Origin of the sequence: Fictibacillus sp. 5RED26, assembly GCF_015903895.1 — a bacterium.
Taxonomy (GTDB): Bacteria; Bacillota; Bacilli; order Bacillales; family Fictibacillaceae; genus Fictibacillus; species Fictibacillus phosphorivorans.
Genome location: NZ_JACZDU010000001.1, coordinates 974,792 through 1,032,462 on the forward strand (window position 1 = coordinate 974,792; position 57,671 = coordinate 1,032,462).

Consider the following 57,671-nt stretch of genomic DNA (forward strand, 5'->3'; position numbering starts at 1 on the left):
GAAAGTGCAAAAGTAACCGTATTTGCAAAACAAAAAGTAGATCCTTCGAACCCATCCCAAATTGGTGCAAGTATGCCAGGAACGGTGATCAAGGTTCTAGTTGAACAAGGAGAAAAGGTTAAAAAAGGTGATCATCTGATGATAACTGAAGCCATGAAGATGGAAACAACCGTTCAAGCTCCTTTCGATGGAACCGTTAAAGAGATCTCTGTTCAAAACGGAGAAGGAATCGCTGCTGGGGATCTGTTGATTGAATTGATTAAGTAAAAATAAAAAAACCAAGGTGCAAAACGTGCACCTTGGTTTTTTTGATTTACTTTCGATAGACGATTAACGCTAAGTAGCTCAGCGTTCCAAACAAGAAGGAAATGATCAATCCATGACCAAGGGCCACGAATAAATTTAAGTTGGAATAAACGATCAATGCTCCAGATACACCTTGGAGAATGACGAAAAGTAGAGCGAAATGAAATCCTTTTGTTACTACTTTTTGATCGCTATAGTATTTTCGAGCATGATACCAAGCATATACGATCCAAATAAACAGGACGATAGCTGCAATTCGGTGCAACAGATGAATGCTTGCTTGAGATCCTATCGTTGCGAATATGGTTCCGTTACATAAAGGGAACTCCGGACCACAGCCCATGCTCGAACCTGTATGCCTTACGAGCGCACCCGTGTATACAACAGCATACAGATAAGCGAATAACCAATAGATGTTCTTTTTAAATGCGGGTGATACTTTTGCAATAAATGGACGATCAGGATCTTCAAAAGAAAGAATCGCTATCAAGAGAACGCTCGCGAACGAAACTAGTGAAAAGCCGAAATGAGATGCAAGAACGGCTGAAGATTGACTCCAAATTACTGCAGCGGCTCCTAAAAGTCCTTGAAGGATAATAAAGAATACAGCTGATCCAGCTAATATCTTTATTTCTTTTCTATTTGGTTCTCGTCTCCAAGCCCAAATCGCGAGTATGATAACGAGCAGCCCAAGCCATGCTGATACAAACCGATGACTTACTTCAATAATGGTTTCAAGTTTTGGTGCAGTAGGTAAGATTTCTCCATAACAGAGAGGCCATGAGTTACCGCATCCGTCACCTGAGCCAGTTTTTGTTACAACAGCTCCCATCAGTAATACGAGCAACATACCTAGTGAAGTAATAATAGAATAAATTTGATAAAATCTTTTCAAATCAATCACCTGCTTTTTTTGTCCTATAACCGTTCACAAATTTGTAATATTTTCAACAAGTATTACAGACACCCACATCGTACAAATAATATAAGATACTGTCTATATTAGTCGAAGTATACAAAGCACTATATTTGTTTTATAATGTTAGAGGACATTTTCTTTATATATCACTATCCTATCATATAGGTAAAACGTTCTACTTTACATATTGTGAACAGATGAAGACATTTTTTTACCGTTGATTTTAGAGTCAAGCCCATATAGAATGAATGAGGGCTTAAATAACAGCAAAAGCAAGATTTGGAACATTTTACTCTAAAAGGAGGTGTATCTGTTGAGCAAAACTCCAACTGCATATGAAGTCGCTAACAAAGTAATGGAACCCGGACCTCTATCTGAAGCGAACCCTACAGGCACCTGGAAAGATTTTTTGACCATCGCGAAGCTCGGGATCGTTATGAGTAACTTGATTACAACATTTGCTGGATTCTTTCTAGCTTTAAAATATAACAATCATTTGTTCTCTGACAAGATTGGTGCTTTAGTTCTTTGTATTCTGGGTGCTGCACTAGTTATCGCTGGTGGCTGCTGCTTGAATAACTATATTGATAGAGATATAGACCAGCTGATGGAGCGTACCATTGAGCGCCCGACAGTTACGGGCAGGATCAGTGCGAATCAAGTACTTTGGGTAGGTATTAGTCTTTCCGCAATCGGAACAGTTATGCTTGCGATGACTACCTTAACGGCAGCGGTAATGGGGTTGATCGGACTTTTCGTATATGTTGTCGTTTACACGATGTGGCTGAAACGAACTCATTCTATTAATACCGTTGTTGGGGGAATATCTGGGGCAGTACCGCCTTTAATCGGTTGGGCAGCTGTAGATGCTAACCTTCATTGGGTGACATGGATTTTATTCTTAATCATGTTTTTATGGCAACCGCCACATTTTTTGGCACTTGCGATGAAAAGATGTGAAGATTATCGAAAAGCGGGAATTCCGATGCTTCCTGTTGTATCTGGCTTCGCATTAACGAAGCGTCAGATGATCTGGTATGTAGCTGCATTACTTCCTGTGTCTCTTTACCTGTTCGAATTTGGTATCGTCTACTTGATCTTGGCTGCTGTGTTAGGAACAGGTTGGCTGATTCTAGCATTATCAGGCTTAAAGACAAAGGATGACATGAAATGGGCTCGTATGATGTTCGTTTATTCGTTGAATTATATGACCATTATGTTTGTTGCGATGATCTTAGTGAACATATAGATTTTATACTGGAACAGCGCGATCGTGCTGTTCCTATAATCGCCTTTACATAAAAGGGCTTTCATAAAAAAAGTATAGATGAAGGCTGATCGTTTGTAATCACTCTTAAGAGTGAACCTGTTATATAAAGAAAAAAGTTTAAATTTTTCGTAAGATCTACTTTTGCTATTTCCATTCAAATAACATATTTATTTGAATTGAATAGATAGAACATTCAGTCAAAACAGACTACAACGAGAAAGTGGGGTATATGTAGTGATGAAAAAATGGCTACAAAAAGGGCGTTTTCTTTCCTTATTTGCCATGTTGGCTCTTCTTTTGATGGGGTGCGGAGATCCGACTCTATCAACTTTGATTCCGCAAGGTGAAGTTGCTGACAAACAGTTCCAGCTGATGCTGATCTCTATTAGTATTATGATTCTGGTTCTGGTGGTAGTTTTCGTTCTTTATGCATTCGTATTATTGAAGTTTAGAAAGAAAAAAGGTGACAATTCTACACCTAAGCAAGTGGAAGGTAACCACATGCTTGAACTATTATGGACAGTTATTCCAATTCTTTTGCTTATTATCTTAGCTGTACCAACTGTTATGAGAACGTTTGAATTCTCTGCAGATGCAAAACCAGCTTCAAAGAACGAGTTAAGCATAAAGGTTACTGGACACCAATATTGGTGGGAGTTTGAGTATCCGAAAGAAGAATTGATCACTTCTCAGGAATTGGTTCTTCCGGCAGATACGAAAGTACACGTTGAATTATCTTCTGCTGATGTTATTCACTCATTCTGGATTCCTTCACTAGCTGGTAAGACAGATACAAACCCTGGTGATAAAAACAAGAACTATATGTGGTTTGATACGGGAAGTCAGACAGACGTAGTGTACAAAGGGAAGTGTGCTGAACTTTGTGGTGCATCCCATGCTTTGATGGACTTTAAAGTAAGAGTTGTTTCTAAAGAAGACTACAAGAACTGGGTTGCGGGCTATAAAGCGGCTGACGACAAATCTTCTGCTAATGCTGATGGACAACAAGTCTTTGAAAAGAACTGTTTATCTTGTCACGCTGTTGGACAAAACGGCGGGAACACAGGACCTAGCTTAACTGGTTTTGGGGATAAAGACCGTGTAGCAGGTATCTTAGAACATGATAAAGAAAATCTGAAAAAGTGGATCAAGGACCCTCAAGAAGTTAAACCAGGCAACAACATGCCTAAAGTAAATCTTTCTGACGAGGAAATTGATGCCGTTTCGGATTACTTGTTAGGTCTTAAATTGAAATAGTCTTAAGCATTGCAAAAAAGGAGGTTACACCGTGGCAACTCACGAAAGTCACAAAAAGAGAAGTGGGTTAATGGATTGGCTCACTACCGTTGACCATAAAAAGATCGGTATTCTGTATCTTTTGGCTGGTGGCTTCTTCTTCTTAATCGGAGGACTTGAAGCAGTTTTAATGCGTATTCAACTTATGGAACCAGACAGCAAGATTTTCACTGGTGAACTTTATAATCAATTATTAACGATGCATGGAACAACGATGATCTTCTTGGCAGCCATGCCGATTATCTTTGGTTTCATGAATGCGATCGTTCCTTTACAGTTAGGAGCTCGTGACGTAGCGTTTCCTTATGTAAACGCAGTCGGGTTCTGGCTATTCTTCTTCGGAGGAGTGCTATTGAACTTAAGTTGGTTCTTAGGCGGAGCTCCTGAAGCTGGATGGACAGCATATGCTCCGCTATCAACTGTAGCAGAAGATACAGGTGTTGACTTTTATGTACTTGGTCTTCAAATTGCCGGAGCTGGTACTCTTGCAGGAGGAATTAACTTCCTTGTAACGATTATCAACATGCGTGCACCTGGTATGACATTTATGCGTATGCCATTGTTCACATGGGCTTCATTTGTTACTTCTGGGCTTATTCTTTTCGCATTCCCTGCACTTACAGTAGGCTTCTTCTTACTGATGTTCGAACGTGTATTTGATGCTAATTTCTTTAATCCAGATATGGGTGGTAACATTTTGATCTGGGAACACATTTTCTGGATTTTTGGTCACCCGGAAGTATATATCTTAATTCTTCCAGCATTCGGTATTATCTCTGAAGTTATTTCTACATTCTCAAATAAGCGCTTGTTTGGTTATAGCGCAATGGTATTTGCAACAGTGCTTATCGGATTCTTAGGATTCATGGTTTGGGTTCACCACATGTTCACTGTTGGTTTAGGACCTGTAGCAAACTCAATCTTTGCTGTAGCAACTATGGCAATCGCGATTCCAACTGGTGTTAAGATCTTTAACTGGATCTTCACGATGTGGGGCGGACAGATTCGTTTCTCTACAGCTATGCTTTTCGCAGTTGGATTTGTTCCAACTTTCGTAATGGGTGGAGTTACTGGGGTAATGCTTTCTGTACCTGCTGCTGACTACCAATATCATGACAGTTATTTCGTAGTAGCTCACTTCCATTATGTAATCGTTGGTGGTTTGATTTTAGGATTGTTCTCAGGGTTATACTATTGGTACCCTAGAATGTTTAACCGCGTATTGAATGAAACACTTGGTAAGTGGAATTTCTGGTTGTTCTTTATCGGTTTCCATTTAACGTTCTTCCCTCAGCACTGGTTAGGACTAATGGGTATGCCTAGACGTGTTTATACATATATGTCTGGACAAGATCTTGATGGAGCAAACTTTGTAAGTACGATCGGTGCGATTCTTATGGGTGCAGGTACCATTGTACTTTTAATCAACATCATCATTTCTGCATCATCTAAATATGCAACAACAAAAGATCCATGGGATGGCCGTACTCTAGAATGGGCTATGCCAGTTCCAACACCAGAATACAATTTCGCTCAAACACCACTAGTACGTGGTCTAGATGCATTGTATGTTGAGAAGACAGCTGGTAATGGAGAAATGACACCTGCAGAACCTGTAGGAGAAATTCATATGCCGAATGGATCGATCCTGCCGTTTATTTTATCTTTAGGAATGTTCATTTCTGGTTTTGGTTTTATCTACTCGAACTGGTACGTAGCAGGAGCAGGTCTAGGGCTTGTATTGATCACCATGTTCTTACGTTCTATTATTGATGATCACGGGTATCATATTCATAAAGAAGAAGTTGAAGCAGACATTAAAGGGGGTAGAGCTTAATGAATGCTGGAGAACGTTTAACAGATGCGAATTTCCCTGCTCATCCTGAAAAAGCTACCCTTGAAGGTAAGAACAAATTTTTAGGATTCTGGTTATTCCTTGGTGGAGAAACGGTATTATTTGCAACGCTTTTTGGAACATATCTTGGTCTTAGAAATATGCATTTAGACGGCCCTTCTGGGGCAGAACTATTTTCACTGCCATTAGTATTTCTAGCTACAATGCTGCTACTAACTAGTTCACTTACGAGTGTGTACGCAGTACTTTCTTTAAAGCAGAACAAAGTACGTTCATTGCAAGGCTGGTTCCTCGTAACATTATTATTAGGTCTTGGATTCTTAGGTCTAGAGATTTATGAGTTCATACATTATGTTCACGAAGGACATACGTTTACAAGCTCTGCGTTTGGTTCAGCTTTCTATACGTTAGTAGGTTTCCACGGAGCACACGTATTGTTTGGAATTCTTTGGATCACAACATTGTTAGCAAGAAACTGGAACAGAGGGATTACATTATCTAATGCTCCAAAATATTATTTGTTTGCTCTATATTGGCACTTTGTCGATGTTGTATGGGTATTCATTTTTACCGTTGTTTATCTAATGGGAAAGGTAGGCTAAACTCATGGCTAATCACACACAAAACCCTGAAACTACCGTTCATCGTCACGAAGAGATTCAGCGTAAGCTTGCTTTGAAAGAGGAGCGTAAGCATCATAACGTTTCTTTTGTCATGATGATTCTTTTAACAATCGTTGCATTCTTTGCGATCTGGAGTGACAAGATTAGTGATTCATTTGCTGTTTTGTTTATCCTAACACTGGCAGTTGTTCAAGTTTTCTTCCAGCTATATGTTTGGATGCACTTAAGCCACAAAGGACATGACTTCCCAATCTGGGGTATGGCAAGTGGTATATTGGTTGCAGCTATTACAGTAGCTTCCTTAATGGGACTTATTTGGACATCGTAATCAAGGAAGGGCTGCATCTCGTATGCAGCCCTTTTTATTTGTTACAATATTAAGAATTGTCACTATTATTCCGTACAAGTACCAACCATGATTGATATAGTATTTATGGGTACTTTTATAAAGGAGATGACAGACATGCATCATAATCATCATGTTCATCATACTAGTTTAAGTGATTATAACTGGTACGAGCTTTTTCCGCCTTCGATATATGTTTTAGCCATCATTCTTGCGTTCGTTTACTTTCGGTTTGTTGCGAAAGATAAACAGGGTAAGAAGCTTGCGACGAAATGGCAGCAGACTTCAATGATCGCTTCACTTTTGTTGATGATCATTATAAAAGGTACGCCTGTTCAGGTTTTAGGACATAATTATTTATTCAGTGTTCACATGGTACAGATGGCTGTTCTTTATTTAATGATCGCACCTCTTATGATACTTGGGATTCCTGAGGTGAGATGGAAAAGTTGGTTAAGTAAGAAAACAATCCTTACTCGGATTTTTCATTTCCTCACTAAACCGTTGCTAGCATTGCTTATCTTTAACGCAGTATTTTCTTTGTATCATATTCCTTTAGTGTTTGATGCAGCCGTTTCAAACCCTGTTATTCATTACGGGTATCATGCTTTATTATTAATAACGGCTTATACGATGTGGTGGCCGGTTCTTTGTCCGGTTAGAGAGCTTGATACGTTGTCAGACATTAAAAAGATCGGATACGTGTTTGCTAATGGTGTACTAATGACTCCAGCTTGTGCGTTGATCATGTTTGCAGATTTTCAGCTTTATGAAACTTATAGAAATGTGCCACAATTGTTTGAAACGATGACGCCGAAAGAAGATCAGCATGTAGGTGGAGTTACAATGAAGATCTTCCAAGAAGTGATTTATGCCTTTGTACTCGGATTAATCTTTACGAGATGGGTGAAAAAAGAACGACTGCGTGATAAGGCGGACTTGGAGTTAATTAAACGACAAAATAATCAATTGAAACCTGAATTAAAGTAACCGGCATTTTTGCGGGTTATTTTTTTGTCTAAACCTAAGTCTATACTTGCAAACAACATGATTTCAGATGCATATAATCTCCTCACGGCGCTGGAAAAGCGAATGTTATGAAATATACCTAAAAAAGACGTACAAAATCACAACAAAAAAAAGAAATTGCTCGTTGGTGTCGAAATATATAGTAAAGCCGAGTAGAAAGGAAAGAAAAATCATGAGAATCAGTGCCAGACAAGCAGCTAAAAAATTTATAGAGTCTCATTATCCAAACTGTGATGTAGCCTATCTGGCTGGCAGTGTTGTTAGGGGAGAAGAAACAGAAAGCTCTGATTTAGATATCATCATCATAGATAGTTCTATCAGTGAGTCATATCGTGAATCACTTACCGAGTATGACTGGCCGATTGAGGTTTTTGTTCACAACATGTTTACTTACAAACGCTTTTTCAAACAAAATATCGACAGAGCCAGACCCTCACTTCCACAAATGTGTGCTGAAGGCATCATTCTTCGTGACTCAGGGCATGCGTCACGAATTAAGAATGAAGCTTTACAGTTATTAAAAGCAGGGCCTACTCCGTGGAAGACGATTGAGATCGAGCAAGCACGTTATTTCTTAACCGATCTATTAAACGATCTAGAAGGTTCTACAAACGTTTTAGAGGATTTATTTATCGTTTCAAAACTTGCTGATCGTACACATGAATTTGTTTTACGTGTTAATGGACATTGGATTGGGGAAGGAAAGTGGATTCTTCGGGCTTTAAAAGAGTATAGCGAACCTTTTGCTGAACAATTCGCTTCTGTATTTGATGATTATTATTTCAATCGCTCCAAATCAAAAGTCATTGGATTTGTTGATGAAGTGCTCGCTCCATATGGTGGCAGGCTATTTGAAGGGTACTCCTCTCAATCTCCAGAAAGAGCTGCTGAATAAGAAAAAACCCCTCATGCAAGAGGGGTTTTTTTAAACGTGTAACTCACTATGCAGTGCTTCGATCAGTTTGTTGCATTGATTAACTACGTGTTTTGGGAATACTTCGTCGTATTCTACACCATGCGGGTAGTAATGTTTCCCTACATAAGGTGTTCCAAGTTCAACTTTAGCATGAGGTGTTTCTGTTTCTGCTTCAATAACATGACAAGGGAAACGGAAGTAGTAAACGTCACCATTCGTCATATCTTCAAATTTGTAATCATATGTAATACGTTCATAATCCCATTGGCCAGCACGGATCATGCCATGGTTATCCATCACATGCTCTAAAAGTGAAAACTCAACAACCTTCCCGTTTAAGCCGCTTTCTTCAAATTTCATTGTGAAACCTCCTAGGAATTCAATAAAAAATAATAATCACTTCTTAATGATATTATGAAAGCGCTAAAGATGCAATCATTGTCAAAAGTGCGCATATTTGTTTTTCTTTCGTAAAGCATAAAGGAGTATAGATTTAAAATAACGAGGAGGTAATGTTTGTGAAAAAGGTAAGTGACATCATGACGAGGAATGTAGATTATGTAACACCACAAGACAATGTTTACGAAGTAGCCGTAAAAATGAAGCAGGATAATGTAGGTGTTATTCCTGTTTGTGAGAATGATCAAATTATCGGAGTAATCACGGATCGAGATATTGTCGTCCGGGGAGTTGCTGAGAAACGTCCAGGGTCTACAAAGGTATCCGATGTTATGAGCGATAATCTGTTTACAGGCTCTGCAGATATGACAGTTGAAGAAGCAGCGGAACTTATGGCAGACAAACAAGTAAGAAGACTTCCAATCGTAGAGAACAATAAACTTGTAGGGATTATCTCGTTAGGAGATCTTTCCCTAGCTAAAGAGAGTGACTCCGCTGCAGGACATACCCTTTCACAAGTTTCTGAGCAAAGAGATCAGATTCAATAATTGATGTTGATTATATAAAACAGTTCCTTTTAAAGGGGAGCTGTTTTATTTTTGAAAGGTTTCATCCAAACACATACCCTCTATGCTAAACTAAGAAGAGAAGAAAGATATAGGGGGAACCATTATGCGAGGATTGGTTACTTTTTTCCTATCCGTTTTTATTTTGATTGGCTTATTTTTTTATGATGTACTACCAGAATTCACAGTCGAGAAAGAAAAGCCTGATACAAAAGTAGAGTACATAGAAGAAACATTAAAGATTCCTGATGATGCTGTTTCTAACTGGGTTGGTAAAGATATATCTGAATTTAAAGAGCAATGGGGAGAACCTGAAAGGATAGATCCATCTAGCTATGGTTATGATTGGTACATATATGGAAACAAGAGTCCAAAAGGATATTTGCAAGCTGGTGTAGAAAACGGAAAAGTAGTTACGTTGTTTGTCATTGGATCTGATGTGAATACATCACCATTTACGATTGGAGAGAATTCAAACACGATCATCCAAAAGTTTCCGATTGAGAGTGACATCACTATTAACGACGGAGAAGATTTCTTTAGATTTGAACTGTCTGAGCAAGAAGTTATGCTGCGTCCACTGATTAAATTGAAAGATAACATTTGGGTACAGCTTTATTTTGATAAGTTTACGAATCAGCTATCCAGTGTAAGATATACTACTTCGGATGTCTTGTTAAAACAAAGGCCATACTCGATCGTTTATCGAGGAGATCTTCCCCCGCTTGGGCAGTTAAGCGATGATGAACAAAAAAAGGTAGATCAATCTGAAGAACAGCAAGTTTTTGAGTTAACGAATATTATCCGTCTTAAATACGACAAAAATCCGTTGCAGTGGGATGAGAAAACTTCGGAAGTGGCATTTTTGCATTCAAAAGATATGTTAGATCAGCAATATTTCTCTCATGAGAGTAAGGATGGACGAACGCTTTCAGATAGGCTGCAGCAAAAGCAAGTAAAGTTTCTGCAAGCGGGAGAGAATATAGCTGCAAACTATACGGACGGTATAGCAGCTGTAGAAGGCTGGATGAACAGTGAAGGGCATAGGAACACACTTTTAAACAATGAGTACACTCATTTAGGAGTGGGTGTAGATAATAAGTATTACACACAGAATTTCTTAGTACCTATGAAGTAAATAGAGATAGTAAAGCTGAACCTTAAAAGGTTCAGCTCTTTTTTTTTGAGAAGGTATTTTAGAGGGATTTTCTGTTATTCGGCAAGTTTAAAGAATGTACCTGATGCAGAAGCGATTAAAGTACCTTTTTCGTTACGTACTTTTCCATCCATACGGACCAATTGTCTGCCATTATGTACGACTTCAGCACGGCAAATGAACAACTCTCCAACGCCAGGTGTTAAAAAGTCTACTTTTAATTCGACAGTCACAGCACCTCTTTTGTTACCTGGAACAAGGCTGGCCATCGTGCCCATTGCTGTATCTAAAAGTGTTGCGGTTAAGCCGCCATGTAAGATTCCGAGTGCATTGTCGAGTAAGGGAGAATTGGGCATCTCCATCTCTAACGTATGATCATTGATTCTAGTTGTTTTAAAATCTAATAAAGAAGCAATGTGTGTCTTATGCTGCTTTTCTCTTTTCGTTTTCAAACTGTTTAAGAAACGTTTCATGACTTGTTGCTCTTGTTCAGTACTGGTTTCGAAATACTCGTTCCACTCGTCCTTAATGTTCAATAGTCTCTCCCTCAATCTTTTTTTATTTTTATTGTACCTTTTTGGGCGGATGAGAATAAAGTAAACAGAATTAACTTTGCATGAATAATGAAAAATGGGCGCACCAATTTATGGGCACTTATGTATCATGTAGTAAACATCATTCGTCAGTGGATGGCTGGGGGTGGATTCTGTGGTAAAGACTGATATAGAAAGTTTCAAGGAGTTCGTTCATAAACATCCTGATTTAATTAAGGAAGTGAAGAAGAATAAGAGGCCTTGGAAAGAAGTTTATCAGGATTGGATTGTTTTGGGAGAAGAACATGAAAGCTGGAATCAGTATGCAAAAGATAAGGATAAAGATAAAAAACAAGAAGATCGCTCTAAGTCTGAGAAGACAAGAACAGAACTTACAGTTGGAGATATTGTTGCTGGTTTAAGTAAACTGCAAATAACGGATGTACAAAAATATTTATCCCAATTTGGTAGTCTGATGGATGCGGTTCAAGAACTATTACAGCAATTTAACAATCAGTCTGACAGACCGAACCAACAGCCGGAAAATAGAATGAATGATTATCCTTCATATAGGGATTAAAAGGATGTGTGCGGTGTGCGAAGAGAAATTCTCGAATACTTAAATACAAGACCTGACTTGAAATATTATATAAGAGAAAAACCAGAGTGGTATAGAAAGCTGAGTAGAAACCCTTTTTCAGTGTCTGAGCTGGAAGAGGGTGCGAAAGTGTTTTACGGGCGTACCTTCGGGCAAAGAGTGGATCGTTTTCATCAACAGGTACAAAACTTTGGCTTATTAATGGAATTGATCTCTGTAATGAGTGATGAAGTAAAAGGAAGCGATGCTCCTATGCCGAATGATTTTCAGCCAATGCCAGACTCTCTAAACAACGGTTAAGAGTTTTTGAGGGATAATAAGAATCAATAAGGAAAAAACTACTTCTATAAGGAGTGGTTTTTTTATGAAAATAAGAAATAGACGGATCTATGCAGGTGGTCTATTAGTGATTATCGTGCTCACACTATTTACGATTACCAAATTCCACGAAGGAACTTCTGAGTCCAAACCAAAAGCTGTAGAGGTATCTGCTTCATATCCAATCATGGATAAAGACTGGGCAGTCAATTATCATGTGAAAAAGCAGCGGATCTATTTTGAGAATATTATTTCAAGGTTTTCCTTCCAAGGTGGTCTTACGAAGACACCAGGAAATAAGGATGGATACATTGCTGTTTTTGTAAACAATAAGTGGAAGATGAATGCTAATCAATCCATGTTCATCTTAAAGAATATGAATCCCGGTAAACATAAGATTACTCTGCAGCTGAAGAAGAAAGATGGATCTGATTACGGATTAAAGAAAAATATAGTCGTTCAAGTTCGATAACTCTTCAATTTATGAAGAGTTTTATTTTTTGTAAGAAGTCTGCTATGCTTTTAAGTCTATTCAATATCCGCTATAATAGATTAGAAACCTCATACCTAAAGGGAGGTGTGACGTATGAGTTTAGACCAAAGTGTATTGCTGGAAGAATCATTAGCATTAGCAGAGATGGTTGCTGATTCCAGTGTTGCATTAGCATATAGAGAGTCAAAATATAACCTAGAGCAAGATGTTGAAGCACAGAAAATGATTGCTCGTTTCGCAAAAATGAAAGAACAGTATGAAGAAGTACAGCGATTTGGAAAATATCATCCTGATTTTCATACCGTTTCAACACAAGTTCGTACTCTTAAACGGGAGCTTGATTTTCATGAAAATATAGCTCAATTTAAGAAAGCAGAAAAAGAACTTGAAAACTTATTGATGGAATGCAGTAAAATCATTGCTTACAGTGTATCTCAACAGATTAAAGTTCCTACAGGCAATCCGTTCTTCGATGAGAGCTCTTGCAGTGGTGGATGTGGTTCAGGCGGATCCTGTGGCTGTGCTTAAACTTAGTCTCTAAACCGAATGCAGTCAAAACATAAGTTTCCGCAGCAGAACATTTTTTCTTGCGGTACTAAAAAACGCATTCGGTATACATGAAGATTTTCTTCTGATCTTACAAATGTAAGGTTTAATGTTAGCCGTTTCCCTTTCATAGCTTTTACGGCATGTTTTTTTACAGAATCAGTTGAGTGATCGATTGAAAACTGCGAAGAAACCGTTACATATATGAAAGGGATACCGGCCATCATTTTTTTTTCAACATGAATGATTGAAGGGTCTTGTTTCATTCGATTCAAAAAATGTTCCCAAACGTTGTTTAAGTCCAATCTACATCACTTCCTAACAGGGAGTATTCATTTATTTGATCAATACAGTATATAAAAGGAGCTTTAATTATGATAGGTAATCGTCGTGGGCTATCTGTTTTTCTCCATTCATTAAAGTTTTCAAAACAGTTAAGACGTTATGGTAATGTGCATTATGTTTCTCGAAGGTTGAAATATGCTGTTTTGTACTGTGATGGAAACAAAATAGATGAGATTGCAGCAAAGCTTGAATCTTTGCATTTCGTAAAAGAAGTAAAAAGGTCTCATAAACAAGAGATCAAGACAGAATATGAAAGTAAAATTGTTGATAAAGCGAAAGAGTATGACTATAAGATGGGGATTTAAGAGACAGGCCGCTAATACAAATAGCTGCCTGTTTTTTTTGTCAGTAATTCCATTTATAAGTCTTCAAAAGAATTTATAAGTCTTGAAGAAATTTTATAAGTCTTCAAATTTTTTTATAAGTCCTCAAAAAAATTTATAAGTCTTCACCTATTTGGCAAAAAAATTATTTTATAACAATGGCGGAATTAAATAGTTTAAACGAAGAATCCCTGTTAGATAGTGAAAAAAGAGTTCTGTTTCAGCAAAATCTGTTGATGGCTTTACATCAAATGTAACCACTTCTTTATTTAACTGTGCGGCCTTTGCCTCGAATAGATCAATACGTTTAGAAGGATAAGGTACTCCCTCTCGGCAAATGTATAGTGGCTGAAACTTTCCCTCTGAAGCTGGGTGCAGGACAGCAACAAGAGACGCATACATTTTATCTTCTTTCTTAACTTTTAAACATAATAACTGTGAGATACGGTCTTTGTTCGTTTCCATGATCTCAAGTAGTTCATAAAGATCAGAATACCCTTCTCCAAGCTCAATAAATCGTTGAATCATCATTCAATCCCCTTTCTATAAAACAATGTAGCATAATCATCTATGAGCTTAAAGGACTTTTAAGCATGAAAAAAAACCTGCAGCAAAAACTGCAGGTTGCCTTTAAAACAAAATCACTTCTGTTTAAAGGCGATGGGAGAGGAGAAACCGGATGAAGAACTTATGGGGAGTAAGTCTTCTCCGCGGTTGGCAACAACATCGTTCGTTGATGTTGTTACAAATAGTATGACCGCATTTAATTTGACTTATACTTATAAGAAAAAGATTTGATGTTTGAATACAGGAATACTTGTGATAGGATAAGTAAGGGAAAACGGATAAAGAATTGAGTGAAGAACGTGAGAGTAATAGCTGGAGAATGTAAAGGAAGACCACTTAAAGCTGTACCAGGTACAAACACAAGGCCGACAACTGATAAGATTAAAGAATCTATCTTTAACATGATCGGTCCTTTTTTTGAGGGAGGTACAGGTCTCGACTTATATGGTGGAAGCGGTGGCTTAGGTCTTGAAGCTTTAAGCCGTGGCATGGAGCACTTCATTTTCATTGATAAAGATCAAAAAGCCATACATACGATTAAAGAGAATATCAAACAATGCAACTACGAAGACAAAACAGAAGTCTTTCGAAATGATGCAAAAAGAGCATTGAAAGCGCTTCAAAAAAGAGAGATGCAATTCGATATGATTTTTCTTGATCCTCCTTATGCAAAGCAGATGTTATTAAAGGATATGGAGGAGATCGACAAGCTGGAACTACTCTCTCCAGAAGGAAGTATTGTGACTGAACATGGTACGGATGTAACATTACCTGAGGAGATCGGAAGCTTTTATCAGGTCAGACAGGAAACATACGGAAAAACAACTACAATAACAATCTATAAACGCGATTAACATAAAGTATGAGGTGAAAAAAATGCCAGCAACTGCAGTCTGTCCTGGTAGCTTTGACCCCGTAACTCGTGGTCATCTGGACATTATTAAACGTGGAGCAACAGTATTTGATGAAGTAATTGTAGTGGTAGCCAATAATCAAAGCAAAGACCCTTTGTTCACAGTTGATGAGAGAATCGTCCTTTTAAAGGAAGTTACGAAGCAGTTTCCTAATGTGAAAGTAGACTCTTTTAACGGCCTTCTGATCGATTACGTAAAGAATATCGGAGCAAATGTGATACTTAGAGGATTACGTGCAGTATCAGATTTTGAATACGAGATGAAAATTGCTTCGATCAACAAGAAATTGGATGACGAAGTCGAAACATTCTTTATGATGACAAACAATCAATATTCCTTCCTGAGCTCAAGCATCGTTAAGGAAGCAGCAAAGTATCATGCGAATGTTTCAGATCTTGTTCCGGAAGTTGTGGAAGAAGCTTTAAAAGAAAAATACAACAGCCCCCGTTAAGTACGGAGGCTGTTTTTTTTCATAAGACTTCTATTCCACAACAAGATTGAAATCATTAAGAATCCAAGTGTGACATAATGGCTGTGCATTAGGGCCAGCATGCCAAATTCACTTATGTGCACGGTTTTTTCTGTAAGAAATGCAAATGCTGGAGCAGTAGTGCTTTTAACGTGATACAAATAAGGGAATACTAATAGACAAATGATCGCAGATAAGAATCCATGAAGTATTCTTGCAAAAAAGAAAGGCTTGAACTTGATATCTGTATCAGCAAGTATACTAGCGACTTGTGCTTGAACGGAAAAACCACTAAAAGCTAATATAAAACTTACGATGACGGCTTGCTGTAAAATGGGTGATTGTGCGAGACTCGTTAAATTGCTTCCTAACGTAATCTCAAAGATTCCTTTAATCAGAGGAAGACTTAATTGTTCGGATAGGGAAAGCATAATAAATAAATAATTGATAAAGTTTGAGAGAAGTTGAGCCACATGAAGAAGATCCATCATCTTACTAAGTACGGAGAAGAGAATAATGAACCCACCGATCATAAGCAGTGTCTTTGTAGATTGCTGAACAGCATCTCCAAGAAGCTGTCCGATGGGACGATTGTCTGCTAATCTAGCTTCATGCATATGTTTAAACGCATTGGTAAGACCTTTTCCTCTATAACGTACTTCCTTATTAACTGGTTCTTTTTTCCAGCCGTGGAACCTCATGATGAGTCCAACGAAAATGTTGCCCACATAGTGGCTTACAGCGAGAACAATTCCAAGAGCTGCGTTATGAAAAAAGCCTACTGCAATCGCACTGAACATGAATAAAGGGTTCGAACAATTCGTAAAAGACACGAGGCGCTCTGCTTCTAGTGTCGTGATCTGTTTTTGGTGCCATAATCGTGCCGTCAGCTTTGCACCGGCAGGAAATCCTGAAGAAATGCCCATCGCCCAAACGAATCCCCCAGCACCCGGGACACGGAAAAGCGGTCTCATAAGAGGTTCAAACAATACACCTATAAGATGTACGACGCCAAACCCCATCAATACTTCTGATAATATAAAAAATGGCATTAAAGATGGGAAAACAACGTCCCACCACATTTTCAAACCGTTTACGGACGCCATATATGTTTCTTTTGGGTATACGATTATTGATATTGCTATGATAATAGCCGATGCTGACAATACAAGTGTTTTGAAATAAGCTTTGTTCATAAAGGGGAGCGCTCCTCTCACATAATTCCACTATACTTACTTGTCCTCATCCTTATTTATACGTATAGCCTTACTCTTTAGACCATATGTTAAAAAAAGACGGTGCTTCTAAAGGAGGAGCAAAGCATGAAAGAACCAAAAATCGGACTTGCTCTAGGATCTGGCGGTGCTAGAGGGTTTGCTCATCTAGGTGTTGTTAAAGCAATAAGAGATGCAGGAATACCTATAGATATGATAGCTGGAAGCAGCATGGGAGCTTTGGTCGGTGCGATGGTGAGTATGGGTCATAGCGATGAAAACCTTTACCGGATGGCAACGCTCTTTAAACGTAAATATTATATGGATTACACGGTCCCTAAGATGGGATTTATCACAGGGAAGAAAATCAAAGAACTCGTAAGGCTTCTCACAAAACAAAAACAAATTGAACAAACGAATATTCCTTTAGCAATCGTGGCAACTGATCTACTACTAGGAGAAAAAGTGGTTTTTAGAACGGGACCTATTGCAGATGCCGTTCGTGCAAGCATCTCGATCCCAGGCATATTAGTGCCTGAAAAAATAGATGGAAAACTATTGGTGGACGGTGGAGTTATTGACCGCGTACCTGTTTCTGTGGCACGAGAGATGGGAGCAGACCTTGTAATCGCAGTTGATATTTCGCATTTTAAAGCAGAACTTCAGGTTTCTTCTATTTTTGATGTTATTATTCAAAGTATCGATATCATGCAGCGTGAAATGGTGCGCTGGCACGAAATTTCCGCTGATATTATGATTCGTCCAATGGTTGAGCAGTTCAGTTCTACAGCATTTAAGGATGTAAATGATATAATTGCTATAGGAGAAGAAGCAGGAAGAAAACAGATACCAAAAATTTTAGAAAAGATCGACAACTGGAAGGAGTCTATGCATGACCACTGAAAAAACAACGAAACGAACAAACTTTTTCTCAAAAAATAAATTCATTATTCTTTTTTTACTGGTGTTTGCTTTTATAGCATTCTATCCACTCCCTTACTACATTACCTCTCCAGGGGATGCCAGAGTGTTAGATCCCATCATTAGCGTAGAGGGAGGAGACGACGATAAGGGAGTGTTCATGCTAACAACAGTGTCGGTAGGTACAGCAAACATTCCGCAATACATATGGGCAAAGCTGAGTGATTATCGTGAAGTCATCCCTGCTGATCAGATCAGAGGAGAAGATGAGACGGATGAAGAATACAATCAAAGACAACTGCAGATGATGGAAGATTCACAGCATGCGGCCACCATTGTTGCTTATCAAGAGGCAGGAAAGAAAGTAGACATCGAATACCATGGTGTTTATGTAACAGGGATCATGTCTGGAATGCCGGCAGAAGAAAAGTTAAAAGTTGGAGATAAGATTATTGCTGTTGACCGTAATCCAGTTATGGAAACAAAGAAACTACTCGATACGCTCGCTCCTAAAAAAGCAGGAGATGCGGTTGACTTAACGATTCTACGCGGCGATAAAAAATTGAATGTGAATTTAAACATTGAAGAGTTTCCAAAGAAGTATATTCAAGATCAAGGACCGAAAGCGGGTCTTGGCATCACTTCTCCTGTAGCAGATGTATCCATCGTAACAGATCCGAAAGTGAAGATTGATACATCACAGATCGGAGGACCTTCAGCTGGGTTGATGTTCACGTTAGAAATTATGGATCAGTTAACACCAGATGATCTTACACACGGGAAGAAAATTGCAGGAACCGGAACGATGGACCTTCAAAAGAATGTAGGGCCGATCGGAGGTATACAACAAAAGATTGTTGCAGCTGATGAAGCAGGTGCTGAGATTTTCTTTGCCCCTGTTGATGGAAATAACTACAATGATGCCGTGAAGGCTCAAAAAGATATAGGGTCTAAAATGAAGATCGTTCCAGTTAAGACACTGAACGATGCACTCGACTATTTGAAAAAATTGTAAAGAAAAAGGATGCAGAAGCCAGAAGTGGCTTTTCTGCATCCTTTTTTAGCTCGTCTTGAGCGGATGTTAATTACGCTCAAGACGAGCGCCATATTAAGAATATGAGCGCCATTTCAAAACAGACCAAACTTTAAGTCTTAATCATCTCACCATAACTGGCGGAGAATTGAATTCTTCTTTCTCAGCTCGTAAAATATTCCGAGCAGCACCTTGGGCATAAACTAAAGAAGTTCTCGCTTCCATCCTCAATCCGGCAAAATCATGCTTAGAGACAGTAGTGACAAGAGGAAGGTCTAAAGATTTTTTGACAGTACTTAAATAATCTCTGCCTTTACTTGTCATCCCTAACACGCGAATGTATGAGGGTGGTGAGTCTAGAATGGCAAACATCTCGTCTTTTTGGACCTTATTTAAAACGTGTAAACAAGCGCGCTGCAATCTTGTCCATGTATAACGTTTTGTCTTTAAATGATTCATGAAAGTCTCGAAGGAGTCAGATCTCTTCATCGCTTCGATCATCCTGTATTCTAAACCCTCTTCAACTTCATAATAACGGTTTATTTCACTGGGACTTGTAGATAATAGTTGATAACGAAGAAGAGGATAGAATCGCTCCCAATTCATAAGTGTACCTTTTTCACTTTGTTCTTCAGCTAATAACTCAAGTGTGTAACGGGGCATATAAGTTGCTGCTTGATCAGGTTCTCTTGTGAAAATAGCTTCTCTGATAGCTGTTGCACTAGCAATATTACCTTTGCCTAGCATTACATCATGGTAATCAGCATTTTTCCTCTTTATCGTAAAAGGTCGTATATGAGAACCTAACTCACGGCTAGCTCTTACATACTCAAATCCTAAAATATTATTCGGTTTACTGAGATCGAGAGCCAGTGGAATATCAAGTGATTCGTATGCCCGTGAAGCAGCTGATGGATATGATAGACCTTTGTTCATAAATGACCGAACAAGTTCTTGGTAGGTTTCCTGTTGAGCGTTTACCGATTCATGAGTCTGGTTGAAAAGTTCAGCATCTCCAGATTCACTTCCAAAGCAAAAGGACTCTGCACCAAGAGATTGCAGCAAAAAAATGCTACCGAATGCAAAACGCGGCGCATGGCTAGTTGCGAATGAATAAGGAAGTTCAATGACAATATCTGCTCCACCTAATAGCGCCATCTTTGTTCTTTTCCATTTTGACAAAAGAGCAGGTTCTCCACGTTGAAGGAAATTACCGCTCATCACGGCAATTATACAATCAGCGCCTGTAGCTTTTTTCGTTTCTTGTAAATGATAATAATGTCCATTGTGAAACGGATTATATTCTACAACAACTCCAGATGCTTTCAACTGTTCCACTTCCTTTTAAACGTTCGATTATACTTGTTTACATTGTACTAAAAAGAGTTTAGAATCAAAAGTATCAGTGTAAAGATAAAATATTGACATTTTATTTGATGACCGATATAATTACTACTGTTGCCTTGAGGTGATAAAGACATGAAATGGTCACTACAAGAAATTAAAAATTTTTACCGTAAACCGTTAACGTTTGAACAAAATGTTGATGCGAGCGGAGTGATGGAAAAAGACCCGGAGATCAGAAGCGTTGATCCTGTTCACGTAGAAGGACATGCAGATGTAACTCAGCAAAAAGCCACTTTTTACTTAAACATAAAAGGAAAAATGGTGTTGCCATGTGCCAACACTTTGGTAGATGTGGAATTTCCATTCTCGGTAAAAACGACGGAAATTTTTATTTTCGATCCGAATTATACGGAATACGAAGATGAAGAGAGCCTTCACAAAGTCGAAGGACATTACGTTGACCTTCTCCCTGTCATCGAAGAGCATATTTTGCTTGAAAAACCGTTGAAAATTACGGCTGCTGATGTGACAGACAGTCCCGCTCCTAAAGAAGGAAAAGGATGGCAGAGGGTTACGGATGAAGACATGAAAAACCGGATTGATCCGCGTTTGGAAGGTCTGGCTAAATTTTTTGACGAAGACAAAAAGTGAAAGAATAGGTTATAATGATTCTTTCTAGAACCTTTAAGGAGGTGGATACAAATGGCAGTACCTTTTCGCAGAACTTCTCAAACTCGCCAAGCGAAGCGTCGTACACACTACAAGCTTTCCATGCCTGGTATGGTAAAGTGTCCACAGTGCGGAGAATACAAGTTATCTCACCGCGTTTGCCGTGAGTGTGGATCTTACAAAGGAAAAGAAGTAGTAAGCAAGTAATGAGAAACAGGAAGCTATAGGCTTCCTGTTTTTTCATATACATAAATAAAGCGTTTTCTTTTGTATCGGAGGTGTATATAGTGAACGAGCAACCTGTTTTATGGGAAAAAAAGAATGGAATAGGGTGGATAACGTTAAATCGCCCATCTGTACGTAATGCTGTTAATTACGATGTGATGAAGAATTTATCTACTCTTTTAGATGTGGCAAAAAAGGATGATGATTTAAAAGTTCTAATTATAACGGGAGCAGGTACAAAAGCGTTTTGTTCTGGAGGAGACCTCAGTGCTTTTCATTCATTAAAGACTGAAGAGCAGGCGTACGGTATGTTATCAAAAATGGGAAACGTTCTTCATGATCTTTTCTTTTTTCCAAAACCTACTGTAGCTCTTCTAAATGGATCAGCAGTTGGTGGAGGATGTGAGATAGCATCAGCGTGCGATATCAGACTTGCTCGAGCAGAAGCAAAAGTAGGCTTTATCCAAGGTCGTCTAGGCATTACAACGGGTTGGGGTGGAGGAACTTACCTCCTAGAAAGAATAAACCTTACGAGAGCGATGGATCTTTTGTACAGTGCTACTCCAGTTACAGCTAAGCAAGGTATGGATTACGGATTCATCCAATACGTCATTAAAGGAAACAGCTTGAAAGAAACTGAACGCTATGTAAGTAGGTTTACATCTCAACCTGTTGGCGTCATCGAGTCTTATAAAGCACTTCAGCTTGAAAGATTCGATAAGGGGAAGATGAAGCAGAGCGTACACAATGAGATCGAACGATGTGCAAAGTTATGGGCGACAGATGAACACCATAAAAGAGTAGAGGCATTCTTAAAAAAATAAGTTTTCCCCATTTTAGTAGAATATAAAGTCTATCTTATCTAGCACTAGCATATTTATATTACAAACCACTAAAATGGGGGGATCTAAATGACAAACTTGCGCCAGGATGCCTGGACAAAAGATGAAGATGCTATTCTTGCTGAGGTAACACTTCGGCACATTAGAGAAGGTAGTACACAGCTGGTTGCCTTTGAAGAGGTAGGAGAGAAATTAACGAGAACACCAGCAGCATGTGGATTTAGGTGGAACTCACTCATTCGTAAACAATATGATAAAGCCATAACTGAAGCTAAGAAAGTACGTAAAGAGCGAAATAAAAGAAAAGTTAAACAGTTTGCTTCAATCATTGAGAATCATAATGAGGTACTTCATGATACCCCTTCAAACAGCGCGAAAAGCGATACGCCTCTCTCTTTAAATGACATCATACATTTTTTACAGCAACTTCAAGCTGAAAAACCAGTTTCAAAGAACTTAGAAGCTGAAAATAAAGCGTTACTGTTGAAGCTTCAAAACCTGAAGAAGGAAAACGGAACACTGAAAAGTAAACTTAGCAAAGTGAATAAAGAGTATGAGATGGTGTACCGTGATTATAAAGATGTTTTGCAGATTATGGACAGGGCGAGGAAGCTAGTAGAAATACCAGTCCGAAACTAAAAAAAAGATGGCAGATGCCATCTTTTTTATTTTGATTATGCAAGGCGCTGTTCACTGACCCCTGTTGGATACCAAACGTAAGGATTCTGACCGCGATCACGATCTTGATTGTATGTTACAGCTTCAAAGCCCATCTTCTCCCAAAACCCGCCAGATTGTTGTCTGCCGTTTGTTTTGATCGGGAGTTGGAACGTTTTTGCGAACTCTACTAAAGCTTTTCCTAGTCCTTTTGTTTGATGGTGAGGCAATACTTCAAGTTTCCAAAGTTCCAAATAATCTTGTGGAGGATCAAAATATTGATCATAAGCAGATTCGATCTGATATAAGCTCATGCGTGCTACTAGTTTATCACCATAATAAATTCCGTAGAATGGAGACTCACTGTCGTTTTCAATCATATTTTCCTGAAGATCCTCGAGCATTGACAATTCTTGTACGCCGTATTCCTTGAACTGCTTAAATTCTTCAAGCGTTTTATAGTTAACTAATAATTTCTTTACTTCATACTTTAACATATGATCTCCCCCAGTCTTTCTGTACTTTTCTCTATAGATATAGTATATACTAATTATGCAAAAAATTCTTTAAAAATAAAATATTCGTTTAGTTTACGCTTTCAAAAAGGATTTTGGGTTTTTATGTCGAAAAAGGTAATGTTGACATCAGGAAGGAGGATGAACATGAAAAAAATATTAATCGCTAATCGTGGTGAAATCGCACTGCGGATTATCAAAACGTGTAAGGAAATGGACATTCAAACGGTTGCTGTATATTCTGAAGCAGACAAAGACCTCCCTTTTGTAAAAGCTGCTGATGAAGCGGTACATATTGGTGAACCTCCGGTAGCGAAATCCTATCTGCAGAGTGAAGTGATCCTAGAAGTCGCTCTCAAACATAAGGTAGACGCTATCCATCCAGGTTATGGACTTTTATCAGAGAATGATGACTTTGCCAAAAAGATAGAGAAAGCTGGAATAGCTTTTATAGGTCCATCACCTCAAACCATCGAGTGGATGGGTGATAAGATCATGGCAAGAAAAACAATGCAGCAAGCGGGTGTTCCGATCGTACCTGGAACGATTGAGCCTATCGAAGATGTTGAAGAAGGTGTAAAACTTGCTGAACAGATCGGATACCCTGTAATGCTTAAAGCAAGCAGCGGTGGCGGGGGAATCGGAATGGTAAAATGCGATAACAGTGATGACCTTCGCAAACATTTTGTTTCATCCCAGCAGCGCGCTAAAAACTATTTTGGATCTGGCAGAATGTTTATTGAGAAATGTATCGAGAATGCCAGGCATATTGAAGTTCAAATCATGGGTGATACTCATGGGAATATCGTACATCTCTTTGAGCGGGATTGCAGTGTTCAGCGAAGGAATCAAAAAGTTGTAGAAGAATCACCGTCACCATTTTTAACAGAAAGCCTTCGTTCTAAAATTACAGATTCGGCAGTTAAAGCAGCTGAAGCGGTAAACTATGTGAATGCGGGAACAGTTGAATTTGTCGTAAGCGAAAACGGAGATTTCTATTTTCTAGAGATGAACACGAGACTTCAAGTTGAACATCCTGTTACAGAGAGTATCACAGGACTAGACCTTGTAAGATGGCAGATACAAGTAGCAAGAGGTGAGAAGCTGCCATTGACTCAAGAAGAGATTATGAGTAAAGGTCATGCGATAGAGTTTAGACTTTATGCGGAAGATCCGATCACCTTCTTCCCATCACCAGGCATGATTGAAAGACTAATATGGCCGAAATCTGAGAATGTAAGGATTGATTCGGGTTATGAAAGTGGAAATGCAGTTACACCTTTTTATGATCCTATGATCGCGAAGATAATTGTAAGCGATTCCAACCGAGAAGGATGTATGAAGAATGCGGTTGAATTCTTTGATGCGTTAGAGATAACCGGACTAAAAACGAATACACCTCTTTTTAAAATGATCTTGAAAGAAGAGGATTTTATAAAAGGTGACTATACCACTAGTTACTTAAGTAAAAGAAAAGTTTCAAAACCTTAATTAAACAAAGGAGAGAGAGAAATGAAAGAAATTACAGCATCTATGGCAGGCACAGTTTGGCAAGTATTGGTTAGTGAAGGTGATGAGGTTACAGCAGGACAAACAGTAATTATTTTAGAATCTATGAAAATGGAAATACCCGTTGACGCTGTTGATGCAGGAACGGTAGATAACATTAAGTTTGCATCTGGAGACTTTGTGAATGAGGGCGATGTACTCGTTACACTTAAATAAAATTAGCATGCAAACAATCTGAACGAGCGCTCACTCTCTTGAAGGAGGTATATCATGGTAGCAAAATTAGAAAATGTATTAAAAGATAAGATCGACCAGATTGAAGCTGGTGGTGCACAGAAATATCATGAGAAGAACCGTTCTCAAAACAAGATGTTCGTCCGCGACCGACTAAGACTGCTTTTTGACAATGGTGAATACAGTGTAGAGGATGCTAAATTTGCAAACAATCAAGCAGGAGACCTACCGGCAGATGGAGTTGTAACTGCGATAGGAAAGCTTGGCGGGAAAACAGTATGTGTTATGGCCAATGATTCGACTGTAAAAGCTGGATCTTGGGGAGCTAGAACAGTTGAAAAGATTATTCGCATACAAGAGACCGCTCAAAAGTTGAAAGTTCCGATGCTTTATCTTGTCGATTCAGCAGGTGCTAGAATCACGGATCAGATCGATATGTTTCCGAACCGCCGCGGAGCGGGGAAGATCTTTTACAATCAAGTAAAAATGTCTGGAATGATTCCGCAAGTTTGTATTCTTTTTGGGCCATCAGCGGCAGGTGGAGCATACATCCCAGCTTTTTGTGATATCGTGATTATGGTCGATCAAAATGCATCCATGTATTTAGGAAGTCCACGAATGGCTGAAAAAGTAATCGGTGAAAAAGTGACGCTTGAAGAAATGGGCGGAGCAAGAATGCATTGCTCTGTTAGTGGATGCGGTGACGTTTTGGCAACGGATGAAACAAATGCCATTGAAGAAGCGAAAAGATATCTATCCTATTTCCCGAGTAACTATAAATTAAAAGCTCCAGTTGTTGATGCTATTGCTCCTAAAGCGGGAAGAGAGTTAGAAGCGATCGTACCAGAAAATCAAAATGTCCCATTTGATATGTATGAGTTTATTGATGGACTCATTGATGAAGGTAGTTTTTTTGAGATGAAAAAGCTATTCGCGCAAGAAATCGTGACTGGTTTTGGACGTATTGATGGAAAACCAGTAGGGATTATCGGAAATCAACCGAAAGTAAAAGGCGGCGTACTGTTTGTTGATTCTGCGGATAAAGCGGCACGTTTTATCACACTATGTGATGCATTCTCAATTCCTCTCCTTTTCTTATCAGACGTTCCTGGCTTTATGATAGGAACAAAAGTAGAGAGAGCTGGAATTATACGTCACGGAGCAAAGTTAATCGCGGCGATGAGTGATGTTACTGTACCAAAGATTTCAGTGATCGTCCGAAAAGCTTATGGTGCTGGTCTATATGCGATGGCTGGTCCTGCCTTTGAACCAGATTGTTGCCTTGCGTTGCCTACGGCTCAAATCGCGGTTATGGGTCCGGAAGCGGCAGTGAACGCTGTATATTCTAACAAGATTAATGAGATTGAAGACGTGAAAGAACGTATCCAATTTGTTCAGCAAAAACAGCAAGAATATAAAGAGCATATTGATATTTATAAGCTTGCTTCTGAAATGATCATAGATGATATTGTTTCACCTGCAGCCTTAAGAGATGAACTTAAAAACCGTTTTGCATTTTACGAAAACAAAGAAATGGTATTCAGTGAGCGAAAGCATCCTGTTTATCCTGTTTGATGCATGAACCTCCCTAACTTGGGAGGTTTTTTTAGTATGCTTAAGAATATGATACTATCGAGTTATACATTAAAGAGGTGAGCCTTAGAATGAAAATAAGCGTCATTGGCGGCGGGGCAATAGGGTTATTAGTTTCTTATTTTTTAAAACAAAATGGGAATGAACCTGTCATTTATACAAAAAGCGTAGCTCAAGCAGAGGAACTAAGTAAGTCGGGACTTACATACAGAAATTTGAAAGGTTCAGAGACAACAATAAAGGTCGATGCGAAGCCTTTTGCTGAATATAATGCTGAAGAGTCATACTGTATGATCGCAGTTAAACAAACAGCGATGAACGAGTTGATAGGATTGACGAAATTTAGTGAGGTTTCCTTCCTCTTTTTACAAAATGGAATCAGTCATCTCTCTTTTCTAGAAAGGTTGCCTAAAAAACAAATAAGCATTGGAGTTGTTGAACACGGCGCGGTTAAGAAAGGTTATGCAACAGTACATCATCTCGGAGAAGGTAGGATTAAACTCTCTTCTTATAGTGGGGGCTCTGACCAGACTTGGCGCGATTTTCTACATTCAACTCGTTTTCCGATCGTAATAGAAGAAGAGTGGCAACAGATGGTTTATGAAAAACTTATTATGAATGCATGTATCAATCCGCTTACAGCTTTATTAAGAATAACGAATGGAGAACTTTTGACGAATGCATACGCACACTCCATGATGAAAGAACTTTTTGAAGAAACGACTTCTGTACTAAATATGATAGAACAGCGCGAAGTGTTATGGAAGGAATTGTTAGTCCTATGCAGAAATACTTCATTAAACCGATCCTCTATGTTAAAAAGCGTAGAGAGCGGTAAGCAAACTGAAATTGAGAGTATTACGGGTGAGATTATTAAGCGAGGGATCGAATTGAAGATTCAAACTCCTTATTCTAGGTTTGCTTATGAAGCAATCAGTGCATTGGATTGGAGAGGATGAATGATTGGCTAGTGTTGTAGGTGCGATTATTGCTACATTAATAACTGTGCCTTATATTGTTTTTTTTCTTGTCAATAAAAGTATGTTAAAGCTCACGAAGAAAAGAAGAAAAGCCTTTAAGGCGGGTGTTGATTGTACAACGTTTTTTTTATTTTTTGCTATCGAAAGAATGACTGTTGAAATCTGGGGACAATCTTATTATTGGATTCTTTTATTGTTATTTTTATCAGGCTGTTTACTTTTTACATATGTGATTTGGAAAAATGAATTAGATCTGTCTATTAGAAAGATACTTAGGTTAAATTGGCGATTACAGTTCCTTGTTTTGTCAATCGGTTACTTTTCATTGATGACATATGGAGTCATTTCACGTATTTTGGACATTTAGAGCATATTTTTTATGTTCTCTATTCGTTCTTTGCTATACTCGTTAAGGATGTAATTGATACGTAGAAAGGAAGTTCATAAATGAGACTGGAGGAACTGCAGCTTCATACATCGCCTTTTTTAGAAGGGTACTCCAACGGAGATAAGGATGTTGTCCGTTTTTTTGATTATAAATCACCTTATGATAAACATGAATGGGCAAAGAGACAACAGGAATTGAAGCGTTATTCGTTTCCTAGAAAGGGTCTTACGGATTATCTGACTTCTTATAATCAAAAGATTGGGTCCTCAGCCAAAACGATTAAAAATATACAAAAGCTGAAAGCAGATGAAAGTTTAGCTGTGGTTGGTGGACAACAAGCAGGACTTCTTACTGGACCGCTTTTAGTCATCTATAAGTGCATCAGTACCATTCAACTAGCTAAAGAAGCTCAAAAAGAATTAAATGTTCCTGTTGTTCCAATTTTTTGGATAGCAGGTGAAGATCATGATATGGATGAAATCAATCATATTATGGTTCCTAAGAATAATACTGCAAAAAAGATATCCTTAAAGTCAGCAAGCAGCGTGAAATCTTCAGCCTCTCTTTGGGAATGGAATAGAGATGAAGTTCAGCCATGGTTGAAGGAAGTATTTCATTCTTTTGGTGAAACAGCTTACACAAGTGATTTACTCGCAGAGACTGAGCGTATCTTGAACGAATCAGATTCTATCGTTACATTTTTTGCAAAACTTCTTTCCAAATGGTTTTCTGAAGAAGGGTTGATAGTATTGGACTCTGGAGATCCTTCGTTTAAAAAACTACAATCGACGATGTTAAAAGAGATGATCGTTCATAATAGTGAGATTGATCATGCTTTTAATGATCGAACGGAAGAACTGTGCAGAAGTGGATTTTCAGCTCCAATAGAAGTGCAAGAAAACAATGCTCATTTATTTTACACGAAGAATCAAGAGCGGATTTTATTGTATCGTGATGAAAATGGTTTTTCCTCTAAAGAGAAAGACTTCAAGATCTCTGAATCAGAACTTCTTGAAGAAGCGGTTAAACACCCGGAAAAATTCAGCAATAATGTTGTGACACGTCCGTTGATGCAAGAGTTTCTTTTGCCTGTGTTATCGTTTGTTGCTGGCCCTGGTGAGATTGCATACTGGGCTGTCCTTGGAAAGGTTTTCAGCCAATTCAATAGACTGATGCCGATATTGACACCAAGGCTATCTTTTACTCTCGTGACCGACCAAGTAAACGAATTGGTCCAATCGAAGAAATTAACGGTGCAACAAGTTTTAGAGAATGGAACGGATGGTTATAAACGCGAGTGGTTTGCTTTAAACAGGCCGATCGAGACTTTTGAGACTGTTCAATCCGTAAAAGCAGAGTTCACTTCTTCTTATGAAAAGTTGATAAAGTTAGCAGAAGATATAGATTCAACGCTTCTACCCGTCGCTGATCAAAATATGAAAAGAATCCTATCAGAGATCGACTATATGGAGAATAAATTAGAACAACGCGTTCGAAAAAAAGTAAAAGAACCTCTTGCTGAATTTGATGAGATCATGCTCCAATTAAAACCTACTGTGATCTTGCAAGAAAGGATTTGGAACATCTATCAATTTGTTAATGAAGAAGGTCCTGAACTTGTGAACAAACTTGTACAATACCCTTATCAATTCAACGGAAAACATAAGATTGTTTACTTATAAAAACGTTAAAATATTTCAGAAAAAATCCTGTGCTACAGCAGGATTTTTTTTTTTGTGCACGAATAATACTTGTAGTGGTGAAAAGTGGAGCGTTGTGGTAGATTTAGGGGAGAAAGTGGGGTGATCATATGTTCATGGGAGAGTATCAACACAGCATCGACGAAAAAGGACGTATGATCATCCCCTCCAAATTTCGTGAAGAACTAGGCACAGAGTTTATCTTAACTCGCGGGTTGGATCAATGTGTATTCGGATATCCTTTAAATGAGTGGAAAGTCATCGAAGAAAAGCTGAAGAGTTTGCCATTTACTAAAAAGGATGCACGTGCATTTACTCGTTTTTTCTTTTCTGGAGCTGCTGAATGTCAGTTAGATAAACAGGGAAGAGTAAACATTGCTTCTCCGCTCAGAGACTATGCAAAACTAGAAAAGGATTGCGTAGTGATAGGTGTGTCGAATAGAATTGAAATTTGGAGTAAATCAATTTGGGAAGAATACTTCTCAAAGTCAGAAGACTCATTTGGAGAAATTGCAGAAAGTCTAATGGACTTTGATTTATAACCCTTAAGTTTATAGCAGAGAGGAATTTTCCATGTTTGACCATATAACCGTATTAAAACAAGAATCAGTAGATGCTTTACACGTAAGACCAGATGGAATTTATGTTGATTGTACGCTAGGAGGGGCAGGCCATAGTGCGCTAATTCTGTCTCAATTAGAAACTGGCCACCTATATGCATTTGATCAAGATGACATAGCAATTGAAAACGCCCGTCAGGTACTAAAGGAACATGAAGGAAAGTATACGATTATTCGCAGCAATTTCCGTCATATTAAAGAAGAGCTTTCTAAACGCGGTATACATAAAGTGGATGGTATCCTGTTCGACTTAGGTGTCTCATCTCCGCAACTAGATGAAGCGGATAGAGGGTTTAGCTACCAACATGACGCTGAACTTGATATGCGAATGGATCAATCAAGTGACCTTACAGCAAAAGAAGTTGTGAATGAATGGACGTTCAATGAGTTGATGAAGATTATCTCAAGATATGGCGAAGAAAAATTCGCTAAACAGATCGCTAGAAAGATTGAAGCGGCTCGTGAGAAAAAAGAGATTCAAACAACTGGAGAACTTGTCGAAATAATAAAGGATGCTATACCTGCTCCTGCAAGAAGAACAGGCGGTCATCCTGCAAAACGAACATTTCAAGCCATTCGAATCGCTGTAAATGATGAATTGAACGCTTTTGAAGATGCACTGCAAGATTCCATTGAACTATTAGATGTCGGTGGCAGGATTGCAGTTATCACATTTCATTCTTTAGAAGATCGCGCGTGTAAAAATATACTAAAAAAAGCAAGTACAGGTCCGGAACTCCCTCCAGGACTGCCGGTTATACCAGAAGAATACAAACCAGAATTAAAACTCATCACAAGAAAACCAATCGTACCAACAGAAAACGAGCTTGAAGAAAACAGAAGATCACGCTCAGCGAAATTGAGGGTCGCTGAAAAACAAAAATAGAGAGGAGAGCTAAAGTGAGCAATTTAGCCTATCAAGTTCAAAAACAACAAGTACAGTTACAGCCAGAAAGAAACCCAAAGCCGGTACAGCAGCCATCCCGAAAAATATTTACAAAAGGTGAAGTCGTATTGTGGGGAGCTATGGGGGTCGTCTTAATTGCCGGATTGATTTGGCTCATTTCTCTATACGCGTCTGTTTATCAGGCAACTGCTGAAGTTGAGAGTATTCAAAAGGACCTAACTGCAGAAACGAAGATCGTTGAAGATTATCACCTTCAAGTAACAGAATTAAGTAATCCAGAACGCATCATGAAGTTGGCAAAAAAACAAGGGTTCATCTTTGACGATAAAAACGTAAAAGTGGTTCAGGACTAAAAAGCAGGTGTTGTTATGAAATTAAAAAGAAAAAACGTTGGAGCGGGTATTCTGATGGTTGTGTTTACCTTGCTCTTTTTTGTATTAACGAGTAAATTCTTTCTCGTGGCTTCTTCTCAATCTGCAGAAGGAGTAGACTTAATCGAATACGGGAAAAGAAAATGGTTGAAGAGCGATGTTTTAGATGCGAAGCGTGGAACGATGTTTGATCGGAACGGTGAAGTGATTGCGCAAGATATTCCGTCGTACAGCGTAATTGCCATTCTTGATAAAAAGTATCCAAACCATATAAAAGATCCTGAAGAAGCTGCTGAAAAACTATCAAAAGTACTAGATTCTGATAAGGATGACCTAGAAGAACTTTTGAGTAAAGAAGGCAGGTTCCAAGTAGAAGTTCCTTCTGGAAGAAAAGTTTCTTATCGTAAAAAAGAACAGATCGAAAAGATGAAGATTCCTGGTGTGGATTTTATAAGAGAATCAAGACGATATTATCCTAATCAAAGCTTCGCAGCTCATGTTTTAGGGTACACTGGAAACGGTGAAGAAGGTGTACAGACTGGTCTGATGGGACTTGAAAAGTCGTTAGATAAGTACTTACAAGAAAAAGATGGCAAGATCTCCTTTGTCGGTGATGCATTCAGCCGAGCAATTCCAGCAAATAAAGAATCGATCACGCCACCAAAGCACGGACAGGATGTTTATTTAACGCTAGATGAGAAGATTCAACTTTATTTAGATGAAGCGGTGCAAGAAGCTGCTAAGAAATATAAACCAGAAAAGATCACCGCAATTGTTGCTGATCCGAAAACAGGAAGAATTCTCGCGATGAGTAATTCACCTAGTTTTAATCCGAACAAAAAGGATATTACAAACTATACGAACTTTGCTGTTTCTTATCCTTTTGAACCAGGATCAACGATGAAGATCTTTACTTTGGCAGCTGCCATTGAAGAAGGTAAGTATAACGGTAATGAGGTGTTCCAATCTGGTTCGTATAAGCTTCCGAACATCGGGAGACCGATCTATGATCATAATAAAAGAGGATGGGGACCCATTACTTATAACGAAGGGGTTCAAAACTCTTCTAACGTAGCCTTCTCTAAACTTGTACGTGAAAAGCTAGGTTATGAGAAATATAGAAGTTATCTCTCGAAATTTGGACTGGATCAAAAGACGAATATTGATTTGCCGAATGAGAAGAGCGGATCAGTTCTTTATAACTATGAGATAGAGAAAGTTACAACAGCTTTCGGGCAAGGAACAACGATTACGCCGATTCAACAGATTCAAGCTGCAACAGCGATTGCGAATGGCGGTAAGATGATGAGACCATACGTAATCGACAAGATCATGGACCCGGAAACGAAGAAGACGGTGCTATCAAATGAACCGAAAGTTGCAGGTAAGCCGATCTCTGAAGAAACATCAAAACAAGTAAGAGATATTTTAGAAACAGTAGTAACAGATGGAACGGGTAAGCCTTATATGATCGACGGTTATAGTGTAGCTGGAAAAACAGGAACAGCACAGATCGTAGGAAAAGACGGTAAGTATATCTCTGGTTGGGGAGAAAACGTATTTTCTTTCTTAGGTATGGCACCTAAAGATGACCCTAAACTACTAGTTTATGTGGCTGTTGAGCGACCAAAGGTTGAGTTCCCTGAGATGGGTTCTACACCTGTTGCGAATATTTTTACAAGTGTTATGAAAAGTGGGCTGCAATATTTAAACATTCAGCCCCAAGCCAAAGTCAACGATAAGTCTACCAAAGTAAAGAAATCTTATGGTAAAGAATTACCGGATTACACAGGTCAGTCTGCTGAGAAAGCAAAAAGTGACTTAGAAAAACTAGGCATGCAAGTTTCCGTCATCGGTTCAGGTAACGATATAACAAACCAGGAACCTTATGAAGGGGCTTATGTGATGAAAGGTGAAAGAGTCATCTTGAGAACATCTGGTGATGCCAAGATGCCTGATGTAAAAGACTGGTCCTACATGGATATTTTAAGGATTAGTAAACTTCTTGGGTTGAAAGAAACAATAACAGGAAGTGGTTTTGCAGTTAAACAAAGCATCAAACCTGGTAACCCCGTCAAAGAAGGAGATTTCTTTGTTGTTCAATTAGAACCACCAAAAGTAACAGGAAGAGAGACGGATTCCGAAGAACAAGAGAACGTTGAAGAAACCGAATCTACGAATGAAGACGCTCAAGAAGAGTTACCGGTAACAGACTAAATGTTCTAGGCGCTTGTGTACAAGCATATATTTGAAACGAGACATACAAGGGAGGTATTGTGTGTGCGAGTTTCGAATGTAACTGTACGCAGGCGCTTAATTTTTGTTCTTGTTTTTGGAATAGCTTTCTTTTTTGTCATTTCTGTAAGACTAGGCTACGTTCAATTTGTGCTTGGAGATATGTTGACAGATCAAGCGCTTGATTCTTGGAGCAGAGATATTCCCTTTGAACCAAAAAGAGGAAAGATCTTAGACCGTAATGATGTGGTACTCGCGACAAATATTAGTGCTCCTACCGTCTTTGTCGTTCCAAGACAGATCAAAGAACCAAATGAAACAGCTGAAAAGTTAGCAGCACTGTTAAATATATCAAAAACAGAAGTGTATCAACGACTCACTAAGAAAGCTTCCATCGTTAGGATTGATAATGGAGGAAGAAAAATCAGCAATACGAAAGCAAAAGAAGTTGAAGCGTTGAATCTGCCAGGTGTTTTTGTTGCAGAAGACAGCAAAAGGCATTATCCATACGGATCTTACCTATCTCATGTATTAGGTTTTGCTGGGATCGACAGTCAAGGGCTTACGGGTCTAGAACTTTATTATGACGAACAACTCAATGGTGAAAAAGGTCATATATCCTTCTTTTCAGATGCACGAGGACGCAGAATGCCTTCATTATCGGACAAGTATGAAAAACCAAAAGATGGATACGACCTTAGGTTAACAACAGATTCACGTGTTCAAACGATAATTGAAAGAGAGCTCGATATCGCACAAGCCACCTATGATCCTGATGGCGCAATCGCCATTGCGATGAATCCGAATACAGGAGAAATTCTTGGCATGAGCTCTCGGCCAGATTTTGATCCAGAAGAGTACAAGCGTGTATCACCAGAAGTATACAATCGGAATCTGCCAGTGTGGGCTCAATATGAACCAGGATCTACCTTCAAGATCATTACGCTTGCTGCTGCTCTTGAAGAAGGTAAAGTTGATCTAGATAAAGATCATTTTCACGACCCTGGCTCTATTGAAGTTGCAGGGAGGAAGCTTAAATGCTGGAAAGCAGGAGGGCATGGCAGTCAGACCTTTTTAGAAGGTGTACAAAACTCTTGCAACCCCGGTTTCGTTATCCTTGGTCAACGTTTAGGAAAGGATAAACTTTTTGAGTATATAAAAGATTTTGGGTTTGGAGAAAAGACAGGTGTTGATTTGGCGGGTGAAGGAAAAGGAATCTTATTCTCTTTAGATCGTGTTGGTCCACTTGAACTTGCAACAACCGCGTTCGGACAAGGTGTTTCTGTGACTCCGATTCAGCAAGTAGCAGCTGTGTCTGCGGCCGTAAACGGAGGCTATTTGTACGAACCATATATAGCTAAAGAATTAGTTGACCCTATCACTGGAAAAGTAGTTAGTAAGCAGACTCCAAAACTCAAAAGAAAAGTGATCTCTGAAGAAACGTCTAAAGAAGTAAGGCGAGCACTTGAAAGTGTTGTAGCTCAAGGGACTGGGAAGAATGCATTCGTAGATGGTTATCGTGTCGGAGGAAAAACTGGGACTGCTCAGAAGGCTGAAGGCGGTGTCTATTTAAAAAACAACCATATTGTCTCTTTTATCGGCATGGCTCCTGCCAATAATCCAGAGATCGTTGTTTATGTGGCTATAGATAATCCAAAAGAAACCCTTCAATTTGGTGGAATTGTGGCAGCACCAATCGTAGGAAATATTATTGAAGACAGTCTTTCTGCCATGGGTGTCAAAAAGCAAAAAGATCAGATCGAAAAAGAAAAGACATGGCTCGATGCTCCTGAGGTAGTCGTTCCAGATTTAGTAGGTAAACAAACAAAAGAGTTAACAAATTTGTTGTATAATCTCAAGATAGAAACTTCCGGAAAAGGGAATTATATCGTACAGCAAGCTCCTAAAGCTGGCGTAAAGCTAGAAGCTGGCAAGACGATACGTTTATTTTTGGGTGACAAAAAAGAAGTGGAAGATTAAAATAAAGAATGTACACATAGCCAAGCGCGGAATCTTGCCTTGGCTTATTTTCTTTAAAGATGCATATAAACAGCTCTTTTATAGAAAGATGATACTTTTAGCGTACTCATTTAAAGCCAAAGAAGATAACACGGTAAAGAGACCCTTTCTATGAGCAACAGCATATGCGATAACAACACTTTTTTTTATAATATAGGCTTAACGATGATTAGAGGAGAGATCAGGATTAATGGAATTAAAAGAACTGCTTACATATTTAGTGAACTATGAAATGGATATCCAAGCCAATCCTGAAATTACCTCCATTGAAATGGATTCCAGGAAAGCTGGGAAAGGCTGCCTTTTTGTTTGTATGGAAGGACTTTTGTTTGATGGCCATGATTTTGCCCAAACAGTGGCAAATAACGGAGCTGCTGCTATATTAGCAGAGAAAGATATCGATGTTAACATTCCTGTTATAAAAGTGAAAAACACAAAAAAAGCACTATCGGTTTTAGCGGATGCCTTTTATGGACACCCTTCACAAAAACTTCATTTGATCGGAATAACTGGTACGAATGGTAAGACGACAACTTCACATCTCATTGAAAAAGTTTTACGAGATGCTGGGAAAAGCACTGGAATGATCGGTACGATTGAAATGAAAATAAAAGATCAAAGCTTTAAAGTAGCAAATACTACACCTGATTCATTATTTTTGCAGAATGCTTTTTATCAGATGACCAAAGAAAAAGTAGAAGCAGCTGTCATGGAGGTCTCTTCGCATGCCCTTGTTCAAGGAAGAGTTTGGGGATGTGACTTTGATATTGCTGTTTTTACAAACCTGACACAAGATCATTTGGACTACCATAAAAATATGGAAGAATACCAGTTTGCAAAGAGTCTTCTATTTTCACAAATGGGCAACACTTATAGCAGAACAGATCGTAAAGTAGCTGTACTTAATAATGATGATCCAGCTTCAAGAATGTTTGAGAGAGTTACTTCCGCACAGGTTGTTTCTTATGGGATCGACAACGATAGTGACGTTCGCGCAACCAATATAATGATTGGATCACAAGGCACTACGTTTACTCTCCATACACCTATTGGTACAAGAGAAGTTACATTGAAGCTTATCGGAAAGTTCTCCGTCTATAATGTGCTTGCAGCAACAACGGCGTGTTTGTTGTCTGGATTAGATTTGGATCAAATTCTTACAAGTTTAAAAGAAGTATCTGGAGTTTCAGGCAGATTTGAACCCGTACTAGCAGGTCAAGATTTTACTGTGATCGTTGATTACGCACACACACCTGACAGTTTAGAAAATGTGTTACGAACCATTAAAGAATTTGCTACAGGAAAAATAACAGCGATCGTTGGGTGTGGCGGTGACCGTGATAAGACGAAGCGCCCACTTATGGCAGGAATTGCAGCAAACTTAGCTGATCATGCTATCTTCACAAGTGATAATCCGAGAACAGAAGATCCTCTTCAAATCTTAAAAGATATGGAAGAGGGTGTGGATGGTGGGAATTATGTAACCATCCCTGACCGAAAAAAAGCAATAGAACATGCGGTTGAACATGCTAGTGCAAACGATGTTATACTTATAGCCGGTAAAGGTCACGAAACATATCAGATCATTGGTAAAGACATATTAGAGTTTGATGATAGAGTCGTAGCAAGGGAAGCAATTAAGGCGGTGAAAAAATGAAATTAGATTTTAAAGAACTGGTCTCATTAGCAGATCGGGCGAGTGGAAAGTATGAGAACCTTATATTAGAAGGTGTTTCAAAAGATACAAGACTTAAAAGCGAGAATGCTCTATATCTACCGATAGCCGGCGAGCGCTTTGATGGACATGATTTTTTGCTAAATGCGATTCAACAAGGATGCACAGCTACGATCTGGCAGGAAGGAAAAGATCTTCCTGAAGGATTGCCAGAAGATTTTCCGATTCTATACACAACAGACACTGTGAAGTTTTTACAGGAAATATCAAAATATTACTTGAAGAAAATCAACCCTGTCGTTGTAGCTGTAACGGGCAGTAACGGAAAAACAACGACAAAAGATATGATAGAAAGTGTTTCGTCAGCAAACTTTAAGACATTTAAAACACAAGGTAATTACAACAACCATATTGGAATGCCTCTAACCATTCTTGCGATGGAAGAAAATACTGAAGTACTAATCCTGGAAATGGGTATGAGTGATTATGGAGAGATCTCTCTTTTAAGTAAGATCGCAGAACCAGATGTTGCTGTTATCACGAATATCGGTGAAAGCCATCTTGAACAACTTGGTAGTCGTGAAGGAATCGCTAAAGCAAAACATGAGATTGCAGATGGATTAAAACAAGGCGGGCTGTTTATCATCGATGGAGATGAACCGCTTCTTTCACATGTCAAAGGTGAGAACGTGTTACAAGTCGGTTTCGGTGATTCAAATACACTGAAGTTATCTAACCTTAAGACAGATGTACATGGTGTAACGTTTACTTTAGAAGAAGGTACTACTGTGTATCGGATACCAATGCTAGGGCGTCATAACATAAAAAATGCTGCATATGCCATAGCTGTAGGGCATTACTTGAATATAGAAGAAAATAAAATATTAGAAGGACTTGAAAGCCTTAAAGTTACATCCATGCGTCTTGAAATGAAAAGCGGCAAGAAGGATACACTACTTATCAATGATGCCTATAATGCTAGTCCAACTAGTATGATTGCTGCTCTAGAGACACTTGCTGACCTGAAGGATTATTCTCAAAAAGTCGCTGTTCTTGGAGATATGTATGAATTAGGCTCAAATGAGGAAGAGATGCATCGAAACATGGCTAAGCATGTGGATGATACGATCTCTCATGTGATATGTGTGGGGCAAAAAGGTGCTTGGATTGCAGATGAACTAAAAAAACAAAAACGTAAAGACCTTGAGGTTATTCAATGTCTAACAAAAGAAGAAGCGGAAGAACCAATAGCTAGTTTATTATCAAAAGACACTGCTATTCTTTTTAAAGCATCAAGAGGGATGGTATTAGAAACCCTTGTCTCGAAATTTGTAGAGAAAGAACAGGAGTCGAAAAAATGATTGAGCAAGTCTTATTATTTACATTAGTTGCATCCTTCTTAATCGCGGTATTAAGTTCACCCTTTTTTATCCCGTTTTTAAGAAGATTAAAATTTGGGCAGAGCATACGTGATGAAGGTCCAAAATCTCACCAAAAAAAGCAAGGTACACCTACTATGGGCGGGATCGTAATCGTCTTAGCCCTTGTTATCGCAACATATGCGATGACTGCGAAGTTTTTTGCAGTTACAGCAGAAACCCATTTACTTATCCTTGTCACTTTAGGATACGGACTTATTGGATTTTTAGATGATTTTATTAAAGTTGTCAAGAAACGAAATCTCGGTTTAACATCGAAACAGAAGTTAGTAGGTCAATTGATTATTGCAGCTCTTTTTTTCTTTGGTTTAAGAGCCATTGATTTCTCGACTGAAATTTCAGTTCCCGGAACAGATTTTTCATTTGATTTAGGATGGTTTTATCCTGTGTTGGTGGTATTCATGTTAATCGGAGCTTCTAATGCAGTAAACCTTACGGACGGATTAGATGGATTGTTGGCAGGAACAGCTGCTATAGCTTTTGGTGCATTTGCCGTGTTATCTTCTACCATTCTTCAATTTGAAGCTGCCATTTTCTGTGTGGCTGTGGTTGGTGCGGTACTTGGCTTTTTAGTTTTTAATGCACACCCTGCAAAAGTATTTATGGGAGACACAGGCTCACTCGCGCTAGGAGGCGCGATTAGTGCCGTAGCGATACTAACGAAGCTTGAGATCTTACTTGTTATTATTGGTGGTGTTTTTGTAATCGAAACGCTTTCTGTAATGATTCAAGTAGCCTCATTTAAACTAACTCGTAAGCGTGTCTTTAAAATGAGTCCGCTTCATCATCATTACGAACTATCCGGCTGGAGTGAATGGCGTATCGTTGTTACGTTTTGGCTTGTAGGATTGGTATTTGCAGCATTAGGAATTTATTTAGAGGTGTGGGTATAAATGAAAGACACTACATTTTTTAAAAACAAAAAGATTTTAATCGTAGGATTAGCCAAGAGCGGTTTTGCTGGTGCAAAACTGCTTCATTCGTTTGGGGCACAATTAACGGTGAACGACAAGAGTCCTAGAGAAGGAAATGTGGAAGCAGAAAAACTTGAGAAACTTGGGATTAAAGTAGTTTGCGGAGATCATCCGTTGTCATTACTAGACGGCCAGTTAGACTTCATTGTTAAGAATCCAGGAATTCCTTATCAAAATCCTTTGATCGAAGAAGCGGTAAAACGAAACATTCCTGTTTATACAGAAGTGGAAATAGCAGGTATGATCTCAGACGCATCGATTATTGCGATTACAGGATCAAACGGAAAGACAACAACCACTACCCTTATTGGTGATATGTTGAAAAACAGTGAAAAGACACCAATCGTAGCCGGGAATATAGGCACTGTATTCTCCGAAGTTGCTGCGGAGTCTACTGAGAACGATATATTAGTAGCTGAACTTTCAAGCTTTCAGTTGATGGGAACAGAGCGATTTAAACCACAGATCGCTGTTTTTCTGAACTTATTTGAAGCACATTTAGATTACCACGGTTCTCTTGATGAATATGGAAAAGCCAAAGCTAAGATCACTGAGAATCAAGATTCCTCTGATTATATGATCTATAACGCAGATGATGAACGTGTCACACGTTTAATGAAAGATTCCAAGGCTCAACATATTCCTTTTTCTGTGTCGAAAAAAATTGAGAGCGGCGTTTATGTTGAAGAAGGTGTGCTTTATTTTCAAGAGCGAAAAGTTATTATGTTGAGTGAAATCGTGTTACCAGGTAATCACAATCTCTCAAACATTATGGCAGCTGTAGCTGCATCGTTATTAGCGGGTGCAACTTTAAAACAAATTCATCAGGTTCTAACTACGTTTCCTGGGGTTAAACACCGTTTGCAGTATGTGGGTGAGTTTAACGGCAGACGTTTTTACAACGACTCAAAAGCAACCAATATATTAGCGACGAATGCAGCGTTGTCTGCATTTGAACAACCTGTAATCTTACTAGCAGGTGGACTTGATCGTGGTAATTCTTTTGATGATCTGCTACCGTCACTAAAAAATGTAAAAGCAATCGTTACTTTTGGACAAACAGCTGACAAACTAGCTGAAACAGCAAAACAGGCAGGAATAGAAACGATAAAACGTGCTGATAATGTGGAAGATGCTGTTCCCCTTGCGTACAGTTTATCTGCTGAAGAGGATGTTATATTATTGTCTCCTGCTTGTGCAAGCTGGGATCAATATAAGACATTCGAACAAAGAGGGGACATGTTTATCAACTCTGTGCATAAACTTAAATAAGGTTTGTACAAATAAGAAGAGTTGAGGTGTTTCCCTTTGCCTGCAACGAAATCAACCCCTGATATCATAATGATTGTAGTTACGCTTATGTTGTTATCGATCGGTATAATAATGGTTTATAGCGCTAGTGCAGATTTAGGACTATATAAGTTTGATGATGCGTTCTTTTTTGCAAAGCGACAATTGTTATTTGCCGGTGTAGGTATCGCAGCGATGTTTTTTATCATGAACATCAATTACATGACGTGGAGAGTCTGGTCTAAGATTCTTCTGATTATTTGTTTTGTATTATTGATCGCAGTTCTTGTCCCAGGTATTGGAATGGTTCGTGGTGGTGCTAGAAGCTGGATTGGTGTAGGTGCTTTTTCCATACAGCCGTCTGAATTTATGAAACTAGCCATGATTACATTTCTAGCTAAGTATCTATCGGAGCATCAAAAAAAGATCACTTCTCTAAAAAAAGGTTTAGTGCCTACTCTTGGATTAGTGATGATCGCTTTTGGAATGATCATGCTTCAGCCCGATCTAGGAACAGGGGCCGTGATGGTAGGAACAAGCATCGTGATGGTCTTTGTTGCAGGTGCGCGTATCTCTCATTTTGTAGGTATGGCTTTAATCGGTCTTATCGGACTTGCGGGATTAATTATTTCTGCTCCATACCGGATTAAGAGGATTACTTCTTTTCTCGATCCTTGGAGCGATCCTTTAGGAAGCGGGTTTCAGATAATCCAGTCTCTCTATTCGCTCGGACCTGGTGGTCTGCTAGGATTAGGATTAGGTCAGAGTAGACAAAAATTTGGTTACCTCCCAGAACCGCAAACGGATTTTATATTTGCGATTCTCTCAGAGGAACTTGGTTTTATCGGCGCTGTTTTTGTATTGATCCTGTTTAGCCTTCTCTTATGGCGTGGAATCAGAATCGCTTTAGGTGCTCCTGATCTATTCGGTAGCTTTTTAGCTATTGGGATTATTGGGATGGTCGCTATACAGGTGATGATTAATATTGGAGTAGTAACAGGTTTGATGCCCGTAACTGGAATTACGTTGCCGTTTTTAAGTTATGGAGGATCCTCATTAACACTCATGCTCGCATCAATCGGAGTAATCCTAAATATTAGCCGTTATTCAAGGTATTAAAACTTGAGTTTCAAAGGAAATTCTCTTATTCTAAACATAGCGATTTAAAGACGTTACCCTGTCAATTATGGCAGGGTAACTTCTTTTTCTAGAGTCATTTTTTGATAGCTTGTTTTCGTATATCATTTTGCTTATGTTAGTTGCTGATTTCCGCTCCAGGTTGCACGCTTTCCACGGGGCGAACGGTGAGCCTCCTGCCGCTTTGCGCCATTAGGAGTCTCCACCTGACCGCTCGTCCCGTAGGAGTCGGCAACCTTCCACTACAATCAGCTTGCTAGGAAGAAAAAATCAATTATATAGGTTGTGTTAAACCAGCAGTAGTACTACAACCCTTTGTCAATTAATCAAAGAAGCAACTAATAAATCATAACGAAAGCATTTTAAAATTTTTAAGGAAAATAAAAAGTAAGAAACAAAATCGTTAGTTCTGACGAATACTACTTTGTCGATGTTTAAGGACATTGAAAACATGGAAAAGATTAACGCATAGCATATAAATAGAACGATGCGTATGAACGTAGGGGGTTTTTAATGATGTATAGCCAATTAGCTGAGAAATTAAAAAGTGAAGATCTAGGTACTGTCCTAGTAAATGAGCCATTAAAAAATCACACCACATTAAAAATTGGTGGGCCAGCTGATCTTTTTTATGAACCAAAAAATATTGAATGTCTAAAAAAAGCATTAAGTTATATAAAAGAAGCAAACGCACCGATACGTGCAATCGGTAGAGGGTCTAACCTTCTTGTTGCAGACGGAGGAATCGAAGGGGTTGTCATCAAGGTAGGGGAGGGGATCAACCACCTTGAAAAAAATGATAACACGATTAGAGTTGGCGGAGGATATTCGCTTATTCCGCTTGCGACTGTAATGTCACGTGAAGCATATACGGGCCTTGAATTTGCTGCTGGTATTCCAGGGTCAGTTGGTGGAGCTGTGTTCATGAATGCGGGTGCGCATGGATCTGATATGTCAAAGATCGTTGAGAAAGCTTTGATTTTATTGCCTGACGGTGAGCTTAAATGGCTTTCTAACGAAGAATTGCACTTCTCATATCGTACTTCTGTCCTTCAAGAAACAGGTGGAATCTGTGTAGAAGTCATACTCGTATTGGATAAAGGTGATAAAGAGACCATCATGGCAGAGCTTAAGAAAAATAAAGATTATCGCAGAAACACTCAGCCATGGAACTATCCATGCTGTGGAAGTGTGTTCCGTAATCCGCTGCCAAATTATGCAGGACATCTCATAGAGACATCGGGGCTTAAAGGAACACAAGTAGGCGGTGCACAAGTTTCTGAGATGCATGCTAATTTTATTGTGAATACTGGAGATGCAAAAGCAAAAGACGTGCTGGATCTGATCAGCTATATACAAAAAACGATCAAAGAAAAGCATGGTGTTGAGCTTCATACGGAAGTTGAGATCATTGGTAGAAATGATTAACAAAAAATTGGATAAATAGTGCTGAATTGCGGCATATCCGTGCTATAATACAAAGAACAAGAAAAAATTAACTTTTGACGTTTCAAAACGGATTTTACATTTCGTTATCTTCTGACAGTTGGACTGTTATCAGTACCTTTTTGAAGACTTGGCGTCTATCTGCCAAGTTCTTTTATTTCTGTCAACCGTTAATGTTTCTTGTACTAACTTATAAAACGGAGGAAGAGGATGGACAAGGTAAAGGTTGTCAAGATTGAGGACCGAATTCCGAAGCTGAAAGAACATCGCAAACAAAAAGCAAATCGTCGTCTTATTTATTACTTGTCCTTTTTCTTCCTGTTATTGTTGGTCGTCGTTTATTTTCAATCTGATCTTAGTCATGTGAAGAAAATTACCGTCTCAGGCAACTATTTTGTAACCGACAATGAGATTCTTGAAAAAAGTGAAATTACTACAAAGACAAAGTATTTGAATGTATCTGAAGAAGAAATTATGAAGCGGCTCGAAGGTATTTCAGAGGTGAGCTCAGTTTCAATCCAAAAGAAATTTTTTAATCAAGTTATAATTAAAGTGAGTGAATTTCAGCGGGTTGGGTATTTCAGGAAAGAAAACATATACTATCCGATGCTTCAAAACGGGAAGATGTTAGATCCTCTTAAGAAAAATGAGAGACCTGTAAATGCACCAGTAATTGTAAGCTGGAGTGACCCTGAACAATTAGAGATGATGGCTCAGGAACTGCAAAAGCTACCTGAAGGAATCATTCACCGTATATCCGAGATCACACATACACCTTCATCCAACAATTCAAGTCAACTCACATTGTTTATGACGGATGGAAACAAAGTAGTGACAACGATCTCTAAGTTTTCAGAAAGGCTGACTGCTTATCCGTCTTTAGTGAGTGAGCTAAAGCCTGATGAAAAAGGTACGTTCTATTTAGGAATCAGCACACGTTTTGAACGATACAACCAAGTGGAGGAAAGTAATGAGCAAAATTAAAGGGACGCATCTTTTCCTATCTTTAATCCTTCTCGTTACCGGGTTCATATTATCTTTCTCCTATCAGAGAGCACAGATTGAAAAGCAAAATGTTGTAGAGAACAATGAATGGAAAAAAGAAGATTCATTGCGAAGCCAAATTTTAAATCTTCAAAAAACGAATAGAGAATTAGCAGGCGGTCTTCAAAATCTGCAGCAAAATGTTGAGAAGAAAGAGAATAAGCTGGCTGATCAAGAGGAGATATCTTCTAAACTAGTAGAAGATTTAAAAGAGCTCAGAATGGTAGTAGGAAACGTAAAGGTGAAAGGGGAGGGGGTAGAAGTTACTCTGCAAGATTCCTCCTATATACCGGAAGGGGAGAACCCTAACGATTATATCGTCCATGAAGAACATATAAGAAGTGTCATTGACGAACTTCACGTCTCAGGTGCAGAAGCAATTGCGATAAACGGTCAGAGGATCTCTCATGATACGTATATCGCTTGTATCGGTCCGGTCGTTTCTGTGGATGGTAACCAATATCCTGCACCTTTTGTTATAACAGCAATAGGAAAATCAACAACCCTAGAGAAATCTTTGAATCTGTATATCGTCGATAAAATTGTCAATGACGGAGTAGAAGTAAGGGTGGAGCAAGAAAGCGCGATCGAGATGGAGCCATTTATTACGGAAGAGGGATGAGTTAGTTGAAAGAAAGACAATTCATGTTCGCAACAATTGCCCTCATACTTGGCGGAATGCTGGCGATCCAATTTGAGACCACAAACAATCCTGTTGTTCGGGATACTAGAGATTTATGGGAGTTAAGAGCTGATTTGGAAAAAGAAAAACAGCGTCAGCAGGAGCTTAATGAGGAATTTGAACGCTATAGTGAACTCCTGAACCAATACAAAGGTGAAGGGAAAGACGAAAAAATCCAAGCAATGGAAAAAGCGCTATGGGATTTAAAAAAACAGGCAGGATTAACGACGGTTAGCGGACAAGGAATCGTAATAACGATCGAACCTTTTAATGAAGAGCTAATTGGAGTAGATCAACCTGTTCCTAAAATAGATCCTGATATGCTTAGAAGACTTGTAAACGAATTAAATCGATACGATGCAAAAGAGATTAGTATAGATGGACAGCGTGTCGTATCTAAGACCCCGATCCGGGAAGTGAATGGAAACATTTACATAAACAATGAGCCTGTTTCTTCTTTTCCAATTGAAATCAGAGTTTTGGCAAAAGACAATGAAAAACTTCATCAGAAGATCATTGCTTCACCAGCTGTTGAGGAGTTTATCCGTGAAAATTTTCTTGTAGAATCTAAACAAACAGCTAAAGTTATTTTGCCAGCTTTCGATAAAGATATGAAGGTGAAGTTTATGAAACCGGCAAAGGAGGAAACGTAAGATGTGGTTGCCGGTACTTGGACTGTTATTAGGTCTACTATTAGGTTTCATGTCTGATATCCGGGTCCCTCCAGAATATGCAAACTATTTATCAATCGCTGTCTTAGCTGCACTTGATACCTTATTCGGTGGTATACGTGCACATCTTCAAGGCAGTTTTGAAGATAAAGTGTTCATTACAGGTTTTTTCTTTAATATTTTATTGGCTGCAGGGCTCGCGTACTTAGGGGTTCACCTTGGTATTGACTTGTACTTAGCTGCAATTTTTGCATTTGGTGTTAGGCTGTTTAATAATATTGCGGTTATTAGGCGCTTAATTATTTCTAAATGGTCAGATTCACGCAAAAAGGCCTAAAAAATTTGAAAAAACGGTAAAAAAAAAGAGGGATAACCCGTTGTTTGTGGAATTTATTCCATAATTAAGCGCAAATCAAGGGATTTTTAAAAATTTAGAAGATTTATTGGATGAAAGGTAAGGAGGTGCCACAGAATGAACAGCAATGAAATTTATGTAAGTTTAGACATCGGTACATCCAATATTAAAGTGATCATTGGAGAAATGACTAGTGAGTCCTTTAATGTTATTGGTGTTGGCCATGCAAAATCAGCTGGAATCAGAAAAGGTTCCATTGTAGATATTGACGAAACTGTTCGTTCCATAAGAAAAGCCGTAGAGCAAGCTGAAAGAATGTTAGGTATTCCTATAAATGCAGTAATCGTAGGTGTAAAAGGGAACCATATTCAACTTCAGCCATGCCACGGTGTAGTTGCGGTATCAAGAGAAGACCGAGAAATCGGTGATGAGGACATCGCTAGAGTAATAGAGGCAGCTCAGGTTATGTCAGTGCCTCCAGAACGCGAAATTATAGATGTGATTCCTAGACAATTTATTGTTGACGGTACAGATGAGATTATTGATCCCCGAGGCATGTTAGGTGTTCGCCTTGAGATGGAAGGAACAGTGATTACGGGTTCCAAAACGATCTTACATAATTTATTACGATGCGTAGAACGAGCTGGACTAACAGTGGCGGACATTTGTTTAGAGCCATTGGCAACATCATCGATTGCACTTTCACGTGATGAGATGGAGCTTGGTGTAGCACTAATTGATATTGGTGGGGGGTCTACTACACTATCTGTATTCGACCAAGGTACCATGCAGTTAACTTCAGTCCTTCCGATTGGTGGAGACTTTATCACAAAAGATATATCCATTGGATTAAGAACTTCTGCTGAAGATGCAGAAAAGATTAAGCTGAAGCATGGTCACTCTTTCGTGGATTATGCGTCAAAAGATGAGACATTTACAGTATCGCAAATTGGTTCTTCACAAGAACAAGAAATCTCGCAATACGAGCTCTCATTAATCATTGAAGCTCGTATGGCTGAAATATTTGAGATGATTGATGATGAATTGCATCAGCGTGGATATTCCGAACTTCCTGGCGGTTTTGTTATCACAGGCGGAGTTGCTGCAATTCCAGGAGTACTAGAACTCGCTCAAGATATCTTCCAGCAGAACGTACGCGTTTCATTGCCGGATTATATCGGGGTTAGAGAACCGAAGTTTACAGCTGGTGTTGGATTAATCCAATTCACTCACAAAAATATTAAAGTTCAAGGAAAAGAAGTTGCCACTGCGTTAGCTGATAACGCTGGAGAACCTTTACCTAAAAAGAAACAACAATCCAGCCAAAAATCGGGCCAAGAAAAACAATCCGGTGGCATGAAATCAAAAGTCAAAGACTGGTTTGGTTTATTTTTCGAATAACACTAAGGAACTAGTCATTAGGAGGAACGCTCATGTTAGAGTTTGATATGAATATGGATCAATTGGCGACAATTAAAGTTATTGGTGTTGGTGGCGGAGGAAGTAACGCTGTTAACCGTATGATCGAACACGGTGTACAAGGTGTAGAATTCATCTGTGTAAATACAGATGCACAAGCCTTGAATCTTTCTAAAGCACCTGTGAAAATGCAGATCGGAACGAAATTAACAAGAGGACTTGGAGCAGGTGCAAATCCTGATATCGGTAAAAAAGCAGCTGAAGAAAGCCGTGAACAGATCGAAGAAGCACTTAGCGGTGCTGATATGGTATTCGTAACAGCTGGAATGGGTGGCGGTACAGGTACTGGTGCAGCCCCTGTAGTTGCAGAGATCGCTAAAGATCTTGGCGCTCTTACAGTTGGTGTTGTCACAAGACCGTTCACTTTTGAAGGTCGTAAGCGTTCTACGCAAGCGGTTGGTGGCATCTCTGTATTAAAAGAAAAAGTTGACACATTAATTGTAATCCCGAATGATCGATTACTTGAAATCGTTGATAAAAATACTCCGATGTTAGAAGCTTTCCGTGAAGCGGATAATGTTCTTCGCCAAGGTGTACAAGGTATTTCAGATTTGATCGCTGTACCAGGACTGATCAACCTTGACTTTGCCGATGTAAAAACAATCATGACTGAACGCGGATCTGCACTCATGGGTATTGGTGTAGGTACTGGTGAGAACCGTGCGGCTGAAGCTGCGAAAAAGGCAATTTCATCTCCACTTCTTGAAACATCTATCGATGGAGCAAAAGGTGTATTGATGAACATTACTGGTGGAGCTAACTTGAGTCTTTATGAAGTGAACGAAGCAGCAGATATTGTTTCATCTGCTTCAGATCCTGAAGTAAACATGATCTTTGGTTCCGTGATTAACGAGGAACTGAAAGATGAGATCCTCGTTACGGTTATTGCGACTGGATTTGACGAAACGGAGAAGATGGTTAATAACCAACAGAGAGCTGAGCGTCCTAGAATGCAGCAAGCTCCTACTTCTAATCAGTCTCATTCTTCTCAAAGTCAATCTCAACCACAAAGCCAGTCACAACAAGGGCAAACTCGTGAAGAGAGCCAAGAATCAAGAAATACTTCTTATACGAACGCTGATTCAGATACGCTTGATATTCCAACATTCTTGCGTAACCGCAGCCGAAACAGAAGAAGATAAATACAAAAATGAAAGCATGTTCTCTATTTTAGAGAGCATGCTTTTTTGTTTTGTTAGTAGTTGATCTCCGCTCCAGGTTGCTCGCTTTCCACGGGGCGTGCGGTGAGCCTCCTGTCTAGTTGCAGTGACTAGCCCCTCGAGGTCAAAAGGTAAACGGTCAAGAAGGCAAAGTGCGCCGTCCTCGCCCATTTCCCTTTTGCTTGTCGGGGCTGAACGAGTCACTTCCACTTTTCGGACTGCCGCTTTGCGCCATTAGGAGTCTCCACCTGTCTGGTTACAGTGGCTAGCCTCTCGAGGTCAAAAGTTGAATGGACAAGAAGGCAAAGTGCGCCTTCCTAGTCCATTCAACTTTTGCTGGTCGGGGCTGAACGAGCCACTTCCACATTTCGTACTGACCGCTCTTCCCGTAGGAGTCGGCAACCATACGCTCCAATCAACATGCAAAGGAAGAGAATAAAAATAGATTAAAACATTAAAGCAATAACTCTATGGAAAACAGCCTTTCAAAAAATTATCCCCCTTGTCTTTTTCTACAACAGGCATATTGACAAGTAGAATGATGCTACAGAGAGATTTATAAAATGCTTCATTGAACAGTTAATTGGAGTGGAAGGTGGGAGACTCCTGCGGGACAGGCGGGCAGGTGAGACACTTATACGTGAAACGTACGAATGTGGCTCACCGTCTGCCCCGCGGAAAGCGAGCACCTGAAACGGAAATCAACCACTTCCAAAAACTACAAAGCTAACGTAAAATGTTTTAGATTTTGTCATATTCTTGTCCGAAAAGCGTATACCTAACATATAAGTTATTTTGACAAAAATAGAGAAAATAAGAACTATACTTCTCTCATAAACTGACAGACTTTCAAACAACCTATACGTTATACTGATTTCAAAATTAAGAAAGGAGAAAACCAATGACCCTATATTTGGATGTCATTTGGTTTCTTAATTTCTGCATTGATTATGTTTTAATCTCTCTGACAGCGTATGTGCTCAAGCGCAATGCATCGAAAAAGAGAATCCTATTCGCTTCGTTATTAGCTTCAAGTTATGTGTTTTTAGTAATCTTTCCAGAACTAATGTTATTTTCACAGCCAATCATGAAATTTATCTTATCGATTTTTATTATGATTGTGGCGTTTGGCTTTAAGCGTTTCAAGTTTGTCATGAAAAATATCGCTATGTTTTATTTTGTTTCTTTTGTAACGGGTGGAGGTATTTTCGGTCTTCACTATTTTATGCAAAGTGATGCTGTGATTATGAATGGTGTTATCACGACAAAAAGTTCAGGCATGGGAGACCCTGTCAGCTGGCTATTTGTAGTAGCAGGCGTTCCTCTTCTTTGGTACTTTTCAAAGAAAAGAGTAGATGATATTTCTGTGGAAAAAATGGATTCCAACAGTCTTATCAAAGTTACTATCAAAATAGACCAGATCTTGATATCTGCAAATGGACTTATTGATACCGGTAATAAATTATACGATCCCATTTCTAAAATGCCTGTCATGATCCTTGATATGAACAAACATGGTGATTCTTTTCCGGAAACCATTCGAACTGCTGCCAAAGACGTGCTTGCCATGAATACAGATGACAATGAGCATCCTTGGCTGAACAGACTTCGAATCGTACCGTACCGTGCAGTTGGACATCAGCAGTTTTTAGCTTGTATCAAACCAGATACCGTTGAAATTGATAAGGATGGAGTATCGGTAGCATCTCCGCAGTGTCTCATAGGCTTGAGCTGGACGGTATTATCTAGCGAAGGTCAGTTTGATGCAATCGTTCATCCTAAGATGTATCTGCAACATGTACAAGCGTCCTAACAACAGCGATACGTGAAAGTACTTAAAAGAAGATAATGTGAAAGGGGAGTTAACATGTTCAATAAGTGGCGTCTTAAGATGACAATGTATTGGTATAAGTTATTATTTAAGTTGGGGCTCAAGTCAGATGAGATCTATTATATCGGAGGAAACGAAGCCTTACCGCCTCCACTTAGTAAAGAAGAAGAAGCGGTTCTGCTTGAAAAGCTTCCATCTGGTGACCAGGCTGCAAAATCTCTTTTGATCGAAAGAAACCTCCGTTTAGTCGTATACATTGCACGAAAGTTTGAGAATACAGGGATTAACATTGAAGATTTAATCAGTATTGGAACGATAGGCTTGATTAAAGCAGTGAATACGTTCAATCCAGAAAAAAAGATCAAGCTCGCCACCTATGCTTCAAGGTGTATTGAGAACGAAATCTTAATGTATTTACGTCGTAACAACAAAACGCGTTCAGAAGTATCGTTTGATGAACCGTTAAATGTGGATTGGGATGGGAATGAACTTTTGCTCTCAGATGTTCTCGGTACTGAAGACGACATTATCACGCGGAGAATTGAGGCAAATGTAGATCGAAAACTTTTATTGAAAGCACTGTTTACATTAAACGATCGTGAAAAACAGATCATGGAACTTCGCTTCGGTCTTTCAGGCGGTGAAGAAAAAACACAAAAGGACGTAGCAGATATGCTCGGTATATCTCAGTCTTATATTTCAAGGTTAGAAAAAAGAATAATAAAAAGACTTCAAAAAGAATTTAATAAAATGGTTTAGCACATATTTTATATAGGTTTTGAATCAATACTAGCTTTTTTTCCAAATTGACAATTGCATAAATTTCCCTCCGTTCGGTGATACTTAATTTGAAATTAGCTCCCGGCAGGAGGGAAAAGACTTGACAAGAAATAAAGTTGAGATTTGCGGAGTTGACACATCAAAGCTTCCTGTTTTAAAAAATCCAGAGATGCGAATTCTTTTTGATAAGATGCATAAAGGTGATCCTGATGCACGCGAAACTTTGGTTAACGGAAACCTCAGACTTGTTCTGAGTGTCATTCAAAGGTTCAACAACCGCGGAGAACATGTAGATGATTTATTTCAAGTAGGTTGTATAGGGCTGATGAAGTCCATAGACAATTTTGATCTAGGTCAGAATGTTAAGTTTTCTACCTATGCAGTTCCGATGATCATTGGTGAGATTCGCCGGTATCTTCGAGACAATAACCCGATACGAGTTTCTAGAAGCTTAAGGGATATCGCATACAAAGCACTGCAAGTTCGAGATCAGCTTATGAACAAACTATCTCGGGAGCCAACAGCACAACAGATTGCAGAAGCTTTAGATGTACCGAAAGAAGAAGTGGTCTTTGCACTTGATGCCATCCAAGATCCAGTGTCATTATTCGAACCCATCTACAATGATGGTGGCGACCCGATCTTTGTTATGGATCAAATCAGCGATGATAAAGCAAAGGACATGCAGTGGATTGAAGAAATTGCATTAAAAGAAGGAATGCGCCGTTTGAACGATCGAGAGAAAATGATCTTAACGATGCGTTTCTTTCAAGGGAAAACGCAAATGGAAGTAGCGGATGAGATCGGTATATCACAGGCACAAGTGTCAAGGCTTGAAAAAGCAGCCATCTCTCAAATGAATAAAAATATCCAAAGCAGTTAAAACCCGTTTTTTTACGGGTTTTTTATTTTTGGACAAAAAACATGAAACAGCTTTGTCCTTCATATACTGTTGTAAGAGAGGCGGGGATTGCAGATGAATAAAATATCAGATTTTCAAGTGAAAGATGTTGTTAACGTAGCAAACGGGAAAAAGCTCGGTCACATAGCTGATCTTGAAATCAATTTAAATACTGGAAAGATAGATGCGATCATCATCCCTGGTGCAGGAAAAATGCTTGGTTTTTTTGCAAGAGAAAATGACATCGTGATACCTTGGAGAAATATAGTTAAGATCGGCGCAGATGTTATTCTTGTAAGACATATGGAAGCAAGTGAATTAAATGAATATGTTAAAGAACCGTTTGATCAATTGAAATAAACGGTTCTTTTTTCTTTCTTATCTAAAAATGTGGTAAAATAAAGATAAAACTTTCCAGGAGGAATACATACATATGAACACATTTGAACGATCTGGAAAGCATCTTGCAATACAGAGTTGGCAGAAGTTGAATTCTAAACTTTTTTCGGGTTTCACAACGCGCGAAGGCGGGAATAGTACAATGGCCTTTCATTCTATGAACATGGGTTTTCATGTAAATGATGATCCAGATAAGGTCCGAAAAAACCGCAAATTATTTTCAGAAGACATCGGGTTTCCCGTTGAAAATTGGATAGGATCTAAACAAGTTCATGCTGAAAATATTGTAAAGGTATCTAAAGAAGACAGAGGATCAGGTTCCCTAGATTTTGATACAGCAATACCTGATACAGATGGATTATATACATCAGATGAAAATATTCTTTTAACGTCTCTTTATGCGGACTGTGTTCCTCTCTATTTTTATGCGCCGAATGATAATTTAATCGGACTTGCTCATGCAGGATGGAAAGGAACGGTTGCAAAAATTGGACCAGCCATGATCAACATTTGGCAAGAAAAAGAGAGCGTTGACGTTAAGTCAATTTTGGCCGCGATTGGTCCTTCAATAGGGCATTGCTGTTATGAGGTAGATGATAGAGTAATAAATGAAGTAAAAGTAGCTTTAGATGGAGATACTGTAGACACTGTTTATAAAAAAAATGCAGCTGGCAACTATCAATTAAACTTGAAGAAACTGAATGAAATCCTTCTCTTAAGAGCTGGAGTACTGCCTGAAAATATTATCGTTTCAGATCAATGTACGAGCTGTCAAAATGATGTCTTCTTTTCGCATCGTAAAGACAAGGGCAAGACGGGAAGAATGATGAGTTATATAGGCAGGAAAGGGGATTAATCAAGAATTGGGTATCAAAGAAAACAAAGAACATATCTTTAATGAAATTCAAAGAGCATGCCAGAAAAAAAACAGGTCTTCAAAGGGCGTTAATTTAATCGCAGTGACGAAATATGTGAGTAATGAGACAACAAAAGACGCTGTTTTAGCAGGTATTGAACATATTGGTGAAAACAGGATAGAAGGATTGTTATCCAAAAAAGAATTTCTGAAAGATCTACCTGTTAAATGGCACTTTATCGGAACTTTACAAACAAGAAAAGTAAAAGATGTTATCGAGCATGTGGACTATATTCATTCATTAGACCGTTTGAGTTTAGCGAGTGAGATTCAAAAACGAGCAGACAGAACCGTTTCTTGCTTTGTACAAGTTAATGTAGCGGAAGAAGATTCCAAACAAGGTTTACCAGTAAAAGATGTAGTGGCTTTTGTCGATAAATTAAAAGACTACGATCGTATTCAGGTTGTCGGGCTTATGACTATGGCACCTTTTACTGATGATGAAACCTTAATCAGAAACGTGTTCTCAACATTAAAGCAACTTCAATTGGAGATACAAAACCTAAAATTGGTTCATGCTCCTTGTACAGAGCTATCTATGGGAATGTCTAACGATTTTTCGATTGCTGTTGAAGAAGGTGCAACATTTATTAGAATTGGGACGAGTTTAGTAGGAAAAGAATTCTAGGAGGTGGAACAGATGGGAATCAAAACAAAATTCAAGCGCTTTTTTGATCTAGAAGATGATTATGAGTATGAAGATGATTATGAGGAAGAAGCAATGCCTGAAGAAGAAGAAATCACACCTTCTCATACGAAAAAAGGTAAACCGAACGTAGTCAGTCTTCAAAGTATTCAACAACAAGTAAAGGTTGTACTCGTAGAACCTCGTGTATATGCGGAAGCACAAGATATCGCAGATCAATTAAAAAATCGACGAGCTGTTGTTATGAATTTGCAAAGAATTCCGCATGATCAAGCAAAAAGAATCGTAGACTTTTTATCAGGGACTGTTTATGCAATCGGTGGTGACATTCAAAAGTTAGGACCGAATACATTTTTATGTACTCCTGAAAATGTTGACGTTTCTGGAACGATTTCAGAAATGATGGAAGAAGATTAAATCAGGCAGGTGAAAATTATTGAATATGATCTATGCAGTTGAAGACGTAGTACTAACTCTTATTCAAATCTACTATTACATGATTATCGGGTACATACTATTATCTTGGTTTCCGAACGCTCGTGAGTCATCCATCGGTCAAGTGATCGCAAGACTCGTTGAACCGTATCTAGCTCCTTTCCGAAAGATTATTCCACCTCTTGGCATGATTGACCTTTCGCCGATCGTAGCTCTAATGGCACTGCACTTTGCTCGTTTTGGAGTAGCTGCGATTGCAGATATGATTGCTCGTTCAATATAGGTCTTATAATGAGCATCTATCAGCATTACAGACCAGAAGAGCATGAATTTGTGGATCGTGTTTTAAACTGGAAGTCTGAGGTGTTGGAAAGGTATAGTCCAAGGCTGACTGACTTTCTTGATCCACGAGAACAAGAAATCGTAAAAACAATCGTTGGAAACGATACAGAAGTACGCCTCTCGTTATGGGGAGGCTCTTCTTTTTCTGAACGGAAAAGAGCATTGATCTATCCTGATTACTTTGAAGTTCAAAACGATGATTTTCAATTAGTCTGCTACGACATTCAATATCCCGCTAAATTCTCCACCATCGAACATAGAGATGTTTTAGGGGCTTTGATGAACATCGGCGTTAAACGAGGGAAGTATGGTGATATTTTAATTTCAGGAGATCGTGTTCAGTTCATATGTGCGACAGAGATCGCTGGTTTTATCGAGTTAAACTTAACGAAAGTCGGAAAGACAGGTATTAAGTTACATACGATCCAAGAAAACGAATTGACAGAAGTAAGGACTGAATATAACGAAAAGAGCGGGACTGTGTCCTCTCTAAGACTAGATGTTATTGTCGCCGAAGTGTACAACCTATCTCGCGCAAAAGCATCTCCCTTGATTCAACAAGGACGGGTTAAATTAAATCATAAGATCGTCGACCATGTTTCAACTGAAATGATGGAAGGTGATGAGCTATCTGTAAGAGGATTCGGCAGGAGTAAGCTCATCGCGATTGAGGGAACAACAAAGAAAGAAAAGTGGCGTATTCGTTACGGACTATTAAAATAATTTCCTTAAATAGAAGGAATGACAGAAAATTTGTCGAAATTAGGTAAAAAATAATGCATCTATGGAGGTGGCCGTTGTGCCTTTAACACCACTGGATATTCATAACAAGGAATTCACAAGAGGTTTCAGAGGTTATAGTGAAGATGAAGTGAATGACTTTTTAGATCAAGTCATCAAAGATTATGAAACAGTGATCCGAGAAAAGAAAGAACTAGAGGAAACGGTAGAGAACCTTGAAGAAAAGATCTCATATTTTAAAAACATTGAGGAAACTCTAAATAAGTCGATTCTGATTGCTCAGGAAACTGGCGAAGAAGTTAAGCGCACAGCAACGAAAGAAGCTCGCTTAATTGTAAAAGAAGCAGAAAAAAATGCCGATAGAATCATTAACGAATCGTTATCTAAATCTCGTAAGATTTCAATGGAAATCGATGAATTGAAGAAGCAGTCTTCCGTTTACCGAACGCGCTTCAAAATGTTGATTGAAGCACAACTTGAAATGTTAAAGAATGATGATTGGGATTCTTTAAATGCACCTGATAATCTTGAAGGCTATGAACTTCAAGAAGTAAAGTCGTAAGCTTGACATTACTTTGAAATATCGCATATACTTTTCTAAGATTAATATGTGACGAAGACGGGGACAGTAAATTACTTTTATCTATTCAAGCGATCTAGGAAATGGTGCGAGCCTAGTATAGAGATGTATTCGAAGATCACCCCTGAGTTCCTGGACTGAAAAAAAGCAGTAAGTTCAGGCGCTTCATCCACGCTACGGATGACTAAGCGGGTTTCGTGTTATGTCATGAACCTATTAGGGTGGTACCGCGGGATAACCTTCTCGTCCCTACTGTGAAAATGCAGTAGGGACGAGAAGGTTTTTTTGTTTTAACACGGTACTTTTGGTCATCTGTCACGTTTTATCGTAATGAAGGAGGAAAGATGATGAATTATAAAGACACGTTATTAATGCCGAAAACAGAGTTTCCGATGCGAGGAAATCTGCCTCAAAGAGAACCTGTCGTTCAAGACAAATGGAAAGAACTAGACATCTACAAATTGGTGTTAGAAAATACAAAGGACTTACCTCCGTTTATTCTGCATGACGGACCACCCTATGCAAACGGTGATATCCACATCGGGCACGCAGAGAATAAAATTCTAAAAGATATCATCGTGCGCTTTAAATCAATGACAGGACACTATGCTCCTTATGTTCCCGGTTGGGATACTCACGGGTTACCGATTGAAACTGCACTAACGAAAAGCGGTAAAGTAAAACGCAAAGAACTAACTGTTGCAGAGTTCCGTAAGCTTTGTGAAGAGTATGCGCTTAAACAAGTCGATCATCAGCGTGAGCAGTTTAAACGTCTAGGTGTTCGTGGTGATTGGGAAAACCCATATATCACGTTAGATAAAGGGTACGAAGCTCGACAGATCGAAGTATTTGGTGAAATGGCCAAAAGAGATTTAATCTACAAAGGTCTAAAACCAGTATATTGGTCTCCTTCATCTGAATCTGCATTAGCAGAAGCAGAGATTGAGTACCAAGATAAACGATCAGCTTCTATCTATGTAGC

Annotated in this window: 65 protein-coding genes and 1 other annotated feature (2 of these 66 running past the window's edge); of the genes, 57 read left to right on the forward strand and 8 right to left on the reverse strand. The window is 38.9% G+C overall.

Annotated features, from left to right (window positions below; genetic code table 11):
- Positions 1-267, forward strand: the 3' end of a protein-coding gene (gene pyc / locus IHV10_RS05145) for a pyruvate carboxylase (protein WP_197127620.1). The gene continues 3,177 nt to the left of window position 1, outside the view; the window shows 267 of its 3,444 coding nt (coding positions 3,178-3,444); its start codon lies off the left edge, out of view; its stop codon occupies positions 265-267.
- A 46-nt stretch (positions 268-313) separates the two neighbouring features.
- Here the strand turns inward: pyc and IHV10_RS05150 are convergent, their stop codons facing one another.
- The gene (locus IHV10_RS05150; RefSeq protein WP_231619419.1) at positions 314-1,201 is read right to left on the reverse strand and encodes a COX15/CtaA family protein; all 888 of its coding nucleotides are present in this window, start codon (positions 1,199-1,201) and stop codon (positions 314-316) included.
- Positions 1,202-1,580: 379 nt separating this feature from the next.
- Between IHV10_RS05150 and cyoE the strand changes: the two genes are divergently transcribed.
- The 7 genes from cyoE (at position 1,581) to IHV10_RS05185 (ending at position 8,539) form a co-directional block, all read left to right on the forward strand.
- Positions 1,581-2,474, forward strand: coding sequence for a heme o synthase (gene cyoE / locus IHV10_RS05155; protein ID WP_197128208.1), 894 nt, complete (start codon positions 1,581-1,583; stop codon positions 2,472-2,474).
- Positions 2,475-2,732: 258 nt separating this feature from the next.
- Positions 2,733-3,752 (forward strand): cytochrome c oxidase subunit II, encoded by a 1,020-nt coding sequence (gene coxB / locus IHV10_RS05160; RefSeq protein WP_137789773.1) that lies wholly within the window; start codon positions 2,733-2,735, stop codon positions 3,750-3,752.
- Between the two features lie 31 nt (positions 3,753-3,783).
- Positions 3,784-5,628, forward strand: a complete 1,845-nt coding sequence (gene ctaD, locus IHV10_RS05165; protein ID WP_332873631.1) for a cytochrome c oxidase subunit I — start codon at positions 3,784-3,786, stop codon at positions 5,626-5,628.
- A complete protein-coding gene (locus IHV10_RS05170) occupies positions 5,628-6,248 on the forward strand; it encodes a cytochrome c oxidase subunit 3 (RefSeq protein WP_144700988.1) in 621 nt (206 codons plus the stop codon). The genes ctaD and IHV10_RS05170 overlap by 1 nt, the downstream gene beginning before the upstream one ends.
- Before the next feature lie 4 nt (positions 6,249-6,252).
- Positions 6,253-6,597: a cytochrome C oxidase subunit IV family protein gene (locus IHV10_RS05175; protein WP_066393364.1), complete on the forward strand. Its 345-nt coding sequence runs from the start codon at positions 6,253-6,255 to the stop codon at positions 6,595-6,597.
- Positions 6,598-6,732: 135 nt separating this feature from the next.
- Positions 6,733-7,605: a cytochrome c oxidase assembly protein gene (locus IHV10_RS05180; protein WP_197127621.1), complete on the forward strand. Its 873-nt coding sequence runs from the start codon at positions 6,733-6,735 to the stop codon at positions 7,603-7,605.
- Positions 7,606-7,822: 217 nt separating this feature from the next.
- Positions 7,823-8,539 (forward strand): nucleotidyltransferase domain-containing protein, encoded by a 717-nt coding sequence (locus IHV10_RS05185; protein WP_197128210.1) that lies wholly within the window; start codon positions 7,823-7,825, stop codon positions 8,537-8,539.
- Between the two features lie 30 nt (positions 8,540-8,569).
- Here the strand turns inward: IHV10_RS05185 and IHV10_RS05190 are convergent, their stop codons facing one another.
- On the reverse strand, positions 8,570-8,920 hold the full coding sequence (locus IHV10_RS05190) for a YugN family protein (protein ID WP_197127622.1): 351 nt from the start codon (positions 8,918-8,920) through the stop codon (positions 8,570-8,572).
- 158 nt (positions 8,921-9,078) lie between these two features.
- Here IHV10_RS05190 and IHV10_RS05195 point away from each other — a divergent pair, with 158 nt between their 5' ends.
- The gene (locus IHV10_RS05195; RefSeq protein ID WP_197127623.1) at positions 9,079-9,507 is read left to right on the forward strand and encodes a CBS domain-containing protein; all 429 of its coding nucleotides are present in this window, start codon (positions 9,079-9,081) and stop codon (positions 9,505-9,507) included.
- Positions 9,508-9,631: 124 nt separating this feature from the next.
- On the forward strand, positions 9,632-10,663 hold the full coding sequence (locus IHV10_RS05200) for a CAP domain-containing protein (RefSeq protein ID WP_197127624.1): 1,032 nt from the start codon (positions 9,632-9,634) through the stop codon (positions 10,661-10,663).
- 74 nt (positions 10,664-10,737) lie between these two features.
- Here IHV10_RS05200 and IHV10_RS05205 read toward each other — a convergent pair whose 3' ends face one another.
- On the reverse strand, positions 10,738-11,217 hold the full coding sequence (locus tag IHV10_RS05205) for a PaaI family thioesterase (RefSeq protein WP_197127625.1): 480 nt from the start codon (positions 11,215-11,217) through the stop codon (positions 10,738-10,740).
- 172 nt (positions 11,218-11,389) lie between these two features.
- On the opposite strand from IHV10_RS05205, the gene ylbD reads away from it, so the two are divergent.
- From ylbD to IHV10_RS05225, 4 genes are all read left to right on the forward strand, one after another.
- The gene (ylbD, locus tag IHV10_RS05210) at positions 11,390-11,794 is read left to right on the forward strand and encodes a YlbD family protein (RefSeq protein ID WP_197127626.1); all 405 of its coding nucleotides are present in this window, start codon (positions 11,390-11,392) and stop codon (positions 11,792-11,794) included.
- 15 nt (positions 11,795-11,809) lie between these two features.
- Positions 11,810-12,112, forward strand: a complete 303-nt coding sequence (locus IHV10_RS05215; RefSeq protein WP_197127627.1) for a YlbE-like family protein — start codon at positions 11,810-11,812, stop codon at positions 12,110-12,112.
- Between the two features lie 64 nt (positions 12,113-12,176).
- On the forward strand, positions 12,177-12,602 hold the full coding sequence (locus tag IHV10_RS05220) for a hypothetical protein (protein WP_197127628.1): 426 nt from the start codon (positions 12,177-12,179) through the stop codon (positions 12,600-12,602).
- Positions 12,603-12,716: 114 nt separating this feature from the next.
- On the forward strand, positions 12,717-13,151 hold the full coding sequence (locus IHV10_RS05225; RefSeq protein ID WP_197127629.1) for a YlbF family regulator: 435 nt from the start codon (positions 12,717-12,719) through the stop codon (positions 13,149-13,151).
- Between the two features lie 2 nt (positions 13,152-13,153).
- Here IHV10_RS05225 and IHV10_RS05230 read toward each other — a convergent pair whose 3' ends face one another.
- The gene (locus IHV10_RS05230) at positions 13,154-13,474 is read right to left on the reverse strand and encodes a hypothetical protein (RefSeq protein WP_197127630.1); all 321 of its coding nucleotides are present in this window, start codon (positions 13,472-13,474) and stop codon (positions 13,154-13,156) included.
- Positions 13,475-13,543: 69 nt separating this feature from the next.
- Between IHV10_RS05230 and IHV10_RS05235 the strand changes: the two genes are divergently transcribed.
- A complete protein-coding gene (locus tag IHV10_RS05235; protein WP_066245799.1) occupies positions 13,544-13,819 on the forward strand; it encodes a YlbG family protein in 276 nt (91 codons plus the stop codon).
- 168 nt (positions 13,820-13,987) lie between these two features.
- On the opposite strand, the gene IHV10_RS05240 is transcribed toward IHV10_RS05235, so the two are convergent.
- Entirely contained in the window at positions 13,988-14,365 is a 378-nt protein-coding gene (locus IHV10_RS05240) for a DUF7147 family protein (protein WP_197128211.1), read from the reverse strand.
- A 338-nt stretch (positions 14,366-14,703) separates the two neighbouring features.
- Between IHV10_RS05240 and rsmD the strand changes: the two genes are divergently transcribed.
- Together rsmD and coaD are read left to right on the forward strand one after the other, a co-directional pair.
- Positions 14,704-15,258, forward strand: a complete 555-nt coding sequence (gene rsmD, locus IHV10_RS05245) for a 16S rRNA (guanine(966)-N(2))-methyltransferase RsmD (protein ID WP_197128212.1) — start codon at positions 14,704-14,706, stop codon at positions 15,256-15,258.
- Positions 15,259-15,280: 22 nt separating this feature from the next.
- On the forward strand, positions 15,281-15,769 hold the full coding sequence (coaD, locus tag IHV10_RS05250) for a pantetheine-phosphate adenylyltransferase (RefSeq protein ID WP_197127631.1): 489 nt from the start codon (positions 15,281-15,283) through the stop codon (positions 15,767-15,769).
- On the opposite strand, the gene ylbJ is transcribed toward coaD, so the two are convergent.
- Positions 15,766-16,983 (reverse strand): sporulation integral membrane protein YlbJ, encoded by a 1,218-nt coding sequence (gene ylbJ / locus IHV10_RS05255; RefSeq protein WP_197127632.1) that lies wholly within the window; start codon positions 16,981-16,983, stop codon positions 15,766-15,768. The genes coaD and ylbJ overlap by 4 nt on opposite strands.
- A gap of 126 nt (positions 16,984-17,109) precedes the next feature.
- On the opposite strand from ylbJ, the gene IHV10_RS05260 reads away from it, so the two are divergent.
- Together IHV10_RS05260 and IHV10_RS05265 are read left to right on the forward strand one after the other, a co-directional pair.
- Positions 17,110-17,904 carry a patatin-like phospholipase family protein gene (locus tag IHV10_RS05260; protein WP_197127633.1) on the forward strand — a complete coding sequence of 265 codons (795 nt, stop codon included), beginning with the start codon at positions 17,110-17,112 and terminating at the stop codon, positions 17,902-17,904.
- Positions 17,894-18,937, forward strand: a complete 1,044-nt coding sequence (locus tag IHV10_RS05265; protein ID WP_197127634.1) for a SepM family pheromone-processing serine protease — start codon at positions 17,894-17,896, stop codon at positions 18,935-18,937. The genes IHV10_RS05260 and IHV10_RS05265 overlap by 11 nt, the downstream gene beginning before the upstream one ends.
- A 141-nt stretch (positions 18,938-19,078) precedes the next feature.
- Here the strand turns inward: IHV10_RS05265 and IHV10_RS05270 are convergent, their stop codons facing one another.
- Positions 19,079-20,284, reverse strand: a complete 1,206-nt coding sequence (locus IHV10_RS05270) for a nucleotidyltransferase (protein ID WP_197127635.1) — start codon at positions 20,282-20,284, stop codon at positions 19,079-19,081.
- A 150-nt stretch (positions 20,285-20,434) separates the two neighbouring features.
- Here IHV10_RS05270 and IHV10_RS05275 point away from each other — a divergent pair, with 150 nt between their 5' ends.
- The 4 genes from IHV10_RS05275 to IHV10_RS05290 all read left to right on the forward strand — a co-directional run bounded on the left by IHV10_RS05275 (position 20,435) and on the right by IHV10_RS05290 (position 22,677).
- Positions 20,435-20,953: a YceD family protein gene (locus IHV10_RS05275; RefSeq protein WP_137789755.1), complete on the forward strand. Its 519-nt coding sequence runs from the start codon at positions 20,435-20,437 to the stop codon at positions 20,951-20,953.
- Between the two features lie 51 nt (positions 20,954-21,004).
- Positions 21,005-21,178: a 50S ribosomal protein L32 gene (gene rpmF / locus IHV10_RS05280; protein ID WP_066240492.1), complete on the forward strand. Its 174-nt coding sequence runs from the start codon at positions 21,005-21,007 to the stop codon at positions 21,176-21,178.
- Positions 21,179-21,258: 80 nt separating this feature from the next.
- Positions 21,259-22,020, forward strand: a complete 762-nt coding sequence (locus IHV10_RS05285; RefSeq protein WP_197127636.1) for an enoyl-CoA hydratase/isomerase family protein — start codon at positions 21,259-21,261, stop codon at positions 22,018-22,020.
- An 87-nt stretch (positions 22,021-22,107) separates the two neighbouring features.
- Positions 22,108-22,677 carry an RsfA family transcriptional regulator gene (locus tag IHV10_RS05290; RefSeq protein WP_197127637.1) on the forward strand — a complete coding sequence of 190 codons (570 nt, stop codon included), beginning with the start codon at positions 22,108-22,110 and terminating at the stop codon, positions 22,675-22,677.
- A gap of 35 nt (positions 22,678-22,712) precedes the next feature.
- Here IHV10_RS05290 and IHV10_RS05295 read toward each other — a convergent pair whose 3' ends face one another.
- Positions 22,713-23,192 carry an N-acetyltransferase gene (locus IHV10_RS05295; RefSeq protein ID WP_197127638.1) on the reverse strand — a complete coding sequence of 160 codons (480 nt, stop codon included), beginning with the start codon at positions 23,190-23,192 and terminating at the stop codon, positions 22,713-22,715.
- A 165-nt stretch (positions 23,193-23,357) separates the two neighbouring features.
- Between IHV10_RS05295 and IHV10_RS05300 the strand changes: the two genes are divergently transcribed.
- The 34 genes from IHV10_RS05300 to ileS form a co-directional block, all read left to right on the forward strand.
- Positions 23,358-24,701, forward strand: coding sequence for an acetyl-CoA carboxylase biotin carboxylase subunit (locus tag IHV10_RS05300; RefSeq protein WP_197127639.1), 1,344 nt, complete (start codon positions 23,358-23,360; stop codon positions 24,699-24,701).
- 21 nt (positions 24,702-24,722) lie between these two features.
- Positions 24,723-24,935 carry an acetyl-CoA carboxylase biotin carboxyl carrier protein subunit gene (locus IHV10_RS05305; RefSeq protein WP_197127640.1) on the forward strand — a complete coding sequence of 71 codons (213 nt, stop codon included), beginning with the start codon at positions 24,723-24,725 and terminating at the stop codon, positions 24,933-24,935.
- 54 nt (positions 24,936-24,989) lie between these two features.
- Positions 24,990-26,528: an acyl-CoA carboxylase subunit beta gene (locus tag IHV10_RS05310; RefSeq protein WP_197127641.1), complete on the forward strand. Its 1,539-nt coding sequence runs from the start codon at positions 24,990-24,992 to the stop codon at positions 26,526-26,528.
- 89 nt (positions 26,529-26,617) lie between these two features.
- Positions 26,618-27,505, forward strand: coding sequence for a ketopantoate reductase family protein (locus IHV10_RS05315; protein WP_197127642.1), 888 nt, complete (start codon positions 26,618-26,620; stop codon positions 27,503-27,505).
- 4 nt (positions 27,506-27,509) lie between these two features.
- Positions 27,510-27,893, forward strand: coding sequence for a DUF3397 domain-containing protein (locus tag IHV10_RS05320; protein ID WP_197127643.1), 384 nt, complete (start codon positions 27,510-27,512; stop codon positions 27,891-27,893).
- Between the two features lie 80 nt (positions 27,894-27,973).
- Positions 27,974-29,596: a bacillithiol biosynthesis cysteine-adding enzyme BshC gene (gene bshC / locus IHV10_RS05325; protein WP_197127644.1), complete on the forward strand. Its 1,623-nt coding sequence runs from the start codon at positions 27,974-27,976 to the stop codon at positions 29,594-29,596.
- A 128-nt stretch (positions 29,597-29,724) separates the two neighbouring features.
- Complete coding sequence (gene mraZ / locus IHV10_RS05330) at positions 29,725-30,156, forward strand: division/cell wall cluster transcriptional repressor MraZ (RefSeq protein ID WP_066393436.1); 432 nt, start codon at positions 29,725-29,727, stop codon at positions 30,154-30,156.
- Between the two features lie 31 nt (positions 30,157-30,187).
- Entirely contained in the window at positions 30,188-31,120 is a 933-nt protein-coding gene (rsmH, locus tag IHV10_RS05335; RefSeq protein ID WP_197127645.1) for a 16S rRNA (cytosine(1402)-N(4))-methyltransferase RsmH, read from the forward strand.
- A 14-nt stretch (positions 31,121-31,134) separates the two neighbouring features.
- A complete protein-coding gene (ftsL, locus tag IHV10_RS05340) occupies positions 31,135-31,494 on the forward strand; it encodes a cell division protein FtsL (RefSeq protein WP_197127646.1) in 360 nt (119 codons plus the stop codon).
- 15 nt (positions 31,495-31,509) lie between these two features.
- Positions 31,510-33,729: a penicillin-binding protein gene (locus IHV10_RS05345; RefSeq protein ID WP_197127647.1), complete on the forward strand. Its 2,220-nt coding sequence runs from the start codon at positions 31,510-31,512 to the stop codon at positions 33,727-33,729.
- Between the two features lie 63 nt (positions 33,730-33,792).
- The gene (locus IHV10_RS05350; protein WP_197127648.1) at positions 33,793-35,727 is read left to right on the forward strand and encodes a stage V sporulation protein D; all 1,935 of its coding nucleotides are present in this window, start codon (positions 33,793-33,795) and stop codon (positions 35,725-35,727) included.
- Positions 35,728-35,956: 229 nt separating this feature from the next.
- The gene (locus IHV10_RS05355; protein WP_197127649.1) at positions 35,957-37,423 is read left to right on the forward strand and encodes a UDP-N-acetylmuramoyl-L-alanyl-D-glutamate--2,6-diaminopimelate ligase; all 1,467 of its coding nucleotides are present in this window, start codon (positions 35,957-35,959) and stop codon (positions 37,421-37,423) included.
- A complete protein-coding gene (locus IHV10_RS05360) occupies positions 37,420-38,802 on the forward strand; it encodes a UDP-N-acetylmuramoyl-tripeptide--D-alanyl-D-alanine ligase (RefSeq protein WP_197127650.1) in 1,383 nt (460 codons plus the stop codon). The genes IHV10_RS05355 and IHV10_RS05360 overlap by 4 nt, the downstream gene beginning before the upstream one ends.
- Positions 38,799-39,773 carry a phospho-N-acetylmuramoyl-pentapeptide-transferase gene (gene mraY / locus IHV10_RS05365; protein ID WP_197127651.1) on the forward strand — a complete coding sequence of 325 codons (975 nt, stop codon included), beginning with the start codon at positions 38,799-38,801 and terminating at the stop codon, positions 39,771-39,773. The genes IHV10_RS05360 and mraY overlap by 4 nt, the downstream gene beginning before the upstream one ends.
- Entirely contained in the window at positions 39,774-41,126 is a 1,353-nt protein-coding gene (gene murD / locus IHV10_RS05370) for a UDP-N-acetylmuramoyl-L-alanine--D-glutamate ligase (protein ID WP_197127652.1), read from the forward strand.
- A gap of 36 nt (positions 41,127-41,162) precedes the next feature.
- Entirely contained in the window at positions 41,163-42,263 is a 1,101-nt protein-coding gene (gene spoVE, locus IHV10_RS05375) for a stage V sporulation protein E (RefSeq protein ID WP_144700917.1), read from the forward strand.
- A 531-nt stretch (positions 42,264-42,794) separates the two neighbouring features.
- A complete protein-coding gene (gene murB / locus IHV10_RS05380) occupies positions 42,795-43,709 on the forward strand; it encodes a UDP-N-acetylmuramate dehydrogenase (RefSeq protein ID WP_231618134.1) in 915 nt (304 codons plus the stop codon).
- Between the two features lie 228 nt (positions 43,710-43,937).
- Positions 43,938-44,711, forward strand: a complete 774-nt coding sequence (locus tag IHV10_RS05385; protein WP_197127653.1) for a cell division protein FtsQ/DivIB — start codon at positions 43,938-43,940, stop codon at positions 44,709-44,711.
- Positions 44,698-45,393, forward strand: coding sequence for a DUF881 domain-containing protein (locus IHV10_RS05390; RefSeq protein ID WP_197127654.1), 696 nt, complete (start codon positions 44,698-44,700; stop codon positions 45,391-45,393). Before IHV10_RS05385 ends, IHV10_RS05390 begins: the two co-directional genes overlap by 14 nt.
- A 5-nt stretch (positions 45,394-45,398) precedes the next feature.
- Positions 45,399-46,106, forward strand: a complete 708-nt coding sequence (locus IHV10_RS05395) for a DUF881 domain-containing protein (RefSeq protein ID WP_197127655.1) — start codon at positions 45,399-45,401, stop codon at positions 46,104-46,106.
- 1 nt (position 46,107) lies between these two features.
- A complete protein-coding gene (locus tag IHV10_RS05400; RefSeq protein ID WP_066393455.1) occupies positions 46,108-46,461 on the forward strand; it encodes a small basic family protein in 354 nt (117 codons plus the stop codon).
- Between the two features lie 135 nt (positions 46,462-46,596).
- Positions 46,597-47,880 carry a cell division protein FtsA gene (gene ftsA / locus IHV10_RS05405; RefSeq protein ID WP_197127656.1) on the forward strand — a complete coding sequence of 428 codons (1,284 nt, stop codon included), beginning with the start codon at positions 46,597-46,599 and terminating at the stop codon, positions 47,878-47,880.
- 32 nt (positions 47,881-47,912) lie between these two features.
- On the forward strand, positions 47,913-49,100 hold the full coding sequence (gene ftsZ / locus IHV10_RS05410) for a cell division protein FtsZ (RefSeq protein ID WP_197127657.1): 1,188 nt from the start codon (positions 47,913-47,915) through the stop codon (positions 49,098-49,100).
- A gap of 919 nt (positions 49,101-50,019) precedes the next feature.
- On the forward strand, positions 50,020-50,931 hold the full coding sequence (gene spoIIGA / locus IHV10_RS05415; RefSeq protein ID WP_197127658.1) for a sigma-E processing peptidase SpoIIGA: 912 nt from the start codon (positions 50,020-50,022) through the stop codon (positions 50,929-50,931).
- 54 nt (positions 50,932-50,985) lie between these two features.
- Complete coding sequence (sigE, locus tag IHV10_RS05420) at positions 50,986-51,708, forward strand: RNA polymerase sporulation sigma factor SigE (RefSeq protein WP_137789730.1); 723 nt, start codon at positions 50,986-50,988, stop codon at positions 51,706-51,708.
- 121 nt (positions 51,709-51,829) lie between these two features.
- Positions 51,830-52,612, forward strand: coding sequence for an RNA polymerase sporulation sigma factor SigG (gene sigG, locus IHV10_RS05425; protein ID WP_066240567.1), 783 nt, complete (start codon positions 51,830-51,832; stop codon positions 52,610-52,612).
- A 93-nt stretch (positions 52,613-52,705) separates the two neighbouring features.
- A complete protein-coding gene (locus tag IHV10_RS05430) occupies positions 52,706-52,990 on the forward strand; it encodes a YlmC/YmxH family sporulation protein (protein WP_066289211.1) in 285 nt (94 codons plus the stop codon).
- A gap of 73 nt (positions 52,991-53,063) precedes the next feature.
- Entirely contained in the window at positions 53,064-53,885 is an 822-nt protein-coding gene (pgeF, locus tag IHV10_RS05435) for a peptidoglycan editing factor PgeF (RefSeq protein ID WP_197127659.1), read from the forward strand.
- A 7-nt stretch (positions 53,886-53,892) separates the two neighbouring features.
- Positions 53,893-54,573 carry a YggS family pyridoxal phosphate-dependent enzyme gene (locus IHV10_RS05440; protein WP_197127660.1) on the forward strand — a complete coding sequence of 227 codons (681 nt, stop codon included), beginning with the start codon at positions 53,893-53,895 and terminating at the stop codon, positions 54,571-54,573.
- Between the two features lie 12 nt (positions 54,574-54,585).
- Complete coding sequence (locus tag IHV10_RS05445; protein WP_144700902.1) at positions 54,586-55,008, forward strand: cell division protein SepF; 423 nt, start codon at positions 54,586-54,588, stop codon at positions 55,006-55,008.
- 25 nt (positions 55,009-55,033) lie between these two features.
- On the forward strand, positions 55,034-55,309 hold the full coding sequence (locus IHV10_RS05450) for a YggT family protein (RefSeq protein ID WP_231618205.1): 276 nt from the start codon (positions 55,034-55,036) through the stop codon (positions 55,307-55,309).
- 8 nt (positions 55,310-55,317) lie between these two features.
- On the forward strand, positions 55,318-56,091 hold the full coding sequence (locus IHV10_RS05455; protein ID WP_197127661.1) for an RNA-binding protein: 774 nt from the start codon (positions 55,318-55,320) through the stop codon (positions 56,089-56,091).
- Between the two features lie 76 nt (positions 56,092-56,167).
- The gene (locus IHV10_RS05460) at positions 56,168-56,671 is read left to right on the forward strand and encodes a DivIVA domain-containing protein (RefSeq protein ID WP_197127662.1); all 504 of its coding nucleotides are present in this window, start codon (positions 56,168-56,170) and stop codon (positions 56,669-56,671) included.
- Positions 56,672-56,716: 45 nt separating this feature from the next.
- Positions 56,717-56,943, forward strand: a binding site (T-box leader).
- A 93-nt stretch (positions 56,944-57,036) separates the two neighbouring features.
- Positions 57,037-57,671, forward strand: partial view of an isoleucine--tRNA ligase gene (gene ileS / locus IHV10_RS05465; protein ID WP_197128215.1) — the start only. The gene runs 2,128 nt beyond the window's last position; the window shows 635 of its 2,763 coding nt (coding positions 1-635); its start codon is at positions 57,037-57,039; its stop codon lies off the right edge, out of view.

Bases quoted from the DNA above. Each gene is read 5' to 3' on its own strand.
- cyoE (WP_197128208.1), top strand. From the start codon at position 1,581: ATGGAACCCGGACCTCTATCTGAAGCGAACCCTACAGGCACCTGGAAA.
- coxB (WP_137789773.1), top strand. From the start codon at position 2,733: ATGAAAAAATGGCTACAAAAAGGGCGTTTTCTTTCCTTATTTGCCATG.
- IHV10_RS05170 (WP_144700988.1), top strand. From the start codon at position 5,628: ATGAATGCTGGAGAACGTTTAACAGATGCGAATTTCCCTGCTCATCCT.
- IHV10_RS05175 (WP_066393364.1), top strand. From the start codon at position 6,253: ATGGCTAATCACACACAAAACCCTGAAACTACCGTTCATCGTCACGAA.
- IHV10_RS05180 (WP_197127621.1), top strand. From the start codon at position 6,733: ATGCATCATAATCATCATGTTCATCATACTAGTTTAAGTGATTATAAC.
- IHV10_RS05190 (WP_197127622.1), bottom strand. From the start codon at position 8,920: ATGAAATTTGAAGAAAGCGGCTTAAACGGGAAGGTTGTTGAGTTTTCA.
- IHV10_RS05200 (WP_197127624.1), top strand. From the start codon at position 9,632: ATGCGAGGATTGGTTACTTTTTTCCTATCCGTTTTTATTTTGATTGGC.
- IHV10_RS05220 (WP_197127628.1), top strand. From the start codon at position 12,177: ATGAAAATAAGAAATAGACGGATCTATGCAGGTGGTCTATTAGTGATT.
- IHV10_RS05225 (WP_197127629.1), top strand. From the start codon at position 12,717: ATGAGTTTAGACCAAAGTGTATTGCTGGAAGAATCATTAGCATTAGCA.
- IHV10_RS05235 (WP_066245799.1), top strand. From the start codon at position 13,544: ATGATAGGTAATCGTCGTGGGCTATCTGTTTTTCTCCATTCATTAAAG.
- IHV10_RS05240 (WP_197128211.1), bottom strand. From the start codon at position 14,365: ATGATTCAACGATTTATTGAGCTTGGAGAAGGGTATTCTGATCTTTAT.
- coaD (WP_197127631.1), top strand. From the start codon at position 15,281: ATGCCAGCAACTGCAGTCTGTCCTGGTAGCTTTGACCCCGTAACTCGT.
- ylbJ (WP_197127632.1), bottom strand. From the start codon at position 16,983: ATGAACAAAGCTTATTTCAAAACACTTGTATTGTCAGCATCGGCTATT.
- IHV10_RS05260 (WP_197127633.1), top strand. From the start codon at position 17,110: ATGAAAGAACCAAAAATCGGACTTGCTCTAGGATCTGGCGGTGCTAGA.
- IHV10_RS05265 (WP_197127634.1), top strand. From the start codon at position 17,894: ATGACCACTGAAAAAACAACGAAACGAACAAACTTTTTCTCAAAAAAT.
- IHV10_RS05275 (WP_137789755.1), top strand. From the start codon at position 20,435: ATGAAATGGTCACTACAAGAAATTAAAAATTTTTACCGTAAACCGTTA.
- rpmF (WP_066240492.1), top strand. From the start codon at position 21,005: ATGGCAGTACCTTTTCGCAGAACTTCTCAAACTCGCCAAGCGAAGCGT.
- IHV10_RS05290 (WP_197127637.1), top strand. From the start codon at position 22,108: ATGACAAACTTGCGCCAGGATGCCTGGACAAAAGATGAAGATGCTATT.
- IHV10_RS05295 (WP_197127638.1), bottom strand. From the start codon at position 23,192: ATGTTAAAGTATGAAGTAAAGAAATTATTAGTTAACTATAAAACGCTT.
- IHV10_RS05300 (WP_197127639.1), top strand. From the start codon at position 23,358: ATGAAAAAAATATTAATCGCTAATCGTGGTGAAATCGCACTGCGGATT.
- IHV10_RS05305 (WP_197127640.1), top strand. From the start codon at position 24,723: ATGAAAGAAATTACAGCATCTATGGCAGGCACAGTTTGGCAAGTATTG.
- IHV10_RS05310 (WP_197127641.1), top strand. From the start codon at position 24,990: ATGGTAGCAAAATTAGAAAATGTATTAAAAGATAAGATCGACCAGATT.
- IHV10_RS05315 (WP_197127642.1), top strand. From the start codon at position 26,618: ATGAAAATAAGCGTCATTGGCGGCGGGGCAATAGGGTTATTAGTTTCT.
- bshC (WP_197127644.1), top strand. From the start codon at position 27,974: ATGAGACTGGAGGAACTGCAGCTTCATACATCGCCTTTTTTAGAAGGG.
- mraZ (WP_066393436.1), top strand. From the start codon at position 29,725: ATGTTCATGGGAGAGTATCAACACAGCATCGACGAAAAAGGACGTATG.
- rsmH (WP_197127645.1), top strand. From the start codon at position 30,188: ATGTTTGACCATATAACCGTATTAAAACAAGAATCAGTAGATGCTTTA.
- IHV10_RS05345 (WP_197127647.1), top strand. From the start codon at position 31,510: ATGAAATTAAAAAGAAAAAACGTTGGAGCGGGTATTCTGATGGTTGTG.
- IHV10_RS05355 (WP_197127649.1), top strand. From the start codon at position 35,957: ATGGAATTAAAAGAACTGCTTACATATTTAGTGAACTATGAAATGGAT.
- IHV10_RS05360 (WP_197127650.1), top strand. From the start codon at position 37,420: ATGAAATTAGATTTTAAAGAACTGGTCTCATTAGCAGATCGGGCGAGT.
- mraY (WP_197127651.1), top strand. From the start codon at position 38,799: ATGATTGAGCAAGTCTTATTATTTACATTAGTTGCATCCTTCTTAATC.
- murD (WP_197127652.1), top strand. From the start codon at position 39,774: ATGAAAGACACTACATTTTTTAAAAACAAAAAGATTTTAATCGTAGGA.
- murB (WP_231618134.1), top strand. From the start codon at position 42,795: ATGATGTATAGCCAATTAGCTGAGAAATTAAAAAGTGAAGATCTAGGT.
- IHV10_RS05385 (WP_197127653.1), top strand. From the start codon at position 43,938: ATGGACAAGGTAAAGGTTGTCAAGATTGAGGACCGAATTCCGAAGCTG.
- IHV10_RS05390 (WP_197127654.1), top strand. From the start codon at position 44,698: ATGAGCAAAATTAAAGGGACGCATCTTTTCCTATCTTTAATCCTTCTC.
- IHV10_RS05400 (WP_066393455.1), top strand. From the start codon at position 46,108: ATGTGGTTGCCGGTACTTGGACTGTTATTAGGTCTACTATTAGGTTTC.
- ftsA (WP_197127656.1), top strand. From the start codon at position 46,597: ATGAACAGCAATGAAATTTATGTAAGTTTAGACATCGGTACATCCAAT.
- ftsZ (WP_197127657.1), top strand. From the start codon at position 47,913: ATGTTAGAGTTTGATATGAATATGGATCAATTGGCGACAATTAAAGTT.
- spoIIGA (WP_197127658.1), top strand. From the start codon at position 50,020: ATGACCCTATATTTGGATGTCATTTGGTTTCTTAATTTCTGCATTGAT.
- sigE (WP_137789730.1), top strand. From the start codon at position 50,986: ATGTTCAATAAGTGGCGTCTTAAGATGACAATGTATTGGTATAAGTTA.
- IHV10_RS05430 (WP_066289211.1), top strand. From the start codon at position 52,706: ATGAATAAAATATCAGATTTTCAAGTGAAAGATGTTGTTAACGTAGCA.
- pgeF (WP_197127659.1), top strand. From the start codon at position 53,064: ATGAACACATTTGAACGATCTGGAAAGCATCTTGCAATACAGAGTTGG.
- IHV10_RS05445 (WP_144700902.1), top strand. From the start codon at position 54,586: ATGGGAATCAAAACAAAATTCAAGCGCTTTTTTGATCTAGAAGATGAT.
- IHV10_RS05450 (WP_231618205.1), top strand. From the start codon at position 55,034: ATGATCTATGCAGTTGAAGACGTAGTACTAACTCTTATTCAAATCTAC.
- IHV10_RS05455 (WP_197127661.1), top strand. From the start codon at position 55,318: ATGAGCATCTATCAGCATTACAGACCAGAAGAGCATGAATTTGTGGAT.